This window comes from Borrelia puertoricensis (assembly GCF_023035875.1).
GTDB lineage: Bacteria > Spirochaetota > Spirochaetia > Borreliales > Borreliaceae > Borrelia > Borrelia puertoricensis.
In genome coordinates this window covers 807,398-865,068 of sequence record NZ_CP075379.1, presented here as the reverse complement: position 1 = coordinate 865,068, position 57,671 = coordinate 807,398, and the positions used below count along the sequence as shown (strand labels likewise).

Genomic DNA, 57,671 nt, shown 5'->3' with positions numbered 1-57,671 from the left:
AATACATCAATAAGCACAATTAAGATCACAAAAAGAAAATTCATAAACAAAAAAGTCAATGATATATTATTCACAAAAAGCTTATCTACTTTCATTTCTTTAAAAGTCTCAAAAAAAGTATCAAACCTGCAAAAATTAACATCACATTTGGTAAGACAGTAATAAGCAAAGGATTTGGAGAATACTGAAAAGTATAAACTTTTCCACCAATAAACATTACCCAATAGAAAACACAAATAAGAATTGAAATCACAAGCTCAAGAATAATAGAATATTTTTTATTTGAATACATGCCCATACCAAAAGCTAAAAAGATAAAAAATAAAACAGACAATGGTAAACTAATTTTTTGATAAAATTCCAAACAATAAAGAGCATAACTTCTCTTAACAATTAGATCTTCATAAGGGCTATAATTTAAACTTAAATTATGCATATAACTTAAGTTTTCAAGAACAGATTCTTCATCTAAAAAACTACTCTTATCATACAAATAATTCAAATAAATATTTGAAAAATTTAAATGCAAAAGATCTTCCTCTAAATCACTTTTCATATTTAATTCTTTAATTAATTTATCTTGCTTAACAATAAGTTTCATAACATCTCTAATACTCATCTGCGATGGTGCAATATAACTTAATAACCAACTATCACTAAACGTTACTTGATCAATTGAATATTTCATCCGATCAGCATAAAAATAGTCATAAAACCCACTCTCATCCTCTGTTAAGGCAATTGATAAAACATCATTCAAAATAAAATATACCTGATAATTTTCTTTTTGAATATTAAGTTCCCGTGCCATCAATATTCTGTCATAACCTTTAAGTCTAGTATTATCAAAAAAAGTAACATTTTTATATCCCGTTTCAGATTTTTCTCCTGATACAAATATTAAATCTCCATACTGTTTACTTGAATAAGGCTTTAATATCAAATGAGGTATTTCTTCTTTGATTTCATTAAAAACTTTCAACCTACCAATAGAACCAAGGGGAAGCAAAAAATCGTTAGCAATAAACGAAATAAATGCAATAACTACTCCTAACTTAAAAAATGGAACTAATAAATCAAAAACAGATATTCCAATTGATCTAAAAGCCAATATTTCATTATTAAGTTTAAATTTATAAATGGTAAGTATTACTGAGAGTAAAGCCGCAAAGGGAGGTGACAGAGCAATTATCATAGGAAGTGAATATATAACAAAAATAAAAGCCTTTAAAAACGGAACATAGTTTTGAAGAAGTATTTTCATAAAAAAAAGTATTTGGTTTATGAAAAATACAAAGAAAAAAAACAAAAAAGTAATTAAGAAATACTTAAAAAATTCAATAATTATGTAAGATTCATAATTGTTTTTTAATACTCTCATTTACAAAAACCAAACCATTATTTAAAGTCCCAAGTACAACATAATCATCAAAATTTAAAATTTTTACTAAATTTAAACTAATAAGTCCATCACTAGGACCTAAATAATCCCAACTATCATTTACTGTATCATAAATTAATAAACCATGCTCAAAAGTTGCAAATAATAACTTATTATCCCTAATCTCCATATCAAGAAAATACCCAATGCTAGGATCATTGTTAACATTATATTTTACATATGTATTATTATCTAAATTTAATCTAAAAAGACCTCCTCCATAAGTTCCAACGTAATAAACACTATCATGCTTCTTTATAAAATTAATATTTCTCTCACTATCTACTTTGCTAAAAAAATTTAAATGTTTAATTTTATTAAAATTAGTTAGATCAATGCTATAAACAGACTTATCCATTGTTCCTACTAATAACAAATTTTTACGCTCATCTAAATACAGTGATGAAATTTTATTAGAACCAAGTTTGATATAAGTCCAATCACCCTCATCGGAGTAAAACCATAGTCCAGCATCTAGAGTACCAACAAAAATTCCATCTTTAGCACCCAGTAAAACCTGTATACTATTTAAATTAACATTTAAAGGTATTTTAACTTTTTTAATAGCCTCTTCCAAATCATCAATATAATAAAGAGCATTATTTCCACCAACGTATACAACTCCTTTATGCTCTGCAAATCCTTTAAGTCCATTCAAAACGATACTTTTTTTATCTTTAATATAAACCTTATATTTATTATTCTTAACATCATATCTTAAAAGACCACCAAATATGTTTGAAACAAAAATATTACCCCCTAAAACAAACATATCAAAAATACTATTATCTAAAAATCCTAAAGCTTCTAGATTTAAATAATTTATTCCAAATTTATTATTCAAGAAATTATAAATTCCTAAATCATAGCCTGACTTAAGAGAAGTTTTATCAATATCCTTTAATGCAGAGATTGCACCTACTTTATCCTTAACAAAATATTTTAATTCAGCAATCCTAAGACTAGCATGAGAATTTTGATAATCTTTTAAAAAATTATCAAAATGATATTCAGCTAGATCATAAGCGCCTATGTTATAATTCATATAACCAAAAAATAAATTGGCTTTAGCAATTAATTCTTTATCATAATTTTTCTCATCAGTTACTATTTTATTCAAATAGTAACTGGTCATGCCAAAATTTTTTCGGACATAACTTTCTCTAGCACTTTTAAAATAAGAATTATCCTCTTTTAAAAAAGCATCACTTAAGAAAAAAGATTCATCATCTCTAAGACCCAATAAATAACTTTTTCTATTAAGATCTAACTCATCAATATCAAATTCATCAACATTAAATTTTTGAATATGATCGACAAAATTAGAAGATAAATCAACATCTTTACTAGTCAAACATGAAAAAAATAAAAATAAGCTCACTAAGATAAGCTTATTTTTTAAAATATTATTTATATGATCTACAAATCTCATAATATTTACTAATCTCTAACTAATTCAAGTTCAATCTTACCAAACTTATCAATATCAGATATTCTAACCTTAACCATTTGTCCCTCCTCTAATCTTGGAGGACGCATAGCAAATGTATTCCTACTATCTCTACCATATCTAGAATATCTACCACTGCCATACCTGGAATGCCTCATATCACCATATCTATCATCCCTTGATTTTAGTCGATTACTTAAAAATCCTTCTTTGGTAGGAGTAAGCTCAATAAAGACCCCAAAACTGTTAATCTTTTTAACAATCCCTTCATAAATCTCACCAATTTTAGGTTCTCTTACAATACTCTCTATCCTTGCCTTAGCTTTTTGCATCTTTAAGCTATCAGTCCCAAAAAGAGTAATCCTACCATCTTGCTCAATTTGCACCCTAACCTCAAACTCATCTGTAATCGCTTTAACTGTCTTACCAGTAGACCCAATAACAAGAGAAATTTTATCAATATCAATTTGTAACTGAATAATCTTAGGAGCATCAACAGATATATCATCTCTTGATCTTGAAATTACAGAATCCATAATAGATAAAATATGCATTCTTCCAACTCGTGCCTGTGCAAGAGCATCCTTCATCAACTGCTTTGTAACATTTGAAATCTTAATGTCCATCTGAAAACCAGTAATTCCATTCTTAGTTCCTGCAACCTTAAAGTCCATATCGCCCAAATGATCCTCTTCTCCAAGAATATCACTTAAGATAACATACTTATCCCCCTCACTAACAAGTCCCATAGCTATTCCTGCGACTTGCTCCTTAACAGGAACACCAGCGGCCATTAAAGACATACTCCCAGAACACACTGTAGCCATTGATGAGGATCCATTTGATTCTAATATCTCAGATACTACTCTAATAGTATATGGAAAATCATCTTTCTTAGGTAACATAGCTTCCAGAGACCTTTGAGCTAAATGACCATGCCCAATCTCACGTCTGCCAGTCATAAGTCTACCTGTCTCACCAACAGAAAATGGAGGAAAATTATAATGAAGCATAAAATTAAGACGCTTATCACCATCAATATCATCCATTATCTGCTCATCAATACTTGTACCTAAAGTCGTTACAGCCAATGCCTGGGTCTCACCTCTTGTAAAAAGAGCAGAACCATGTGTTCTTTTCAAAAGATCAACTTCGGCAACAATATCTCTTATCTGTGTAGGATTGCGCCCATCAGTCCTAAGATTATTTTCCAGAATTGATCTCCTAACGATTGCTTGCTCAAAATCATCAAGAGCTTTATAAAAAAGAGTTTCATTCTCTTCATCTACCTGACTTACAGAAGAAAAATGCTCATAGGCTTTTTGCTTAACCAATTTTATAGCCTTATCTCTATTAAGCTTTCCCTTCACAAAACAAGCATCTTTAAGTTCAGAATAAATAAAATTTTTAAGTTCAGCCTTAAATTCAAATACCCTTTCTTCATAAGCAAGTGGTAATTTTTCTCTCTCACCTACTATAAGTATAAATTCCTTTTGAAAATTACAAATTTGTTTAATATATTCATAAGCTTTATCTATTGCAGCAAGCAATATTTCCTCGCTAACCTCATTAGCACCACCTTCAACCATTGTAATACCATCCAAACTGCCCGCAACAACAATATCTAAAATAGAATCTTGTATCTCATCAAAAGAAGGATTTACTATAAACTCATTATTTAAATAAGCTATTCTAACAGCCGCAATTGGACCATTAAATGGAATATCTGACAAAAAAACTGCCGCAAAAGCAGCATTCATCCCAACAATATCAGGAGGATTCATCTGATCTGTAGACAAAGTCGTTGGAACAACCTGAATTTCTCTACCAAATCTCTTATCAAAAAGCGGCCTCATAGGTCTATCTATTAATCTAGAAACAAGTACTTCCTTGTCTTTTGGTTTACCTTCTCTTTTAATAAACCCTCCAGGAATCTTTCCAGCAGCATAATATTTTTCATTATATTCAACAGATAAAGGAACAAAATCCAAATTTTCACGAACTGAATCTGAACAACATACCGTAGCAAGAACAGTAGAACCACCATAAGTAGCAAGAACCGCGCCATTTGCTTGCTTAGCCAATAAGCCTGTTTCTAAAATTAAATCTTCCCTTCCTACTTTTAACTTCAAAATTTTTCTCAAAATTAACCCCTTATTACTTTCTAAGTCCAAGTTTAGCTATTAAGATTCTATAAGCTTCCAAATTTTTCTTCTGATAATATCTTAACAAATTTCTTCTCTGCCCAACCAACTTTAATAAACCTCTCTTAGAGCTATAATCTTTTTTATTGCTCCTTAAATGCTCTGTTAAATACCTTATTCTATCTGTAATTAACGCTATTTGCACTTCAACTGAACCTGTATCATTTGGATTTTTACCAAACTCTGTAATTATTTTTTGTTTTTGTTCTTTACTAACCATAAAAGTGACTCCTATACCATCATAACAAAGCCTAAAATAGACCTTTTTGCTATAATTAAATCTTCAAAGTAAATTATAATATTTTTTTATTCAAATAACAAAAACAAACCGAAGACTTTTTTAACAAGTTGCATAAAATACCAATCAAATCAATTAAGCTAATTCTCAATCGTAATTTCAGTATAATCAACCCTCTCTTTAAAAAATTTTCTATTTTAATGTTATTTGTAAAAAGTATTACAATAAAAACTAATGGTCTTATTCTTAAAAAGACTTATACTACTAATTATTTCCCGAAAATCAACTATCAAAAAATAATAACATATTTATATTTATTCAAACCAACGCCATAAACTACTGCTAATATCTCTTCATTGCTAGACTTCAAAATCTTAAATTCACCAACACTAATCATAACATTGATATAAACACCACTCTTGACAAGCTTAATCATACTATTATCAACATAAAATTTTTCAAAAAGCCCTAAAGATTCTAAACTCATTAAAGAATTGCTAGTAAAATCTTCGCAAAAACAAGCACTATCTAATCTAAAATCCCCAATCTTAATTCTCTCAAGGCTCTTAACATAAGCACATGACCCCAAAGACAATGCCAAATCTCTTGCTATACCTCTAACATAAGTTCCCTTAGAGCATTTTATTCGTAGCTTCAAAATACGAGAATCAACATTATAATTTAAGATCTGAATATCATATATATTGACTTTCCTAGACTTAAGATTGAAAGACTCTCCACTAAGAGCTAACTTATAAGCTCTTTTTCCTTTAACATGCACTGAAGAAAACTTAGGTGGAATTTGATAAATCTCACCTAATAAAGACTTAATGCCAAGGGTTAATTTCTCTAAACTTGGAATATAATTTGTAGTATTTACTACTCTACCATTAGGATCAAGAGTATCAGTTTCAATTCCAAACTCAAACTCTGATATATATTCTTTATCTAAAGATATAATATAATTTGAAAGTTTAGTGTACTTACCAACTAAAACAACCAACAGACCACTTGCAAACTTATCAAGAGTACCTGTATGTCCAACTCGACTTGTAGAAAAATATCTCTTTAAAGGACAGAGGGTATTACAAGACGTTATTCCAATTCTTTTATTTAATAAAATAATCCCATTCATTTAATTTTATTGTTTTTCACTAAAACTTAAATTTTCAATTATCTTATTAACATAAAAAGCCTTAGAAATAGTATCATCTCTTAAAAAATTCAATTTTGGAGTATTTCTAACTCTAATACGTTTAACAATTTCTCTTTGAACAAATCCCTTAGCATTATTTAATGCTTTAATAGCATTATCAAGCGATGCACCTTCTTTAATAGAACCAATAAATACCTTGGCATTTATCAAATCGTTTGAAATTTCAACTCTCACAACAGTTAAAAATTCATGAACCCTAGGATCTTTAATTCCTTTTGATACTATTAAATTACTAACCTCTTGAACTAATAAACTCTCAAGTTTTGACTTTCTTATCTCTTTTTCCATACATAAAAACAATAAATCAGATGCTTAAGATTCAAAGCGTCTCTTCACTTTTTTAATCTCAAATGCCTCAATTATATCTCCTTCCCTAATATCAAAATAATTATCAATCATAATTCCACATTCATATTGTGCATTAACTTCTTTAACATCTTCCTTAGCTCGCCTTAATGAAGAAATTTTACCAGAATGCACCTGGAATCCTTCTCTCATAACATTAGTTACGGCATCCCGTTTTATGCATCCTTGTGAAACATAACATCCAGCCACTACCCCTATCTTAGAAATATTAAAAACAGCACGGACTTCAGCAAATCCAATAAATTTTTGTTCAATGTCTGGTTCTAACATGCCTTCAAGAACTGATTTAATATCATTAATTGCATCATAAATTATATTATATTTTCTAATTTCAACTTTTTCTTGATCGGCTAACAATTGTGCTTTTGCTGCAGGGCGTACGTGAAAACCAATTATAATGGCTTCACTTGCTGATGCAAAACTAATATCAGTCTCAGTTATTGCTCCTACTGATGAATGGATAACTCTTACTCTAATCTCATTATTAGTTAATTTTTCAAGAGAATGCTTTAAAGCCTCAACAGAACCCTGCACATCCGCTTTTAAAATTATCTTAAGTTCCTTAAGTGCCCCATCCTTAATTGAATCATAAAGATTTGACACAGTAACTTTTTTTACATTTTTAGCATCTTCATATTTTTTAAGATCTTGTCTTTTAGAACTAATTAATTTGGATTCTTTTTCTGTTTTTGTAACCTGGAATGGATCACCAGCCTGAGGAATTGACGAAAAACCCAAAACATTAACAGCTTTTGCAGGACCAACGCTCTTAACAGCGACTCCTCTCTCATTAATTAATGCTCTCACTTTACCATGATAGACTCCTCCAACAAAAGAATCTCCTATAGAAAGAGTTCCATCCTCAATTATCACAGAACAAACTACTCCTCTACCTAAGTCAACTCTAGCATCAAGTACTCTACCAATAGCCCTTTTAGTTGGGTTTGCCTTCAATAACATTACTTCAGATTGCAGAATAATCATATCAAGAAGTTCTGTAATACCAATATTTTTAAGAGCCGAAATTGCAACAAAAATTGTATTTCCACCCCAATCTTCAGGAACTAAATCATACTCTGAAAGCTGATGTTTAATTCTATCCAAATTTGAATCTGGCAAATCAATCTTATTGATAGCAACAATAATGGGTACTTTTGCGTCCTTTGCATGATTAATAGCCTCAACAGTCTGCGGCATTACTCCATCTACAGCAGAAACAACAAGCACAACAATATCTGTAACCTGTGCCCCTCGACTCCTCATCATCGTAAAAGCTTCATGTCCTGGAGTATCTAAAAATGTTATTTCATGATCATTATAATTAATAGTATAAGCACCAATATGTTGTGTAATTCCTCCAAATTCTGTTTGATTTATATCAATATTTTGCAACACTGATAGAAGCTTAGTTTTTCCATGATCAACATGTCCCATTATTGTAATAATAGGAGGTTTTGCAACCCTCTTACTCTCATCATCTTCTTCTGCTTCGATAACTGTTTCATCATAGATTGACACAACATTAACTTTAGAGCCATATTCTTCAACCAAAATAGTAGCGGTATCAGAATCAATTTTCTCATTAATAGTTGCCATTACACCTAAAGTCATCAACTTAGCAATTAAATCTGAGGATTTTAAATTCATTTTCCTTGCAAGTTCAGCAACAGTAATAGTTCCCATAATATCAATCGACTTAGGAATTGGATTCGCTAGATTTTCTTTCTTCTTTTTTTGAAGCTGCTCAAACACTTTTTGTTCTATTGTTTTGCTCTCAATTTCTTCCTTTTTCCTCTTGTAACCTTTTTGACTTTCTTGTTGCTGCTTCTTCTTCTCACCAAGTTTCCTATTAAGACCCTTATTATCAGAATCAGAAGGTGAAATTGCAACACTAGAGATAACCTTAGTTCTTATTACTCGTCTAAATGTCTGAGAACCACTACTACTATGAGTATTAACTCTATTGAAATATCCTCTATTACCTTGTTGCTGACTACTAGTATTATCCTTATCTACATTTAAAGAAGAAGTTCTAGCTCCCCCCCTATCTTTACTACCATAAGAATATCCTCTATTATCTCTATTATGAGCATTATTCCTATTGAAATAGCCCCTATTACCTTGTTGCTGACTACTAGTATTATCCTTATCTACATTTAAAGAAGAAGTTCTAGCTCCCCCCCTATCTTTACTACCATAAGAATATCCTCTATTATCTCTATTATGAGCATTATTCCTATTGAAATAGCCCCTATTACCTTGCTGCTGGCCACTAGTATTATCCTTATCTACATTTAAAGAAGAAGTCCGAGCTCCCCTATCTTTACTGCCATAAGAATATCCTCTATTAGAATCCTGATTTCCTCTTGAATTTGAGAGGTCCACAAAATTATCTTTGGATTTATTTAAACTTTTATCAGTATGGGCTACAACCTTTACTACTTTCTTTCGTAATTTAACAACTTTAATTTTTTTTTCATCTTCAATGCGATCATCATCAATACTTTCTGACAAACTATTACTCCTCTTCAAATTCAAAGCTAAGCCCTATCTTACAACCTGGACAAAAAGTCATATTTTCATTAATAACAGCCCCACACTCAGGACAAAGCAACTCTTCTTCATCTTTCATGCCTTCAATAGCTCCATCATCATCATTAGAAATTATTACCATTCCTTCCTTTAGTATCTTATTTATTTCTTCTTGCTTTTCATAACCTATTCCTAACTCAAAAAGCTTTTCCTCACTAACATTCAAAAAACTATCAATATCATCAAAACCTGCTTCAATCAATTTATCAACAATATCATTATCAAGAACTTTAAGCTCACTAATTTTGTTTATTTCCTCAAATTCATCTTCCGGAACATTATCCTGAATAATTTTATCAAACATTTCAAAAGTATCTTGTTTAAACTCTCCACTTGCTTTCATTTCCGCAAATTGATTACTAGTTTTAACATCAATTGCCCAATCAAGCAGTCTATTTGCAAGTCTAACATTCTGTCCCATTTTACCTATTGCAAGCGAGAGCTGTTCATCGCTAACAACCACCAAAGCTTTATGCAAATCCTCATCAACAATATATACATTATCTATTTTAGCAGGAGTTAAGGCATCTCTAATAAATTCTTTAATATCCTTAGAATAAGGAATAATATCTATTTTCTCACCTTCAAGTTCCTTAATTATTGATTGAATCCTAACACCTTTTTGCCCAATACAAGGACCTACAGGATCAATTTCTTCTTTCTCAGAATAAACAGCAATCTTAGTTCTATAACCTGGATCTCTTACTATCTTATGAATCTTAATAAGACCTTCCTCAATCTCAGGAATCTCAAGAGTAAGAAGTTCTTCAATAAATTTAGGATGAGTCCTTGATAAGACTACCTCTATTCCATTTTTTCCCTTTTTTACACTGTAAACAAGAACTCGCACTTTATCATTAAGCCCATAAACTTCCCTTGGAGATTGATATTTTTTAGGAATAACACCATCTGTACTCCCAAGATTCACATAAAGATCTCCATTTCTATTTTGCTGAACATACCCAATAACAATTTTATGCAATTTGTGTTTAAATTCTAAATAAAGTTCATTATCTTCGATTCCCTGCAAATCGCTCTTAGTTCTCTGCTTAGCAACTTGAATTGAAAGTCTATCAAAAATCTTTGGATCAATCTCAATATATGCATATCCATCTTCCATTACTTCACATTCTTGAGCATTATCTTTCAATATCTCAAGTATATTGTCTTGAACTTCCTCTACAATCCTTTTTTTAGAATAAATTATCAAATCCCCAGTATTCTCATCAAACTTAATTAAAGCATTCTCACTCGTTCCAAAATACTTCTTATAAGCTATCATTAGAGATTCCCTCACCGTCTTTCGAATAGCATCTATGCTCATTCCTCGCTCATTAGCAATATTGGCAATCATTTGACCAGTGCCCTTTATCATATCCAAGACTCCTTCACGATAATTTAGCCTTCTTAACATTATTATAAAGAATTCTTATCTCCTTAGTATCTGTTTTAAAAATAAAACCGTCTGCCTCTGCTTTTAAGATAAGACCTTCTTCAAAATCATTACCTAACATTAACTTAATCTTCCTGCCCTCAAAAATTTTAAACTCTCTATCACTCTTAATTTTCCTATTTATCCCAGGCGTAGAGATTTCTAAACTAAAATTATATTTAAGAACCACTTCTAAACTCAATAAAATCATTCTATGTAAATCACAAAGAGTATCAACTCCAAAATCATCACCCTTATAAAGAACTATTTGAATTCTCCCTTTATCTCTTTTCTTGAAAGTATTAATTTCTATAATTTCAATTCCTAATTGATCTGTTATATTCTTTATTAAATTATAAACTTCACTATTATCAATAATTTTAACCAATCATATTCCTAAAAATAATAAGGCTCTTTTCAAAAGAACCTTATTAAATAAAATAATCAATACAACCTAAGAATAACATTAACGACAATAAATGTCAAGAAAACAATAATCAACTAAACTCTAGCAATTGACAGCTTTATCACACTTAAAGCCCCATGTCTTATAAGAATATCTTTACAAAAAGTCATAGATGCTCCTGTTGTCACAATATCATCAATAAGTACAACCCTATTAAACTTAATATTTTTATACCTCAACTTTAAATTAACTTTATTCTCCAAATTACTATGCCTTAAATCTCCACGTAATAGCTTTTGACTCTTGCCTAATCCTCGCCTAAAAACATTGATATAATTTATTTCACTATTACTTAACAAATTTCCAATATATTCCATATGATCAAAACCATAAAAAATTTTTCTCTTAAAACTACAAGGAATACTAACAACAAGGTCAAAATCAATACTCATCAAAAAATGTAAAATCCCATTTGCAAAAAACTGACCAAGCAATCTCTGTCCATCTCTCTTGTAAGTAAGAACCAAGTTCTTATATTCATTTTTATAATCAAAAAAATACCAAACATCATCTCTCAGCTTAACATCGAAATGAAAAAACTCAATACAATCCTTGCAAAGAGCATTTAAATAAACATAATTTTTATGACAACAAGAACAAAAGGGAAGAAACATGCTTTTTAAAACACCCCAATTCCACACTTATATGCCCTTATGTCTTAGTCTTTAAAATTATTTCACTTAATAAATTCATTGCTTGAAAAGGAGTAATATTATTGACATCTATTTTAGAAATAAAATTTTTAAGTTCTAAGTAATCATTAAGTTCTACTTCATAATTTAAATCTTCTTTCATCACTTCTTCCCCAGCATTAATAACAGAAGCTGAGGTAAAAAATTCAGGCACATACAAATGTTCTCGACTAGTTAAACTTTTAAGAATAACATTAGCCCTCTTAATAACTTTTAAAGGTATTCCTGCTATGCGAGCAACATAAATCCCATAAGAATTAAGAGAAGGTTTTTCTTCAACCTCTCTTAAAAAAATAAGTTCATCACCTTGTCTTTCAATTTTCATTGAAAGATTAAAAAAAGAATGATGCTTAATAGCTGAAAGCTCATGAAAATGGGTTGCAAATAAACTTCTAGATTGGATATGCTCTAAAATATATTCAACAATTGAATACGCAATAGCAAGTCCATCATTAGTACTAGTACCCCTACCAACTTCATCCATAATTATCAAGCTATTGTGAGTTGCATTCCTTAAAATATTAGCCGTTTCATTCATCTCTACTAAAAATGTAGACTCACCTTTGGAAATATTATCACTTGCCCCAATTCGACAAAAAATTTTATCTGTAATTCCTATTATGGCCTGATCAGCAGGCACAAAAGAACCAATATGTCCCATTAAAACAACTAAAGCAGTCTGACGTAAATAAGTCGATTTGCCTGCCATATTAGGGCCAGTAATTAAACAAAAATACTTATCATTATCAATCTTTACGGAATTCTTAGTAAAAGCCTCCACTCCCTTCATATAATGTTCAACAACAGGATGTCTAGAACACTCAAGAATAATTTCTTTATTGCTAGTTAGAGAAGGTCTTACATATCCATTTTTTTTAGCCAAATACGCAAAATTAGAGACTACATCAACATACGCAAAAAATTTAGCAATTTTTTTAATAACCACACTATGCTTAACAATTTTTGAAGCTATATCATCAAACACTTCTTGCTCAAGAGCCAATAAATTATCCTCAGCATCATTAATATCCCTTTCAAGTTCAATAAGTTTGTTAGTTTTATATCTCTTAACAGAATTTAAAGTCTGACTTTCTACAAAATGAGATGGAACTTGTCCATAATAACTCTTTGTAACCTCAAAAAACAAACCTCTAACATTAATTCTCTTAATTTTAAGGCTACTAATTTTGCTAAAATCCCTCTCAAAATTAAGATAATCATCAACATACTTGCTTGCATTATTTTTCATCTCTCTTAAACGATCAATCTCAAAATTATACCCATGTTGAATAAGCTCATCTGGCTCCTTTGAAATGGAGCAATCAATTAAAGAATAAATTTCTCTTATATTATTTTCATCATTAACATCAAATATCCAATAACTAAAAGAATGTTCATTAAAGAGCCTCTTTGCTAAAAAAAATGCTGTCAAAGATTCCTTAATCAATAAAAAATCTTTTTTAACATATTTTTTCATTTGAAGTCTTGAGATTATTCTCTCAATATCCCAAATATTACTAAGAACATCTCTCAATTTTATACTTAAATTAATATTATTGTTTAAAAATTCTACATGAGCCAATCTATTGTTAATTGCAACAATATCTAAAAGCGGATTTAATATATATTCTCTTAAAAGTCTCTTTCCCATGGGAGTTTTACAATCATTTAACACTGAATAGAGAGAATAGCGGGATGTTAAATCATTATTGTTTTTAACAAGTTCAAGGTTTATTTGAGTAACATCATCAAGAAACATATATTCAGAATCATTATTAATATGAACTGTGTCAATATTGATTAATAAATTTTTCAAGTTATTCTTTATATAATCTATTATTAAAAAAGATGAAATATAATAAGGCTCATCCTCTTTAAACCCAAGAGCACTCAAACTAAGAACATTAAAATGCTCTTTTAGTGATTTCATGGCAATCTCTTTGTCAAAATGCCAATAGGGAATTTTATTAACTAAAAATCGATCGAGAGCAAGCTTTTCTAAATATTCATAATAAAAACCCTCTGAAACTATTATTTCTTTTGGAGAATATTTCTCAATATCCCGTCTTAACTTTTCTAAAAAATCTTCCTCATAAAAGATTATTCCAAGTCTAGATGTCGACAAATCTATATAAGAAAACGAATAATAATCTTTATAATCACTAATAGCTATCAAATAATTATTAATATCATCTTGCAAAAAATCTTCATCAATCACAACCCCAGGACTTATAACTTCAACAACTTCTCTCTCTAAAGGCCCTTTAGGATCAGTTTGCAATCCTTGCTCACAAATTGCAACCTTTTTATCAAGCAAAATCAATTTTTTTACATACTCTTTACTTGCATGACAAGGTACTCCACACATAGGAACATTTTCTCTTTTAGTCAAAGTTAATCCTAAAAGCTTGCTTCCCTCAAGAGCATCATCAAAAAACATTTCATAAAAACTACCTACTCTGAAAAACAGAATAGCGTCTTTATGTTTATCTTTAATATTTAAATATTGCCTCATCATCGGCGTAACATCTTTTTTCATATAAACAATACCAAAATTATAATTGATATTATTAAAACTTTACAATATACTTAAAATTATCAAAAAGAATTAACAATGGAAAAAGATACTTCTCAAAGCAATGTCTTTTATGTGTGTAAAGACGATTCTGTTTTCATAAAATTAATTAACAGACTTACTGCATTATATTCTGTCAATTTTAAAACATTTATCAAAAATATATTCATAAATAATAACGATAAAATTAATAAATTATACATAGATTTATCGGAAACAAAATATTTAGATTCAACTTTTATGGGAGTACTAATATACATTGATAATAAGAGCAATGAATACAAAAAAACCTTTAAAATAATAAATTCTAGCAAAGAAGCACTTAAAAATTTACAATCTCTTGGTCTTGAAAAGATATTAAAAATAGAAAATAGAGAAGAAAAATTACAAAAAAATGACATGAAAGAGTATTTTTGTTTCAGTGCACATAAAAATACAATATTTAAATCAATGTTAAAATCACATATTTTACTCTCAAGCCTCAATAGAGACAACAAAAAAGAATTTTGTACTCTAATTAAAAGACTAAAAAAAGAAAATAACAATTAAGAAGTAATTTTAGTAATATACTACTGTTCACTTAAATACTTAATAATATTATCTGTTATATCAACTGTACTATTATAATAAAGAATATATGGACTGTCTTTTTTCATAACCAAAGAAATACCATTAGTCTCTGCAATATATTGAATACCATTAAGTATTTTGCCCCAAAGTAATCCATCACTATTTAGACTATTTATATTAATCTGTTTCTGTTGTTCAAGATTACTCTTAGCCAAGCTCTTAAGTTTCTTAAGCTCATCAATCTTCAAGTTATATTGATTACCATACAATTTAGCACTCTCTAAATCATGAATACTAACAGATTCATCATATATTTTCCTCAAATCTTTAATCTCAGAATTCAAGATATCTATTTTTTCCTGATAATGATTTTTCAATTGCTCAAGATTAGACTTTAATTGAGGACTTAAAAATTCAATTACAACCTTCTCAAAATCTACAATACCCACTTTTGTAACATTAACTGAAAAAATATTTAATGGAAAAAAACATGCAAACAAAAACACTATAACAGTCATAAAAATCCTCCCTACAAAAAGCTAACTAAATTATATCAGTTATATCAGTATCTCATATCAATGGCTAAGAAAAATTTAAATCCTCCAAAATAATTATAATATCTATTAACACCTCCATTATTAAAATGAAATGGATAAGCTATTACAAAAGACAAAGGCATTTGAGGCAATACACTTCTAATTCCAAAACCCCAACTAAAAATAAAATTACTAAAAGGAACAAACAAAGAATTTTCTTGCCCTTCTAGAGAATATGAAGCCATATCTAAAAACAAAACATCCCAAACCAAAATATTCTTAATCAAAGGCATTGATAACTGAAGAGTATTTACAAAGGAACTATAAATATTACTCAAAGTTCCCCATCCTCTAGCAATCATAAAGTTTTCACTAATAACTATAAGGTGATGTGGTTGAACTTCTATTTCAAAACCATTCCCAAGTGGTGGTAAAATATTTGAATAAACACTCCTCAAAGTTAAAATTAAATCAAAAAATGGGGTAAAAACATCTTGATAGCCTAAAAGAGAGAAATATCTCTCAAAAGTTGTTGTGGATTTTGAAAAATGACTCTGCCCAAACAAAAATCCACCAAAAAGATCAAATTGCTGCTTAAGCAAAAAACCATTATTAGATAAAGACTGAGAATTTCTTGTATCCCATGCAACGCTAATACCAAAAGAATTTTCAAATTTAATAGTATTATAATTAGACCTCAAATAATAATTTGAAGGTCTGTTAACATTATCATCATAATAAACATATTTCAAGGCCGTTTGTGCAGTTCCAACAATTGATTGCTTTCCAAGATAATTAGAAAAAGTATAACCAGTAAACCCATTAATACTAAATTTAACTAAAGAATAATTCATAACATTAAAATCCGAAAAATTCTTAGAATTATTATATGCTTCCCAACTTACAAAAGGATCTGGAACTTCTTTTTTGTCTGTAAATATAGGTCCATTAATATCCTGATACGCTGTATTTATAGAATGTGAAAAATCAAAAAATCCTCCAATAGTCCATCTAGTCTGCATAAACCAATTATCTTCAAACATCAACCTAAAACTTTGCTCTGAAAAAGCAAGATTAAGCCTTGCAGAAAGAGAATACCCTTTACCTAAAAAATTAGATTGCTCCCACTGTCCAAAAACTGAAAATGGAAGCCAAGAATTACTCACCCCACCAAAATTCATACCAAATCTAAAACTTGCTGTCTCTCGCTCTTCAACAGCAAAATTTATCTTCATTAAACCCTCAATATTACTTGGAACAACATCGGGTATAACATTTCCAAAATAACCAAGTCTTTGTAAATTAAGCATTCCCATCCGAAGATTTTCCAAATTAAAAATATCACCCTCAATGAGCGGAATTTCTCTAAGGATTACATGTGAAGCTGTTTTTTTATTACCTGAGACAGTAATAGATTCAATATGTGCTTTCTCTTTCTCTAATATCTTAATAGAATAATCTACAAATTCATCCCTTATCGTCCGAGAAGGAACAATCTCTGTAAAGATATAACCATCAGAATAATATTTTTCCCTAATTTTTGCAAAATCTTGCTCAAATCTTGAATCATCAAAAACATCTCCTTCCTTAAAAGTAATCAAGGATTGCAATTCTTCTAATTTAAAAACTAAATTACCAGTAATTTCAAATTTACCAAATTTAAAAACATTACCCTCTGAAATAAAATATTTTAAGAAAACTTCTCTTTCCAATTTTTTAGAATCACTGGGCATTCGTATATCTACAATACTATCTACAACTTTTGCATTAATATATCCATTGTTCTTATAATAAGACTCAAGTTTCATTTTATCTTTATCAACATTTGATTTTAAATACTTGCCATCAAAAAATAAAGATGCGGGTTTTGATACTAAATATTTTCTAAGAATACGACTCTTAAAGTTCGAATTTCCCTCAAAAGAAACCTCTTTAACAACATACTTAGGACCAGCATTAATTTTAAACACAATATCTACTAAACTATTTTTCTCTTTAATATCAAATTCAACAGTAACATCAAGATATCCAGCATCTTTGTACATCTCTTCAAATTTAAGAACACTTTTTTTAATTTTTGCAAGATTTAAAGCCTCTTTTGCCTTAACATCTGATTTATCACGCAGTTCACTATTCCAAAAAACTCCACTATCATCAATAAAAATAACAGTATTTATTAAGGATTTCTCCTTCACAAAAAATGTAATGACAAGTTTATCATTTTCTACTCTAAACTCAGGTTTAATAAGTCCCTCAAAATAATCAAGAGCATAAAGGTCAACTTGCAACCTATCAAAAAGTTCATCAGAATAAGCTTTTCCCAAATAAGCATTTAAAATAGAGCCAAAGTCATTTTCTCTTATATTCTTAAGCCCATTAAAATCAATACTTTTTATCACCTTACCCTTATAGTTTTCTTGAGAATACACTAAATTAAATACAAAAAAGAACAAAAACACAACAATAAAGATTCTAAATAAATGCACCCCACATCCCTCACATAACTCAGTATTTAAATTTCCAAAAAATAGATATTTGATTTCCTATTCCGTGACCATGTTTCATAAAATTATAATCAAAAATATAATCAACAAAGAAAAACGGTGAATCAAGTTCAAGACCAAAATTAATACTAAAATTTAAATTCTGAGATAATGGTGTTACTTCTTCTTTTAAAAATCCAAATCCCGCCTTAGCAAAAACACCATCAATAATATATTTACCCACTTTAACATTTGTTTTATCAAGAACACCTGCAAAAGTTGTTGTACTACCCAAGATACCAATAGCGTTCCTTAATATATCTGTTTTTATACTCAATAGGTCTAATTTTAATACAGAACGTATATAATCTTCAATAGGTTGTACTATCAGATCAACAAGAATATCACTAGCTAACCCAAGTGCCATCTCAGCTGTATTTGTTCCTGCTGATTGTAGTCCATGTTCACCCCCAATTATTGCACTTGATAAAAGATATTTGATCTCTTGCTCAGTTCGCACAGGATAAGATGAAAAACTAAAATTCCACAAACTCAAAGGACCATCTATGCTCATTGTTATTAACAAATTTTCATTACCATCTTTAATCATATTTGTAGCCTCTGCCTTTACCCACGGATCAAATTTGCTCTTATTTTCATTAAAAGATATATATGCCCCTCCCCTGAAAACAAATTGTTTATTATGATAATTGAAAGAACCACTTGCAACATTTAAATCTCCCTTAAGGATAAAATCATCCGTTTTAGTATCAGATTTAACCTCAAGCGTATTCCCTCTTGCAATAATAGCATTCAAGAAGGAAATTTTATTATCTGGCCAATGAAAAGCAACATTACTATCAAAATTAATTTTAAGATCTGTAACAACATCTAACCCCTTAGAGCTAACATCAAATGCTCTAACTTTTTTTGATCTCTTATAAGGATCTATTAATAGATCGACAATCGAATTTTCAAGTAAATAAATCCAAGCATTTGAAACATTTAGATCCCCTCTAAACATAATCTCTTCAGAATTACCTTCAATAAAAAAATCACCTGAAGCATGTCCAACAAAATTTATAGTTACTTTATCAAATTTAATAGGTACTCCAGAACTACCAGAAACACCAATATCTATCTTATAATAATCAACAATACTATCACTTAAAAAGTTCAGATTCAAATGTGCAGCGACATTGACATCAGAATAATAGTCTAAATTAAATTTGTTCTCAATAATCACATTATTATCTTTAACAATAACTGGTACATTAATTAATTCTAAAATTCTACTCTTTCCATATTGTCTAGACATTTTTAAATATTCACTACTTATTAAACCATGTACTACTTCAAACTCTCCATTAAGATTTGGATTATATAAATCACCATCAACATCCAACATTCCAATCACATTAAGATCATGCAGAACAAAATGCTCTTTAATATTAAAAAAAGTTTTTGAACCCAATAAATCTTTTGTAATTAACTTTGAATCAAATTTAATGTCTTGAATATTACCAGTAATTTTATTCCCAGAAATGTTACCTGATGCAACAAAACTAAAAGGCAAATAATCATTTAACCTAATATCAAAATTACCATAATTATATTCATATAAACAACTAATAAAATCATATTCAATTGATGACATGATAAATCTTTCAGAGTTATTTTTAAATTCAATTGTAAGATCAGAAAGATCTTTATCTTTATATCTCAAATCTCTTAAAGCAATCTCTCCATCAGTTTCACTCTTTAAAATACCAAATTCTTCTTCTGCTTTATTTTCAAATCTTTGAAAGCTTGCATTTACCCTTGAAGAAAAAAGCTTGCCATTAACATTCAAATTAGAAATTCCAATAGAATTCTTAATATCATATCTAAAATTACCTGTTAGAATTTTTCTTTTATTCTGACTCGCATTTATATTATAAATATTAAGATTATTATCAACCAATCCCAAATTCAAAGAGCAATGTGTAGGAACACCTACTAACAACAGGTCATTTGTTTCAAGATAAGCATTAAGAGAATAATTAAATAAATCACTATCTTTAAAACTAAGTATAAAGTTACCATTAATATTTCCATTTAAGACAGAAAAGAATTTTAAATTACTGAAATTGAATCCCTGAAATCTACCAACAAAATAACTGCCATCTTCATTAGAATCAACACCAAAAAAATAACGCTCTGAATTCATATGCGAAAACAAGTTCAAATTACCACTAAGTTTATCATTTAAATTAAAATGTCCTTGCCCTTGTAAATTTGAAACACCATTTACAAATCTAATACTTGAAAGACTAAATTGTTTATCTTTATATAAACCCTCAAAACTAAAATTAAAATTATAAGCAGGATTACCAGCAATCTTATCTAATTTAAACTTGGTAATTTTGACATTTAAATCATCATTCATTCTTTGGTAATTTCCTAAAGAATTAACATTGAACAAAATTTCAGAATCTCCATTATAAAGACAAAAATCATTAATATCAAAAAAATAAACTATAGATGAATCAGAATAAGTTAAACTGACTCGCGACCTAGGTGACAATTTCAAGTTGGCATACCTATTTTTAAAATTCAACTCAAAATACAAAGGATAATTTCTATTTAAATAATTAAACTCAGTATTTATCTTAAAACTATCATCAAACAACTGTATCAAAAAATTAGAACTTACATTATAATCCCCATTACTATAATTAAAGTATTTTACCTTATAAATATTCTTCTCTCCACTTGCATTAAGAATTAAATTAAAATTATCTAATTTTGATAAGACAGTACAATTAAGACTATTCAACTTACTTTTAGTATAATCAACAGTATTTAAATCAAAATCTGAAGTCAAATTTAAATACTTACCCGACAAAAAATGTTCCGGAATAACTTTAGTAATAAAAGTTTCTGGAATAACATCCTTCAAAAAAAGCATAGGAAACTCTTTAACACCTAAATTAAGATTAAAATTTTCCTTACTAAAATCACCCTTTAATGAAATTTTAGAATTATTGTTAACAAAACTTAATAAATAATTAACATAGATACGATCCTGAGCAAAACTCGTTTTCATATTCAAATCTCGAATTTTAAGCCTGCCAATCCTAAAATCATCAGATCTTACGCAAAAATTTTGATTTATTTTACTAAAATTTAAATGCCCATTAATATCCTTAAAATTAAAAATCTTTGCAGACCTAAAATCAAGCCTTCCTATTGGTACTAAATCTTTTAAAGAATAATAGCCCTTATAACCAATAAATCCTCTCTTAAGTTTTACAAAAGCATTTTGAACATCTACAACTGATTCATTCCCTTTAATTTGGACTTTTAATCCCTGAATCTCTTTATTTACCATATTAGCATTTGAAGATGAATTTAATAAAAATGCATACCGTAAATCTTTATCTTTAAAATCATAAGAAAATGCTAGTTGACCATTTAAATTTGTATCAAGGTAATCTTTATAATCACTCAAGTTTTTATTAAAGCTTATCCAATTTACAAGATTTACATCAAAGAACAAAACATCTAATCTTAAAAATTTTTTATTAAAATCATATCTTAAATCAAAATCCAAATTCTCTCTGAGAATATTAAAAATTTCAATATTTCCCTTAGAATAATTTATTTGAAAGCCTTGCTCAAGCAAATCAAAATAACTTGTATGTAATTTTAAAAAACTAAAGTTAATATATCCATCTTCAAGCTCTTTTTTAAACTTACCTTCAAAATAAAAAGTCGAATCAAGAATATTTTCATGACTAACATCAGGATTTAAAACTGCAATAGAACTAAAATCAACAATAAAACTAAATAAAAAATCATCATCAATAGTCTTTAATGCAAAACTCTTAATTTGAAATTTAAGAAACTTATCAGAAATTAGTCTAAAATTCATATTAATATCTTCTAAATGCACATGAAGACTATCAAATAAATTAAACATTTTACCAAACATTGCATGACTAGTACTATCATCATCTAATTTTAATGTATGAGAATGTGAACTCTGAGGGTTAAGAAATTTAAAATCATTTAAATCAAAATTCAAAGTACTTCCCCTTACAAAAACATCTAAAATAATGTTTTTATCTCCTAATAGCAGTTTAAACAAATCCAAATTGACTTTAACAGTATTCATCAATATTGTATCTTTATCATTTAAGCTCAACTCCAGATTATCTATTTTTATTGAAGATAAAAAATAAGGGGCAATTTTATCATACTTGATTTTAAAGCCTGTTTTCGATTCAAGGTAACTCATAATAAAAAATTTAGCAGAATAAACTTGGGCTTGAATAAATACAATAAAGATAACAAGAATTGATACAAAGACTATCATTGAAAAAATAAAAGATAGAGCAATCTTATTTCTTATAAAAAACAAATTCATATATATATGTATATATATTATATAATACTTAAGTAAGTATCTAATTACTCAAAACATTTAAGGAGACAATTTCTGTGAATAAGATCCTAAAAAACTTCTATTGCATAGAAGGAATCGATGGAAGTGGAAAAACAAGTATAATTCAAAAACTACAAAAACTCTGTAATAACAAACTGAAATATTACTTTACAAAAGAACCATCACAAGGGGTCATTGGAGAATTCATAAGACAGCAACTAACTAATTTTAAAAATCCCTTAAGAAAGGTGTCACTAGCATACTTATATGTAGCAGACAGATATGAACATTTATATAACACAAAGAATGGAATAATAGAAATATTAAATAAAGGTAAAACAAAAGTAATAACCGACAGATATTTATTCTCATCTATAGCATATCAAGGAGAATTGGGATATAAAATAAACAAAGACTTCCCACTACCTGAAAAACTTTTCTTCATAAAAACGGATCCCAGTATTGCATACAAACGAATTCAAAAAAACAGAATACAAGCTGATCTCTTTGAGTTTGAAGCAGCAAAATTCAAAGAAATCAACTCTAGATATACAGAAATGCTCAAAATTTTTGACGACCTAATTGATATTGTATACATTGAAAACTCAAATGAAGAAGACTTAGAAACAAGTACAAGGAAAATTTTTGATTTAATAAAATTTTAATATAATTAAAACAAGGACAAGGATACAGAACATGTTCCATAAAAAATTTTTTATATTATGTCTAATAATATTTTCAATTCTACTCATAACCAATATCAATGCATCATCAAAATTTTTCTATGCTGAACAATGGTATGTCATTTTCAACGAACAAATGAAAAAAAATCCCAATAACTATAAAAGAAATATATTTTTTTTACAAAATGCATTAAAATATCCATTTGGAAATCCAAACTATTCTTTATCAAAAATAGAAACAAGAGAAGAATGGGATAAATATAAGCTTCTCTTTAAAATGCATGTAAATTTACTTCTTGTTAAGCAACATCTGTATTTAGGAGATTTATTTGATACAAAACATACATATTTTTATAAAACCCCAAAAAAGAAAGGAATTCTTGCAAATTTAAATAAGTCTACAAAGTTTTATAAAATAGCTACTGACTACTATACAGAAGCTTTAAAGTACCACAAACAATTGCAAAAATATAAATTTACTAAAATGCAAAGCGATGGAATAACAAACTGGGAAGATGAATATCATAGAATTGAAACTAAAGAACTTAACTACTATGATATAATCGCAAGAGAATTAACACGTATTGAACAAACAAAGAAATTCTTTCAAAAAAGACTAAATTATTATTAATATTTCTCTAAAAAATCCATTGATACTCTCTTGAAACAATCACTTTTTGAATATAATCCTTACTAAGAGAAAACTTATCAATAAGCTCTTTAAGATCTCCCTTACTAAGAATATTACATTCCAATGACAGTGTAATTAAAGCTCTTTCTGCTAAAAAAGGCAATCCTAACAAATTTTCTAAAACTGCAATATCACATCTTCCCCTAGATTCAATCAAAAGAGAATTTTCAAAATTTGAATTCTTCACATTACTGCTCAAATCCATTATTTCTCTCTCAAGCAATTTTTTATCACCTTGCGTATACAACAATGCAAAAGGTTTAAGAATGGTAAAAAAATACTCCCTACCAACAAGATAATGATGACTAGAACATCTTGTAGCATAATTTGGATAAATAGCAGACTCAATAATCTCATCACCACCAACAATTAACAAAGGATCAAAATAAGGTGCAGCTATTTCCTCTCCTTTGTAAAAATAATATCTGTATGTCAAAAAAGATTCATCCATACAATTAACATGCTCACAATAAGCACCAAGACGACAAATCTTATCTGAATATTCTATTAAAAGTTTAGCAGTATTATTAAATATCTCTTTCCTAAAATTATAAAGTAAAGTAGGAAGTATAAATAATACATTTGAATCTAATGCGATTTTATTTAAAATAAAAACCAAACGTTCATCGTAAAAACAAGTTTCATCAATAATAAAGGTTCCATATTCAGGATTATCGTCTATTAATTGACCTACATCAAAAGAATTACCTGCAAAATCAACTCCATCAATCCTATCACTTCCACCTCCTCTATAAGGAATAACGTTTTTAGGATAACCTTTAAACCTTTTCTTATCAAGAATATTTCTAATAAAAAATATATTGGCTCTGTTTCTACGTCCCTTGGTAATGGAATCTAACACTTTAGAAGATTTATTCTTGATAATAAGAGAATCCTTATAAATTTTAGCAGCATATTCTGTTTTACCACTACCCATAGGACCAATTATAAGCATCAAATTTAAATTATCTTTAAAATCAAAATGACTAATAGATACAATATCATCAAGTTTGGATTTAGTATCTCCACTAACTAAATTCAAATAAAAGCTCATAAAAATCAACTCCAAACACGTTAAAAGCTCTTTTATACAAATACAAGTGAATCAAAAGGAATAATAAGTTGCAAAGGAGCTCCTAAATATCCTGAAAACAGTCTTTTAACATAAAGCAATAAAACAAACACTCTCTTATCCTTAAGATAATTAGAAGCATAAACAAAAATTTCATCATTATCCCTAAAATTAAGTTCATCACCAAGACCATTTGAAAAAACCTTAGCAACTCTATACTCCCTTCCAGAAACCAAACTCAAATTTAAACCCAAAAAAGCTCCCATCAAATTCTTAAAAGAATCACTCTCTATAATACTCTCAATAATATCGTCTGGCCGGTCTTGTGGATACAAATAACTCTCATACTCTTTATTATCTCTTCTATATTTAATTTTAACCATAGATTTTTTTTGCAAAATATAGTACTGAAGATCTCTTAAACTATCAAATTTCAAAGAATTAACACTAAGAATAGCATCCCCACTCCTTAACCCACCAATATCTGCAGGAGAATTAGGAGCTACATATGATATCTCTAAATCTTTCAAACTTTCAGAAAAAGTAAATCCCAACCACTTATTTCTTAAAATTCCACCTTCATACATAAATGGCAAAACCTTTAAAACCCATTTTGAAGGTATAACAAAATTAAGACCTTGTGAATATAAAATTCCAGCAAATGTAAGTCCAACTAACTCGCCACTTTCATTTACCACAGGTCCACCAGAATTTCCCTGATTAATGGCAGCATCAATTTGATAAGAATCACCAACAGATAATAAATTTCTATTCTGTCCAGAAATTATTCCTGATGTAATAGTTTTTTCAAATCCCATAGGAGAACCCATGGCATAAATTCTATCTCCAATATTAATATTCGAAGAATAATTCAAATTAAACTGATGATCTAATTTAAAAGATACCTTAATTAAAGCAAGATCCATTTCCTTTGAATAAGAAATGACCGTTGCGGGAAGTTTTTCACCCTTACCTCTTGGAAGTCTTACATAAAGATTGGAAATCCCATTATAATTATTATCAACTTGAGAACTAATCACATGATAATTGGTCAAAGCATACCCTTTAAGACTATCAACAACAAAAGCAGAGCCTAAGGCAATATTTGGACGCCTATGACCGTTTAAAATTTTAGTACCCATATCTACCCAAACTGTTAAAACAGCCGTATTAAGCAAAACATTTCTCAGAGGAGTTTTTTCATTAATAACAAAATTTTGCAAAGAATCAAAAGTATTATACAATGAATAATATTTTGCAAATAAACTCGCAAGCATTGGATCCCTGTGTTTCACACTCTCAAGATGCTTCAAAATTAATTGCTCTCTACTCTCTGCAAGCATCATACCAAACAAATTTAAAGTTTCAAGCTTAAAGAGTGCTTTTTCATAATTCCCTTCCTTACAAAATTTAAGATATTCATTTTGAATTCCGGTTAAAGCTTTATCTCTTAAGCCTAGAATAACTTGATCCATTTCAAAACCATTATTTCTTAGATTATAATAACTTGAAAGAGCAATCTCAAAATTATTATCTTCAATATGTTTATTTATGCTTTTAGATGGTATATAATAAATTTGTTTGTCATCTATGTCTTTTATTGTGCTGCATGAAAAAAATAACATAAAAATAATAAAAATTTTTCTATGCATCAATAACTCTCAAAAGTTAATTAATGTTATGATAGACATCAAAACTATCATCTAAAATAACTTTCTTAACTTTCAAAACTCCTTTATCATAAATTTCAATATAATTAAATTTTTCAGACCCATTAATTTTTCTATAAACTGAAACCAAATTACCAGAAGAGTAATTTTTCACTTCAATAATATCAGAATTATTAAAAATTTTTTTCTCTATTAAATTTTTTTGAATATCTAAAACAGAAACTCGTTTTGGATTCAAACTTAACATACTGGGAAGAAAAATTTCTGGAACATTAGCTATTAAAAATTCATTAATACCTACATAATCAAAGTTGTAATTAAAATAATTATCAAAAACTTCATACCGAAAAGAATCTAAAGCAAAAGTATATACATGCTTCTTATCTGAATAATCAACCTCAATCATATTGACATAAGGATAAACAGAATAATTAACTTTATAACCAAGCAAAGTATTTTCATAACGAACAGGGACCTTATCTTTGAAATAAACTTTATTAAAATAATTTTCATCTAAGTTTAAATCCATAGGATAGTCCATTATTTTTGAAAAAAAACTTACCAAAACTCCATTTTCAAATACTGCGGCATTATTCTTATCATCCACAAAATACATACCGGTCAAATGCTTATAATGACTTAAAAACTCATCTCGTATACTAGGATCTCTTAAGAGATCATAAAACATTTTATATTCACCTATTATTTTTGGAGGTGCTTTTTTAAAAAACATATAAGCTTCATCAGGTGTCAAAAGTCTATATTTAAGCAAATACGTACTCTGAAGACCGTTTAAATTTTCGCTCTTATTTTTTAAAAAAGTAAATAAAGCAACAGAATTAGCCTCATTTAATGATGTATTTTTAAAAATAAAATCAATATTATCACTACTAAAAAAAGAATCTTCTTTTAATTTAAGTTTACCAAAAAGACTTGGAAAAAATTTATCTTCTTTTAAAAACCATTTAAAAAACCTCAAATCATCACTATACATAGCAAAAGAGTCGGCTAACACTTTATTAAAACTTCCCTTAAAATCCCCAAGTTTACTGGAAGCTTCAAGCCTCATGTAAATCAAATCTTTATCACTTTGCAGATCTCCATACAATTTATCATAAATAGTAATAATTTCCCTGTTTTTACCAATATCCTCACTTTGACTTAGAATCAATGAAAAATATTGATAATACAAATCCCTAGGCTCTACAAACGTAAAATTATTAATATTTATTGCCGAATCCAACAAATAAATTTTATCCAGCAGAGAAATATCATTTCTCAATGAAAGTTCATAAAGAGAATCTGAGTTTCTTAAATTAAATTCAAGAGAACCATAAAGCATATCAAGTCCCCTTTGAGTACCATCAAAATCTTTAGCCTCAATAAAAAGAATCTCTGATATATCTTTGTCTCTATGATTTAAACTAGCATTTAAATCATTCAAGCTTACTAAAAAGAAAAACATAAATATAATTTTCAAGATAACCATAAGACCCCTTCAAAATTTTATTTACCCATTGACTGTCTCCAATTTAGACTCTCTTAAACTTTTTTCATGCTCACTCTCAACAATTTCAAATCCTAAAAGCTCTCTTACTTCATTATCTGTCAAAGTTTCTCTTGCAACTAAAGCTTCTGCAAGTTTCACTAACTGATCTTTATGGTTCATCAAAATATCTGAAGCTTCTTTTAAACATCCTTCAAGAATTCTCTTAACTTCCCTGTCTACTCTATCAGCAGTATGCTCAGAATATGCTCTTGACTTAGAAAATTCTTTTGGAAGAAAAATTGGAGCTTCATCATCCACTAAAAATATTGGGCCTACATCTTCCCCCATACCCCATTCTGTAACCATTTTTTTTGCCAAATTAGTAGCTTGCATCAAATCATTTTGCACACCAGCTGTAGTAAAACCCAAATTAATCTGCTCACTAGCATAACCACCATAACATATCTTAATCTTATCAAGAATCTGATTTTTATTTATTGAAAGCCTATCCTCCCTAGGAAGAGAAAAAGCAACCCCAAGAGCTCTACCTCTAGGAATAATAGTAACCTTATGTAAAGGATCAGAATATTCAAGATAATAATGAAGCAATGCATGTCCTGCTTCATGATAAGCTGTTTCAAGTTTCTGTCTATCAGTAATAGTCATAGACTTTTTAGCAACGCCCATTAATATTTTATCTCTAGCTTCTTCTAAATCATGCATAAGAATCTCAGATTGATCATTCCTTGCAGCAATTAAAGCACCCTCATTAATCAAATTTGCAAGATCAGCACCACTAACACCAGGAGTAGCTCTTGCTATTACATGTAAGTCAATTTCTTTTGAAAGTTTAGTCTTTTGAGCATGTATATTCAGTATTGCTTCTCTCTCCTTAATATCAGGAAGCGTCACTGTTACTTGCCTGTCAAACCTTCCAGGTCTAAGCAAAGCAGAATCAAGAACATCAGGCCTATTTGTTGCTGCCATCACAATTACATTAGTATATGTCCCAAAACCATCCATCTCGACTAATAACTGATTAAGAGTTTGCTCTCTCTCATCATGACCACCACCAAGGCCAGCGCCACGACTTCTTCCAACAGCATCAAGTTCATCAATAAAAATTATGCAAGGAGCATTTTTTCTTGCATTGTCAAACAAATCCCTAACACGACTTGCTCCAACCCCTACAAACATCTCAACAAAATCAGAACCTGACATATGAAAAAAATTTACACCTGCCTCACCTGCAACTGCTTTGGCAAGCAAGGTCTTTCCTGTTCCAGGAGATCCTACTAAAAGAACACCTTTTGGAATCCTTGCACCTATCTTTTCAAATTTTTTAGGGTTTTTAAGAAATTCAACTACTTCCCTAAGTTCCTGCTTAGCTTCTTCTTGACCAGCAACATCTTTAAAAGTAACTTTATTCTTTCCTGCCTCATACTTTTGAGCATTGCTTTTTCCAAATGAAAAAACCTTGCCTCCACCACCCTGAGTTTGACGAAATATAAAGAAAAAGAAAATAAAAAATAATATCCATGGCAAAGTTTGAAGAATAACACCAATTAAAGATGACTGACTTTTTCCAGAACTTACCTCAACTCTCTTTGCTTTAAGCTCAGAAAGCAGATTGATATCAAAATAAGGAATACTAGTAGAGAAATAAGATTTTCCTAAATTCGAATTTTTGACAATAAATTGAATTTGACTCTTATCAATTATTATTGCTGATTCAACTAAACCACTATCTAAATAAGTTTGAAATGTACTATAAGGCACGTTCTTATAATTTTCTCCGCCACGCATAAAATAAGACATGAATATTGCTAAAACTAAAAAGACTATAACAAGAACCAAAATCCAATTCTTATTTTTCTTTTTATTATTAGATTTACCATTATTATTCAAATTATTATTGTTAATATTCATTCCTTTAAAAATCCTCCGAACAAAGATATATTAATTTTTTTAAGAATACTCTTATCACTCCAAATTAAGTTTAAAGTATTTAAATCAATAATGCCAATTACCTTATCATCTAACACTAACAACATTAAATAAAGTGGATTATATCTTACAAACTTAGAAAAGAACTTCTTTGATTGTAACTTACTTCTAAAAAATCTATGCCTAAACTCATAAGAACAACATCTCAATGTTAGTATAGAATTATCTTCACACTCCAAATATTCTAACAAAATCTTACCTAAAGATAAACTATGACATTCATTAAGTCTTAAGAAAAAATCAAAAGGCTCATGCATCTCTTCAGCTTCTCTAAAGATAAGGTTAATCTTATCTTTACGTTTTTCCAAAAAAAAATCATTGGTTTTAAGTAATATTTTACTTTTTTTATTAGCAAGATTCACCCTAAAAATCTCACCTAAAGTGCCATATGACAAATTTGACACAATTCCTTCTGAATTTAAAATCTTAAAAATACTCCTAAAAACCAAATACTTTGGTAGCCTGAAAAAAGTCATAGCATCAAAAAAATAATAATAATTACCCTTACTCGGGGAAAGATAATCTTCTTTATCAAAATAACCTGCAAGCTCACTTGAAAAATCAGATATCCTTTTCAAACCTCTTTCATATCCCTTAAAAATTTTCCTAATAACTGGCATAAGATTATTTCTAATTTTATTTCTTAAATATAAATCTTCATGGTTAGTACTATCAACAGAATAAACAATACTATTCAAAGAAAGAAATTTTTCAATATCCTCTCTTGATACATCAATTAAAGGTCTAATAATATTTCCATTGATAACTGGAATACCAGACAATCCATCCAAAAATGAACCTTGAAAAAATCTCATCACCAAAGTTTCAAATTGATCATTTTGATTATGAGCAAGAGCAATATAACTTGCCCCATTTTCTCTAAAAGATTCTAACAAAGCATCATAGCGATATTTTCTAGCCAACTCCTCAACTGACATACCAAGTTGCCTAGACTTTCTCTTTATATCAACACTACACCTCTTTATTTGAAAAGTAATGCTATGAAAATTACAAAACTTTTTTATATGTTCTATTTCCAGATTTTGCTCGAAATCTGATCTTATATAATGCGCAAAATAAAGTGCAACAATATTATTATTTAAATACTCCTTTAAACTCAATAACAAGGTAGTAGAATCTGCTCCCCCAGAAAAAGCAACTATTACTTTTTCTTTGGTTAAAGAATTTTTAAAGTAAAAACTTTCTATCTTTGTTAAAATATTATTCCAAAACATCAAAAACTACTAGAATTAATAGTCGCAATTTTACTCTCAAAATTACATTCATCAATACTTAATATCTCTTCACTTAAAAAATTAAATACATTTCTAATACGCTTAAGCTCACCATCGCTAAATTTTGCAAGAACAAAATCTCTAAGACTAGATTCATTATTCTTTCCAACTCCAATATAAAGTCTACTATATTTAGTACTTCCAAGGCTCTCAGAAATAGAACGAAGTCCATTATGCGTAGAAGTACCTCCTATCTTTCTAAGTTTACATTTTCCCAAAGGTAAATCAACATTATCAACTATAATCAACAGATTAGTTATTTTCATATAAAATCTAGCAAAAACAAAAGGAAAAATATTACCACTCAAATTCATATAAGTTAAAGGTTTAATTAAAACTATTCGTTTATTCTCAAAATTAAAATCAGAGTATTCATAATTTTTTACCTTTTTCAAAGAGAGATCATGCTTTACAACCAATTTATCTATAAGCCCAAAACCAACATTATGTCTAGTATGAAAAAAATTAGACCCGGGATTACCCAGGCCAACTATTAACAAATCCATATTTTTTTATTTTACAAACAAAATAGACAAATTTTCATCATCTTCAGCAAGTCTCACATTCTCAGGAAGTACAATATCCTTAAAAGTTATCTGATATCCCTTCTTAACAGGGGTCAAATCTACTTCAACAAATTCTGGCAAATCTAAAGGCAAAGCCTTAACTTTGATTTTAGTCCGAAGAACACTTAAAGTACCACCTTCCTTAACACCAATAGAAGCCCCTACAAATTTAATTGCAATATCTCTTTCAATATCTCTATCCCTATCAACCTCATAAAAATCAACATGATAAATAAGTCCCTTAATAATATTTTCGCTCACATCTTTAATAAAAACACATTTCTCGACTTTTCCGTCACTTAAAATTAAAACAGTATTACCTGTAAATTTTGCAAATTTCTTATTAAATTCATTACTTGCAATTTTGATATGCAGGACATCACTTTCTTTCCCATACACAACAGCTGGTACCTCAGATTTTGCTCGTATTCTACGAGCACACAAAGAACCAAAATTTAATCGACTTTCATATTTTAAAATCCTACTACTATCCACAATGAAACTCCTAACCTAATATCAAATACTGGGACGGAAGGATTCGAACCCTCGAATGCCTGGACCAAAACCAGGTGACTTACCACTTGTCCACGTCCCAAATACTTAATTATCCATAAGTCAAAAGGATACAAAATACAATACACTTTGTCAATAATATTTATTAGCCTAATCCAAATTCAAGACTTGAAGGATTTTCCTTCACATATTCTTTAAAAATAGCACTCTGCAAAATCTCTCTAAAATTTTGATTAATAGGATGTACAATGTCTTTATACTCTCCGACCTTAGTTCTTCTATTAGGCATAACAATAAAAACACCTTTTTGCCCCCTAATAACCCTGATATTATGCAAAACCAAACAATCATCAAAAATAACTGTCACATATGCCAATAGCTTCGAACCGGGATTTTTATTATCAACTCTCCTAATTCTTACATCTGTAATATTCACTCCTAGGCCTCCCTAAAATACATGTTTTAAATCTAGAATATTTTTAATTTTTTGTAAATAATTCTTGCGATATTTTTATTTTTTTTAATTAAATAACTCTCAAGGATAAATAATTTTTCCCTGATCCCATATCTTTTCAAGTTCATAATATTCTCTGGCCTTTTCACTCATTAAATGTACAACTAAACCTTCACATGAAATAATTGTCCAATCATGAACAAAACCTTTACCATCAATACAATAATTAAAATTCTTTTCCTTAAAAAACGTTATTAATCTTTCGGTATACAAAGCTTCCATTTGCTTAAATGATAAACATGAAACAATAACAAAAAAATCAGCCCAATTACAAACAGAACTAACATTAATACCTAAAACATCAATCCCGCCAAAATCAGATATAATCTTACATAATTTCTTAACATCATATATTTTTAACATATCTTCCATCAAAATCATCTCCCAAAATGATTATTACATCAGGACTCATATCAGGCACATCAAGTCCTAAAATATCTACACGAAACTCAGAAATTGGTTTAATGTTCCTTGCTCCAATTACATCCCCAACCTTAATGGCGATCTCTAAATTATCTGAATTATTTATTATTAAAGTATGAGAATAATTATGCCTATCTGCATTACCAACCCTTACAACCTTAAATTTTAAAGATTTAAAAATATCTGCCGCATTCCTTGCAAGTCCAGCAGTCTTAGTGCCATTTAAAACAATAACTTTAATTACCTCTTCACTTCTAGCTTCACCCATTAAATCTCTATTTAAATTTTCTATCGATTCCTTAAGAACCGCTCCACCATAATAAGGAAAAACAACTTTTATTAAATTATCATTATTATCCTTAAATGTTTCCTCTTGCCCTTTAATATTGACAAAAATAAATTTTTCATTATTTATTTTATAATTAGCAAGAATATATTTAAATACAGTTTCAGAAAGATCCGTATCTAACATGAAATACATTTTGGAAAAATAATCATACTCTTCTTTAAAATCAGAAAATTGTGTCAAGATTTTCTTGAAAAATTCCTTAAAAAACTCAAATCTTTCATCGTAAGAAGCAATATCTCTGAAATAACTTAAATAATCATAAGACTTATCTCCATCAAAAACAGAATTACCAGAGGGTATTAAGATAGGACGTACTAAATTATATATTTTAACAGGATTTTTAACAAGAAGACGAACTCCACCAATATAGTCAACAAATTTAACAAAACTACTCTTTTTAAAACAAATATAATAATCAGGTTCATGATTCAACTGTCTAGATACTTTAGACAAAAATTCATTAAAGCTATCCTTTTTATATAAATCTTCAAACCAAGACACATTTCCCTTTAAATCCTCATAACCTGTATAAACAGGAATATCTAAAAATCCAACATTTCCTGTTTTTATATTAATGAAAATCTCTTGCATACTTAAAAGATTGTCATTATCATCTTCTATAAGAAATAAAAAACTAATATTACTCTTAGTATTCAATTCAAAATATATTTGTTCTCTCTTAGAACTATCAACAAAAAAAATCACAATACCAAGAACTATTAAAATAATTAAAACTAAAAAAAATAATTCTTTTCTCAATTATTGACCTTTAACATATAAATTATTACTCTTAATATATCGCAAAACATCAAAGGGAAGCAAATAATCAACGGGTAATCCTTGCTCAATTCTACTTCTAATCTCTGAAGAAGAAATAGAAAATATTCTATTATCAACATAAATATGTTCAAACCGACTAACTAATCTTTCACTGTAAATCCTGTGAACCACCACAAGATTAACAGATTCGATTATTTTTTCTGGATTTTTCCATGAATCAAAACTCTCAAAAAGATCATCTCCAATTACCAAATAAATATCATCATGAACATATTTATTCCTAATACAAGCAATAGTATCAACAGTATAAGTTATTCCGCCATTTATAATATCGCATTCATCGATAAACATATTATTTTCATGTTGTATGGCCAACTTAAGCATCGCAATTCTATCTTTAATACTAATATTTTCAACACGCTTATGAACAGGTTTATGAGTAGGAATGAATAGTATTTTATCAACATTTAAAAAATGCTCTATCTCCTTTGCTAAAAACATATGCCCAACATGAACAGGATTATAAGTACCACCCAATATTGCTATTCGCATAAATCTCCCATGTTATACATTTAATTTACTACATTAATTAATGTCTGAACAATATTAATTTTGAACTTCTAAAAAACAATGACTTTAAATCCTCGATAAAGCAAAAAGTTCACTAACAAGGTCATCTATTCCCATATTATCATAAATAGAAATTCCTAAAACTTTTTCGCCATCCAAAGCTCTTTTTAACTGATTAAAATTTTCAATAGCACCTTCTAAATCAAGTTTATTAGCAACAATTAGTCGCTTCTTACTTGAAAGGCCAACATCATACACACTAAGCTCATTAACAAGAATATTATAAGTACTCATAAAGTCATTACTAGCAACATCAATCAAAAAGACCAAAACTTTAGTCTTTGAAATATGCCTCAAAAATTCAAAACCAAGCCCCATCCCTCGACTTGCACCCTCAATTATCCCAGGCACATCAGCAATTACCAAATCATCATAATAAGACTTCAAAACGCCAAGATGCGGAACTTTAGTAGTAAAAGGATAATCTCCAACCTTTGACCTTGAAGCAGTTATTGTAGAAATAAGAGAAGACTTACCTGAATTAGGAAGCCCAACAAGTCCAATATCAGCTATCAATCCTAATTCAAGACGTAAATCCAAAGTAATACCAGATTCTCCGGGTTGAGCAAATCTTGGTGTCCGTTTTGTAGAACTTTTAAAATTTACATTTCCAAGGCCACCTCTTCCACCCTTTAAAGCAATAACTTCATCACCAAAGTTCTGAAGTTCAAACAACATAGAATCAGTAAAAGCATCATAAACACGGGTATTAGGAGGAATAAAAATAACTAAATCTTCTCCAGAAGCCCCATTCTTCCTAGAACCCATCCCAGGCTTGCCATTATTAGCAGCAAATTTTTGACCATTTTTATAAAGAGATAGGGTTTTAAGATCTACCTTAACCTTAAAGACTACATTTCCACCCCGACCTCCATCACCACCATCAGGACCTCCTTTGGATTTAAACCTTTCACGCAAAAAAGAAACACATCCTGCACCCCCATTACCTGAAGACACAGTTATGTTTAAAGAATCCTTAAACGTATGCAAATCAACCTCAACTATAACAATATTAAATAATATTTATATATTTTCGGCCCTTAAAAGTTTTAAACTCTACTATACCATCCTTTAATGCAAATATCGTATGATCTCTGCCAAGTCCAGAATTTTTGCCTTTATGAAATTTTGTACCTCTTTGACGTACAATTATTTCTCCAGATCTCACAAATTGCCCACCACTTCTCTTAACACCAAGCCTCTTAGATATAGAATCTCTTCCATTCTTAGAACTACCACCACTTTTACTTGTTGCCACTACTTTCCTCCAAAATCAATTTAATATCACAAGGATACTCAAAGCATAAATCCTTTACACCTTGTATTAAAAATTTACTATAATAAAAAAGATTCTGCCTATCCAAATCTTCAAAAGAAGCCTCAAATTTTAAATATCCTCTTAAAGAATTGTCCACAGTAAAATCTTCTTTTTCACAATTAAGAACACTTAAAAAAGTCCTTAAAATAAAAGAAAAGGAAGAACAAACTATATTAACATAATCATTTCCTCTAGCATGCCCATTAGCTAAAATATAAATAATTATATCATTACGAGTCTTTATTAAAACATTAATCACTAACTAACAACTATATCATCAACCAAAACATAAGAATAGGATTGACGATGGCCGACCTTTCGCTCACTTGACTTTCTTCTTATATATCTGTAAGAGATAACTTTTTTATCTTTTTTATCTTCTATATAAGTACATTTTACACAAGAACCTAAAACATAAGGTTTGCCTATCTTCACATCTCCATTCTTGTTTACAAGCATTACACTGCTAAATTCTATTTTATCACCTTCACTAGCTCCAATTTTATCTATCTTTAACATCTCTCCCATAACAGCCTTGTACTGTTTACCCTTTATTTCCAACAACGCATACATCACAATCACCTCTCAATGCTCAGCTAAGTATTATAAATTTAATGAAATTTAAAGTCAATTATTTAAGCTCAATTAACTTATTTAATCTCACTAAATTAATAATACAAATTATTTATTAAATAACTATCAAAAATATCTAACAAGAGAATTTAAACTATATTCCCGTAAAGCATCTCTACCATTCATACTTACAAGTTCAATAAAGCAAAAGATATCAGATACCACTCCACCCGCCTTTTTAAGCAACATGTCGGCTGCTCTCAAAGTGCCTCCGGTAGCTAAAACATCATCAACTAACAAAATATTTGAATGTTGTTTAACATCATCTTTATGTATTTCAATACTGCTAAATCCATACTCAAGTTCATATCTCTCTCTTAAGACTTGCCTTGGAAGTTTACCTTCTTTTCGAATCAACAAAAGAGGCAAGCCCATTTTTAAAGCCAAAGGCGCACCAATAAGATAACCTCTTGATTCAATAGCAGCAATGTAATCGATGTTTCTTGATAAATAAAAAGCATACGCATCTTCAATTAAAGATTTATATGCTTCTGCTTTGAGTAAAACATTAGTAATATCATAAAAAAGTATACCTTCCTTTGGAAAGTTAGGTACTTTCATAATAAATTTATCATAATATTCCGTTCTATCTTTCATTAAGATTCCCACAAAAAATTAAATACTTATTTTTTTTATTCTTCCGCTACAGGGGGATTTGGAACTATACCTTCTACATCTAATTTTGGAATCTCATCTTCATTAGCTCTTGTCCAAACCTTACTTCTACCAAAAATCCATACCTTACCCTTGGTAATAAGATTACCCGTTTTTGGATCTACCCTCATTTCAGAACTATAAATTTTACCATTCTTAGGATCAATAATCTTACCCTTATCCCACTTGTCAGAAGACTCAATATATTTAAGCCCCCACATAAAATCAAGACCTTCAGTAATTAAATGCTCAAAACCTATAACCCTATAACCAGAAGGATCATTAATATCATGCACCTTCCCATCCTTTATTACATTTAAAATTCTACCATAGACTTTATCATTATATTTATAAACATAAATTACAGAATTTTTAACATTCGTAGTACTATCATATCCAACCCAATATCCTAAAACCTCACTACCGTCTTTTTTATTGTCTGTTTTCTCAGACTCTGCAAATGCAAAAAACGAAAAATAAAATAAAAGAATAATTCTCAATACATTCTTATCCATATAAACTCCTAAAATTAATATCTGAGCCAACAATTTAAATATGTCATGACAAAGAAAGATTATACATTTATTTCATACTTTTTGCAAAAAGAATAATTTACTTACATTAATTTAAATTACTAAATACAAATTGATAGTTCAATCTTAGAAAATCAAGATACATAAAACAATAAAGAAATCAAAATTGATATATACTAATTTTAGTGATAAAATTAATAACAATATCAATGATAAATAATGAGGGTTTAATGTGGTAAGAGGTATTTATACTGCTGCCAGCGGAATGATGGCACAAAGACACAGGTTAGATGTTATTGCGAATAATTTAGCAAATATTGACCTTACGGGATACAAAAAAGATTTATCTGTCCAAAAAGCATTCCCCGAAATGTTAATTAGGAGAATCAATGATGACGGTCTTTACAAATTTCCCAAAGGATACTTGGAGACAGCACCTGTTATTGGCAAGCTTGGTACAGGAGTTGAAGAAAATGAAATCTACACTTCTTTTGAACAAGGACCACTAAAAATCACTGGAAATCCTCTTGACTTAGCATTAACTGATGAAGGCTTTTTTGTTGTTCAAACACCAGAAGGAGAGAGATATACAAGGAACGGTTCTTTCATACTCGGACCAGAAGGCATACTTGTTACAAAAGATGGATATCCTGTAATTGGAGAGAAGGGATACATATACTTAAAAGATAATAACTTTAAAATAACAGCTCAAGGACAAATATTTCATAATTCAACATTTGAAAAAAATCCCAAAAATCTTGTAAGTGAATATGAAAATTCATGGGAAAACTATGAACTCCTTGACAACTTAAAGATTGTAAATTTTGAAAAAACAAGATTTCTACAAAAACAAGGCAGTTCACTCTGGAATAGTACAGAAATATCTGGACAAGCTAGAAATATCGAAATAAATTCAAGACCCAAAATTGAAACTGGTACTTTAGAAGGCTCAAATGTAAACGCCATTAATGAAATGGTATCAATGATTACAGTTAATAGGGCCTATGAAGCAAATCAAAAAACAATACAAACCGAGGACTCACTTCTTGGTAAATTAATTAACGAAATTGGAAAATTTTAAGGAGATTAGTTTATGATGAGATCACTCTGGACAGCAGCCAGCGGAATGAAAGCACAACAATATAACGTGGATACAATTGCCAATAATCTCTCAAATGTAAACACTACGGGATTTAAAAAAATAAGAGCCGAATTTGAAGATCTAATATATCAAACACAAAAAAGAGCAGGAACTCCTGCAACTGAGGACACAGTAAGTCCTCTTGGCAATCAAGTTGGACACGGAACAAAAGTATCAGCAACACACAGAATCTTTGAACAAGGCAATCTGCAAGCCACCAATTTAAAAACTGATATTGCAATTGAAGGTGATGGATTTTACAAGATTCTCTTACCAGACGGCACTTACGGATACACCAGAGATGGTTCATTCAAAATCGACGCAAATGGAGATCTTGTAACAAGTCAAGGATACAAATTATTGCCTGAAATATCCTTTCCTGAAGAATATATAAAAGATTCTATTACAATATCTCAAGAAGGAATAATATCTGTCAAAGTTGATGGAAGCTCTGATCCAATTGAACTTGGTCAAATGGAAATTTCAAGATTTGTAAATCCAGCAGGTCTCAATGCAATTGGAAACAACATATTTAAAGAAACCACTGGTTCTGGAGAAGAAATATCAGGAATACCAGGAAGTAATGGAATGGGTAGATTAAGGCAAGGCATACTTGAAATGTCAAACGTATCAATTGCAGAAGAAATGGTAACAATGATTGTTGCTCAAAGAGCTTATGAGATAAACTCAAAAGCAATTCAAACCTCAGATAATATGCTAGGAATTGCCAATAACTTAAAAAGGTAGTGAAAAAACTCACAAATAAATTTATATTCTATCTATTTACAATAAATTTATCACAAATAATGCCTTATGATACCTGTTTTACAATATCTCCTAGTAAAACATATTTTTTCTCAAAAGAATACTCAAAAATGTGCAATGATAATAACTTATCACAGATTTACATAAGCCCACATCTTAAGCAAAAGCAAATAATATTTGAAATGATTAGCCATATTACAAAAAATCTAGCAAGCAAAAATATTTACATATTACAATTCAGTTTTGATGAATCAGAGATTAATATAGAAGATAAATTTTTCACCGATATAAAATTTAAAGCAATAAAAAGCATATCATATAAAAATATACCCATACAAAAAACTTTGGTTTATTATGCAAAAAAATTTGAAGACTACAAAAAACATAATAAAGTAAATATGTATATTGACATAATAGAACCAATTGTACTTGCAAAAATAGATTTAAAGGCAGGACAAAGCTTAAATGAATATAATGTTTATTTTAAATATCAAATAAACACAACTAAAAACAAAGAAACGCTAAACTTAAACGAATTAAACCAAAGTAACTACATAGTATTACAAGATATAATAAAAAATGAAGAGCTTAAACTAAATAAAATACAAAAACAACAATAATACCATATTCAAACATATAAATTCCCAATTTTGTTATTGGCCTTACTAATTTACTTGACAATTTAAAGCTTAATTATGAATGAAAGGGAAAATTTCCTATAATTTTTTTATCACTATAATAAACCCAAAGAAAAAATGAATAAACTAAAAGCAATTGCAATAATATTAAAATAAAGGTAAACTATATTGCCATACAAAAGGAACAAAATCATGAAACTATTGACAATGCTAACCATCTTAAACTTAAAGATAGTCCTAAGCTCATTCGCACAAGAAAATCAACCTTTAAAAAATCTTGTTAATGAAAATAACAATATAAATCAAATAAGTGAACAAACAAAATTAAAAAATATTGCTGAAATGAAATCTACAGGTTCATATACCTTAACAGGAATTGGAATAGTAGCAGGTCTTGCTGATAAAGGAGATTCTCTAAAGGGAAAAGAAATTTTAAATAAAGCTTTAAATAAAATTGGCATAAACGAAATAGATCTAACAAACATAGGAAGCAAAAACATCGCATTAGTAAGCACAACGGTTAAAATAAATGGAAACATGGTTAAAGGTACAAATCACAATGTTTACATAGCATCAATGCTAGATTCAAAAGACTTAACAAATGGTATACTTTTAAGAACAGAACTAAAAGATAAAGAAGGAAAAGTACTAGCAACAGCCTCAGGTCCAATAATAACTAACGCAAAATCAAAAGGTACAGGATATATACTAAACGGAGCAACAATACATGAAGATAAAAATTATACAAATTACAATATAATTCTTAAAAAAGAGGATTATGTCTTAGCAGATTCAATAAGTAAAAAACTAACAAGTAAAAACATAAAAAATAATATAAAATCAGGAAATATCATAGAAATTGAGATCAACGAAATTGGATTGCTAGGCGAAATTGAAGAAATAGAAATAAAAACTATGCCTAAAGTTCTAATAAGTGAACAAAACAAAATCATTATAGCAAGTACAAATGCAGAAATAGGGCCCCTTATATTTTCAATTGAAAGAAATGGGGAAAATTTATTTAGCAACAGAAGCAATGAAAAAATAAAAATAGAAATACAAAAGATGAAATTAAATGAATTTATATCAAAAAATTCAAATACGCTTAGCAATGAAGAATTAATAAAAGTAATTAAAGCAGCTAAAAAAATTAATAAATTACATGGAGAATTAATTCTGGGGGAATAGATTATGACAAGTAAAATTAATTTACAATACTTAGAAACAAAAAATCAAACAAAACAGGTAAAAATCCTAAAAGACAAAATAGAAAAAACAAATCAACACAAAAATGATAATAAACTCTATGAAGCCGCATTAGAATTTGAGTCAATCTTTATAAATCAAATGCTTAAGAGCATGAAAAATTCTTTAAAAAAAGAAAATAATCTAATTAATGGGGGTCAAACAGAAGAAATTTTTGCAGATATGCTCTATTTAGAAAGAGCAAAACAAATAGCCAAATCTAAAAGTTTTAGACTTGCTGATTTAATTTATAACCAAATAGCAGAAGTAAATAACTTTAGGAAATAGTTCATATTTAATAAAAAATATTAATTATTTTCTAAGTTGGCATGATTTTTGCACCACATCAAAAACAGAGAGAGGGATGTTGATATGCAAATTTCAAAAATGGGAGAAGTATTGTGAATATATTTAGCAATGAAGATTTAAACATATACTTAAAATCCGTAAGAGAACACAGACTGATAACTCACGAAGAAGAAATTGAACTTGCAAAACAAATTAAACTAGGAGACCTAAAAGCCAAAAACAAAATGATAAATGCCAATTTACGTCTTGTCTTAAAAATAATTAAAAGATATGCTGGCAAAGGATTAAAAGTTGAAGACTTAATACAAGAAGGAAATCTAGGTTTAATTAGAGCAGCTGAAAAATATGATCCAAGTAAAAACACCAAATTCTCAACTTACGCATCATTTTGGATTAAACAATCGCTTCAAAGAGCATTAAATACCAAAACAAGACTTGTAAAGGTGCCATACAGAAAAGAAAATTTAATACTCCAAATAAATAAATATCTAATGGAAGAAGAAAAATCACCAAAAAAAGAAGACATAATGGAAAGATTTAACTTAACAACTGCTCAATATATAAAAATCATTCCCTATCTTGAAAAAGAATACTCCCTTGATAAAAAGATCGAGGGTTCAGAAAATTCCACACTACTAAACCTCTATGAAGACAATTCTTTTAATCCTGAAAATACTCTTGAGCAAAATTCAACATTAAAACATCTCAATCACATACTAAAGACCAAACTAAATGAAAAGGAAAGATATATCATAATAAAAAGATATAACTTAGACAACAGTGATAAGAAAAGCACTTTAAAAGACATTTCCAGTGAACTTGGAATCTCTTCAGAAACCGTTAGACAAATTGAAAAAAGGGTACTTAAAAAACTCAAAGAAGAACTTTATCAATAAAAATTGACTTAATACCAGATTTTGATATAATGAGAAGCTACTGGACATGAGTATTTACAATGTTTCTATTTTTCTAAAGAAACATAAATTAAAAATCACAATATCATTTGTTATTATTACATCTTTTGTCTCAATAATTATGCTATTTTCTAGTCTTATGTATATAAGATCAAATGCAAAAAAACTCAATCTAAATTTTAAGAACAAATTAGCAAAAATTAAAAAAGAAAATTTAATAAAAGTACAAAAAAATTTAAAACCTGCATTTTATCTAATAATTGATGATGTTGGCTATGACGAATTTATGTTAGACGAATTTATAAAAATTGACTTAAACATCAATTTTTCAATTATTCCCTTTTTACCAAAATCAATGAATTTTTATAACAAACTAGCAAGTAAAAATAAAATTATAATGATTCATTTGCCAATGCAATCAAAATATAAAAATTCAATAGAAAAATTTCACATAAACATCAACGATAATGAATTCGCAATACGAACAAAAATCGAAAAAACATTTAAAACATACTCCAATGCAAAGATCATGAATAATCATATGGGGAGTCTTATTACTGCAAATGAGAATATAATGCAAATTATTCTAATTAAACTTAAAGAAGAAAATAGATACTTTTTCGATAGCCTAACTACCCAAAAAAGCATATCCGCAAAAATTGGTAAAAAAATTGGGATTATAGTAGAACAAAGAGACATATTTCTTGATAACAAAGATAATGAACAAGCCATAATTAAAGCACTTGAGAGAGCAAAACAAATAGCTAGAAAAAAAGGAATTGTTAAAGTAATAGGACACATTTGGTCAAAAAATACTCTTAAAATACTCAAACAAGAAGCGGAAAACTTAAATAAAGAATTTGAATTTAAAAATTTAATCAATCTTTATCAAAAAGAGGAAAAAAATGAGAGTGCTTGGAATAGAGACTTCATGCGATGATTGCTGTGCAGCTGTAGTAGAAGATGGTGTTAAGATTTTAAGTAATATAAAGCTTAGTCAAAAAGAACACAAAAAATATTACGGTGTAGTGCCAGAGATTGCTTCAAGGCTACACACGGAATTTATAATGTCTGTTTGTCAACAGGCAATAACAAATGCTCAAATACATGCATCAGAAATTGATTTAATAGCAGTCACATCTAAACCTGGTCTTATTGGCTCCTTAATTGTTGGGGTAAATTTTGCTAAAGGTTTATCAATTGCCCTTAAAAAGCCTCTAATTTGCATTGACCACATTTTAGGTCATCTTTATGCTCCTTTAATGATTAAAAAGATAGAATATCCATTTCTATCTCTAATATTAAGTGGAGGACATACAATACTTGCAAAACAAAATAACTTCGATGACATTGAAATACTTGGACGAACGCTTGACGATGCTTGTGGAGAAGCATTTGACAAGGTAGCAAAATACTATAAAATGGGATTCCCAGGTGGCCCAAACATAGAAAAATTAGCCAAAAGCGGTAACCAATATGCATTTAATTTTCCAATTACAATTTTTGACAAAAAAGAAAATAGGTATGATTTTTCATATTCAGGCCTCAAAACAGCATGTATACATCAACTTGAAAAGTTTAAAGACAAAAATGAAAACATAACAAAAAATAATATTGCTGCAAGCTTCCAAAGAGTAGCTTTTGAAAATTTAATTATTCCAATTAAAAGAGCAATAAAGGATACCAATATAAAAAAATTAATAATATCTGGAGGAGTTGCAAGCAATCTTTATTTAAGAGAAAAGATCAAAAAACTTGAAATAAAAACATACTATCCCCCAATCGACCTTTGCACAGATAACGGAGCAATGATTGCAGGAATTGGTCACCTTATGTATTTAAAATACGGGGCAAGTCCAATTGAAATTGATGCAAATTCAAGAATAGAAAACTATAAACATACAAAAGGAAAGACAGTGTGAAACGAGTACTAGCCATGCATGACATTTCGACTATAGGTAGAGCATCTCTTACAATATGCATACCAGTCATATCATCATTTAATATGCAAGTTTGTCCATTTGTAACTGCAGTTCTCTCAGCAACAACAGATTACAAAGAATTTGAAATAATAGATTTAACAAATAAATTAAAAAAGTTTATTTTATCTTGGAAAAACCAAAATGAAAACTTTGATATATTCTATAGTGGATTTCTTGGAAGCAACACCCAGCAAAAAATAATAGAAAATATGTTCAAACTATTCAATTTTGAAAAAATAATAATTGATCCTGTATTTGCAGACAATGGCGTACTCTACCCTATTTTTGATGAAAAAATAGTGAATGGATTTAGAAGCCTAATAAAACATGCAAACATCATAACACCTAATATCACAGAATTGAAAATGTTAGCTAAAACTGAAAAGATAAACAATAAAGATGAAATAATAAAAGCAATATTAAATCTTGAAATAAATGGAATAATCGTAGTTACAAGTGTAGAAAAGGAAAATCTTATAGGAAATGTTGTTTATAATACAAAAACAAAAGAATATTCAGAAATCTTTCTAGAAAAATTAGAACAAAACTTCGGTGGAACAGGAGATTTATTTGCAAGTCTACTAATAGGATATCTGGAAAAATTGGAGATAGAATATGCTTTAGAAAAAGCAACTAAAGTAATTCATTCAATAATCAAATATTCTATTGAAAATAATACTCTTAAAAATAAAGGTATTCAAATTGAGCAATTCTTAAAAAATATTTTCTAACCTATTTAAATATAAGATTCTCTCTTAGCACAGTCAAACCATGATTTTAGAGAAAAACACAATTTGATATAATATGAACTTCTAACATTTTTTTAAATTCAATAAAATTTAGAAGAATCACTGTAAAAGTAAAAATATGTATAATATTTGCATTAAAATGCACTGTTAAATTACAATGTATATAAAAGAGGTATATGAAAACTAAGAAAAGAATATTTTTTACAGGAGGAGGTACAGGAGGACATGTTTTCCCAGGAATAGCAATAATTTCAAAACTAAGAGAACTTGATACAAATATCGAATTTTTTTGGTTAGGACAAAAAGACTCAATGGAAGACAAGATCATAAAAGATCACGTGTATATCAAATTTATCGCAATTCCATCAGGAAAACTCAGAAGATATTTTTCACTGCAAAATTTTACTGACTTTTTTAAGGTCATATTTGGAATAATCAAAAGCTTTTTCATAATAAAAAAGTATAGACCCCAAATTATATACGCAACTGGTGGTTTTGTATCAAGTCCACCAATTATTGCAGCAAGTCTACTTAAGGTAAAAAGTATAACCCACGAAATGGACCTTGATCCTGGTCTTGCAACAAAAATCAATTCAAAATTTGCAAACAAAATACATATCAGCTTTAAAGAAAGCACAAAATATTTTAAGAACAAAAATGTCTTATATACAGGCTCACCAATAAGAAAAGAATTCTCAAGTCCAAATCCAAATATAATAAAAAATTTAACTCAAGATACAAAAAAACCCATAATTAGCATACTTGGAGGTTCTCTTGGAGCAGAAATTCTAAATAAATTAACACTCAATATCAAAAACAAAATTGATGCGTATTTTATCCATCAATGTGGAAGAAATTTAGATGCGACTAGAGAAAATAATTATTTAAGAAAGCAATTTTTTAATGCAGAAGAAATGGCAAGCATAATAAAATTTTCAAATATAATAATAAGCAGAGCAGGATCAGGGGCTATTAAAGAATTTGCCAATGCTGGTGCATGCGTAATATTTATTCCATTTGTAAAAGGCTCAAGAGGAGATCAAGTCAGAAATGCAAAATTACTAGAAGAACAAAATGCATGTTTCAAAATAGATGAAGAGAACCTAAGTGAAAGCAAAATCATAAATATGATAAAAGCAATCCTAGAAAATAAAGAAAAGTCCAATATACTAAGAAATAATATAAAAGAATTCCACAATCAAGACTCATCAATCCTAATAGCTAATTTATTGTTAAAAGAATTTGAGGAAATAAATGCTGGTTAACGACCCTTTCAAAATAACTGGTATAGTCGACATACTAATAATAATAATTTTTATATCACTAGGATTTAGAGGATTTTTACGGGGTTTCATCAAAGAAATTGCTGGATTTGTTGAAATTTTTACTTTAATATTTTTGCTTTACAATAAAACCAATGATTTTAAAATATTAATATTACCTATTCTCGATTTATCATATGTTCAAGCATTACTAGTATTTTTTTTAATAATACACATAGGATTCTTAATCTTACAAGCACTAATTGAATCAATAATAAATCACCTTAAGTTATTATTTTTCAACAGGTTACTTGGACTAATACTTGGTTTATTTGAAGCCTTTGGAATCATTGCAATTGTAGTATATATAATATACTCTCAACAAATCTTTAATCCCAACTACTTCTTAGAAGAAAGCAAATTGCTTAAATATCTAAATCCTAGCATAAACTATTTGTTTAAAATATCAAAAAGACAGTAAAGAGAATCACATGGAAAATTTATCCGAAATAACTTACGAAATAATTAATGAGTATGAAAAAGGCAATCTACCAAATGCAATACTTTTTTGGGGAGAGAGATTTTCTTCTAAAAAAACAACTGCAATTGAACTTGCAAAAAAAATCTTAAATACAAAAACTTTAACAAACCCAAATTTAATAATTTTCTCAAGTCTTAACACAATAGAGGCAAAGGCATATCTTAATGTAAACTCAAATAAAGTTATAAATAAATATCTAGAATATGTTAAAAATATCATTTTTACTAAATACAATTTCAGCAACGATAAAAACCTTAAAAAAATAGAAACAAACATTAATTTTATTAATGATATCTATTACAAAAACGAATATAATGAGACAATCACAAAAGAACTTATTAAAAAAATTGAGGAAATAATTAAAAACATAAACTTTAATATTACCATTAGTGATGTTAGAAAAATTAAATCCTGGGTATTATCAGAGAAACATAAGATAAAGGTAATTTATATTAATGAAATTGAAAATCTAAATTTTAATGTCTATAATGCACTACTAAAAATACTAGAAGAACCACCTTTAAACATTTATTTTATTTTAGCTACAAGAAACAAAAACAAGATTCCAAAAACAATCCTTTCAAGACTAAGACTATACAGATTCAAAAAGGAAAATAGAGATTTTGAGATCAAAAAATTCAAAGCAATCTTTAATAAAAATGATGAAATAACAACAAAAGAGTATTTCGACTCATTTTATAGTGAAGAATACACAAAATTAAAAGAAGAAGTCAAGCGAATTTTAAATATAATAAAAGAAAAACAGGGCATATTTAATCTTGACACATTCAATTTCCTAAAAGATGAAAATATATTTAAATTATTCTTACAAGAACTTACAAATCAGCTTAGACATGAATTTTTAAGCCAAAATTTAGACACTAATACATATCTGAAAAGATTAGAATATCTAAAATACATATCAAAATACAGTCCATACAACCAGAATAAAAAATTAATAATCGAAAATTTAATGCTAAATTACGAGGATTAATGAGCAAATTTTTAAAGAAAACCTTGACCAAATTAAATAAATTATCAAGCGATCAAAAACTTAAATTTATTCAAGATATCTATAAAAAAATAGAAATATATGATGGTATTTTTGCATCCATTAATGAAGGGATCCTAGTTCTTGATAAACTTAATAACATAATTTACCTAAACAAAATGCTATTTCGAATTTTAGTCATCAGTCCTAAATACAAACTAGAAACCCTTAAAGATATTCAAATTCCAACTCTAACAAACTTAATAGAAGAACTAGTAACAAATGAAGATAAAATAATAGGATTTGAGGTACAAATTTCAACAAACATATACATTAAAATATCATTTATGCCATACGTCAGGAATCAAAAGCTTGAAGGAAATATTATTTTAATTGAAGATATTAAAGATAAAAAACATAAAGAAGAACTTTTTAGAAGAGCTGAAGCTTTAGCTGCTTTTACAAGACATGCAAGAAATATTGCTCATGAGATTAAAAATCCACTAGGAGCAATTGATATAAACTTACAACTACTCAAAAAAGAAATAGATAGACAAAGTATCAAAAGCACAAAAGCAAATAATTACTTCAAAATAATAAAAGAAGAAATAAATAGAATGGATAAAACTGTAACAGATTTTTTATTAACAGTAAGACCAATAAAAATAGTACCAGAAAAAAAAAATCTTACTAACGTTATAAAAAGCGTCTATAACCTATTAAATCCAGAATTAAACAATAAAGATATTAAATTCCTAATCAATCTAAAAAAAGTAAGCTCTGCATTAATTGACGAAAAACTCATCCGGCAAGTAATAATCAACATAGTAAAAAATGCAGAAGAAGCACTACTTGAATCAAACAAAAAGACAAAAAAAATAGAAATTTCTATTCACGAAAACACAGAAAAAATATACATTAGCATTAAAGATAATGGAAATGGAATAAAAAATGAAACAAAAGATGAAATATTCAAGCCTCAATTTAGCACAAAAGAAAGTGGAAGTGGCATAGGACTAACTATCTCTTATAAAATAATTAAAGAACATGGAGGTGAAATTTTTGTGGAAAGTAAAGAGATGAAGGGAACATCTTTTACAATTACACTTCCAAAATTAAATACGGGCAAAATTCTAATTGAAGGATGTTTAGAGAATGAGTAAACTACTGGTAGCAGATGATGAAAAAAATATACGAGAAGGAATAGCAACTTATCTTGAAGATGAAGGTTATTTTGTATTTACTGCCAGTGATGGCAAGGAAGCACTTGAAACAATTAAAAGTGAAAAGATTGATGCCATAATATCTGACCTTAGAATGCCCCAAATATCAGGAGAAGAATTACTCAGAATCGTAAAAGATAAAAACCCAAATATTCCCTTCATTATTCTTACAGCTCATGGAACTGTCGATTCAGCAGTAGATGCCATGCGAGAAGGTGCTTATGATTTTTTAACCAAACCTGTTGATCTTGAAAGGCTGTTACTCATAATAAAACGAGCCTTAAATGGTAAAAATGACAAAAGGCATGAAAACATATCCCAAGATAATGTCATAATTCGAAAAGATTTAAATTACTATGAACGTATATTTGGAAAATCCCTTATAATGCAAAAAACCTTAGAACTTGTAAAAAAAATTGCAAAATCAAAAGCATCTGTCTTAATAATTGGAGAGAGCGGAGTTGGAAAAGAAGTAATAGCAGACGCCATATTTGACTTATCAAATAGAAATGATAAACCCTTTATTAAAGTCAATTGCGCTGCACTCTCTGAGAGTACACTTGAGAGTGAACTCTTTGGACATGAAAAAGGAGCATTCACAGGTGCAATATCTCAAAAAAAAGGTAGATTCGAATTAGCAGATAAAGGAACGATATTTTTAGACGAAATAGTAGAAACATCACCCGAGGTTCAAGTAAAACTACTAAGGGTACTTCAAAATAGAACATTCGAACGAGTAGGTGGAGAAACTACTATGCAAGTCGATATTAGATTATTAACAGCAACAAACAAAAATATTGAAGAAGAAATTAAAAAAGGAAGGTTTAGAGAAGATTTATTTTATAGGCTTAACATAATAAATATCAATATTCCTCCCTTAAGAGAGAGAAAAGACGATATACCAAAGCTAACAAAAATACTAATTAAAGGTGTTGCAAGTGAAAATAATAGAGAAGAGAAAAGCCTCTCTAATGATGCACTAAAAGCCCTTTATGCATATGATTGGCCAGGAAATATTAGAGAACTCAAAAATGTACTAGAGAGCGCCTTAATATTATCTAAGGGAAAGCAAATTGTAAAAGATGATTTACCTCCCAAAATTAGAAATAACACAAACCAAATAATTAAAATTACACTACCAATAGGTATAAGCTTAAAAGAAGCAGAAAAAGAAATCATTAAGCAAACACTTTTACATTCTAAGAACAATAAAAGCAAATGTGCCAAAATACTTAAAATAGGAAGAAAAACTTTGCACAATAAAATAACAGAGTATGATATAGATTCAATAAAGCACAATTAATTAATAATTAGTACAAAAAAGCATACCGATTATTTCACGATATATATTTTTTAGTATAAAAATATATTAATGCCAATTTAAACAAAGTATGGCAAAAAACTATATCCTTATATTTAAAATCGACCTATCATATACTGATCAAAGAAGTATCTATCTACTTCAAAATCCTAATAGGATTAATAGGTTCATCTTTTTTCAATATTTCAAAATGCAAATGGGGACCTGTTGAACGACCAGTTTGACCTACTCTACCAACAATATCCCCTGTTCTTAAAACATCTCCTTTCCTTACAATATAAGAACTAAGATGGCCATAAAAGGATTTAATATTGTTTTTATGTTCAACTACAACAAAATTGCCATAAATATCATTATAGTCAACTACAACTACAACTCCATAAGATGAGCAAAAAACCAAAGAATTCATTGGAGCTGCAAGATCTATACCTTTATGAAAATTTTTAACACCAGTAAACGGATCTGCTCTAAATCCAAAATCAGAGCTAATAATAAAGCCCTTTAAAGGCAAAATAAAATCAGAATTCAAAAAGAAAAGCATTTCTGTGCTTGAGAGGTAACTTAACTCTGGTTGTATCAAAGAATCAAAAAAATAAAACTCATAAATCTTATTGTTTTGTCTAACCTTTATCTTTTCTGCTTTTGTTAAATCCCTTGTTGCTAAAAGTAAACTATTAAATCTATGTTCCCTATTATCAATAATAAAAATGCCTTTTTTACTAGGAATTAAGATTTCTTCTCCTGCCTTTAAAAAAGGAGAATCTAATAAATTAATTGTTGAAATGCTAGTTTGCCAACCATTTACCTTATTTGCAATCTTAAAAAAAGTATCACCTTCTTTAACTTTATATGAATAAATAAATAAAGGAATTTGTACTCTTTTATTATATTTAGCAATTTTTGACTTAAGATCATAAAAAATAGGATCTTTATTTGAAAAATTATTTATCACAAGATAAGAATAGGCACAATCAAACTGTAAAAAGAATAAGACAAATCCTAATAAAATAGCAAATTTAGTCAAAGATAAACTCCAATTAATATATGGAGTTAATATAATAAAAATTTAAAAAAAAGGAAATAATAAATAAACTTGTAAATAAATAAAAACTATATTAAACTAATCTTAATTATGAAATTAAATGAATATCAAATAAAGGCTAAACAAACTGCTAAATATAAAAATAAAAAGGAAGAACTAATCTTAACAACCCTTGGGCTTGCTGGAGAGACAGGTGAAGTTGTAGAGAAAATAAAAAAACTAGGTCGTGATAAAGAATATATCCTTGATGATGAATATCTATTGGCAATTAAGAAAGAACTTGGTGATGTGTTATGGTACATTTCAAATTTAAGTAATAATCTTGGAATAACACTTGAAGATGTTGCTATTACAAATTTAGAAAAATTAAAAAAAAGACATGAAAACGGCACAATTAATGGCGAAGGCGATGAAAGATAAAAGACATTAAGCTCTAAGTTTACGTATATAAGAAATAATGATAAGTATTTATATAAAAGGTTTACTAATTGGTATTGCAAGTATAATACCAGGAGTTTCGGGGGGCACTCTAGCCTTAATGCTAGGGATTTACTACAATATAATAAATTCATCTGCAAATTTAATAAAATTAAAAAAGGTAAAAGAAAACACATTTTTTCTTGGAATATTATCACTTGGCATATTAACTTCAACAACCATCCTTGCAAAAATATTTAAAAGCTATATTTTAGATGGAGCAATAAGAGAAACATACTTAAATGTATTTTTTACAGGATTAATCACAGGAAGCATATTCACATTAAAAAAAGAAATAGATACAAAAACAAAAATTAACAAGCATAAAGAAAGTACAAAACATTTATTATTTTCAATTGGATTGCTCACTACACTATTTTTATTGATACTGCAAACTTACGATATATCACTAAATATATCAGCATATCAAGATAAAAATTCGATTAAATATTACTTACTCATTATTAGTTCAGGAATAATAGGTGGCAGTGCAATGATCCTACCGGGCATCTCAGGTTCACTCATATTGTTAAGTCTTGGAACTTATAAAGAAATCATCAACATCATTTCACAACTCAATATAAAACTATGCATAACACTTGGAATATCCACAATAATAGGAACAGGAATTACAATACTAATAATCAAACAAACAATAGACAAGCATATTGTAAAATTTCTCTATTTATCTACAGGTTTAATCATGGGATCAATCATAAATATGCTATTTGCCATAACAAAACTCAACGTACAACATAATTTAATAACTTACCTATCTTTAAGTACCCTATTTATTACAGGAATTTACATAAATAAACTACTTATGGATAAATCAAGCAATTTGAAAATCTTAAATACCGAAAACCGGACTTGAACCGGTACGGAGTTTCCTCCTCAGGATTTTAAGTCCTGTGTGTCTACCATTTCCACCATTTCGGCATCGCTAGTAATGATATAATAATGCAATAATGATGTCAAGAACTAAATATTTACAAATTTTATTTAATCAAAATACTTTTTGGAAAGCTATTTATATAAAAATCATCATATAAATAACTTAAAACAACATAAACCAAAGAACGAAGGGATATTTGAGCTGAAAAATTAGAATAAACTCGATCATCAATGGTATTAATTATATGCAAAGGATTAATTGAATCATAAATCAAACTAAAATAACCATTTCTAATAATGATATCTAATACATCAAGCTCACGCTTACCCAAAATAAAAAGTAAATTTTTATACCTATAATTCAAATATGTTATTTGATCATCAAGAATAAAAATATCTAAATTATTAACTATTTCTTCATCAAAATTAAAAACAACAATCCCATAATGATGATCTTTAAACATAAAATCAACAACCACACCTAACCTGCACTCATAAAGTCCTTCAATAAAATCTAAAATTTGAATCTTAATCTTTTCTTTAGCAAGAATACCAATAGAAGAGTGATTATTTTGCCTAATAAAATAGGCATTTTTAAAATTTCCAAATGAAACTCTGTTATTAACTAGATCCAATTCCTCTTTATTACCTAAATTTTTAATAATGACTAAATCAAAATCTGACAAAAACATATTATAAGCAACATCTACTAATGCATCCAAAGAAGTAAAATTCTTTGGAAAACTAGTAATACCAAATTCCAAAATGCTAAAATTTCTCCTTGAAAAGCTACAAGATAATATTAAAAAACTAAGAAATAAATTCTTCAAGCTCAAGTCTAGTTGTAACAATTTTAAAGACAAGACCATATTTCATTGCAGATTTACTACCTAACCAAAAATCTCTATCGGTATCTTTTTCAACCTTATCAAGTTCCTGACCCGTCTCTTTTGCAATAATATCATTAAGTTCACTCTTAACTTTATTAAGTTCATTTGTATAAATTTCAATATCTGTAGCAACTCCTTTAAAACCACTTAAAGGTTGATGCAATAAATATCTCGCATGAGGTAAAGAAAATCTACTCTTTGAATCTGCAGCCAAAAAAATTAAAGCACCAGCACTTGCCACAAGTCCAACTCCAATTGTAAAAACCTTAGGCTTTACAAAACGTATCATGTTAAAAATAGCAAACCCAGCATCAATATCACCACCCTCCGAGTCAATGTAAACAAATATCGGTTTATTGCAATCTGATGCTTCCAAAAATAATATTCTTTCCTGAAATAACTTAGAAGTATCTTTATTAATCTCCCCTGTAATAACTATTGATCTACTCTTTAATACAAACTCCAATGACTGCTGTATTTCTGTTTGCATCTTCATATCTTTAAAATCCATAAACTTACCTTTTCAACAAATATAATGTGATATATATTATAATTAAAAACAAAAGGTTTTTAAATGTCCATATCAACATAAGAAAGATACACCACTAAAGATGACCAATATTTGAAAAAAACAAGATAAAATTTTTGATAATGAAAAATTTGAGAATAAATTACAAATAAAACAGAACTTAAAAAAAGGAATATTTAAATGGAATATGAATTTGCAGTCATTGGTGGTGGCATTGCCGGGAGTACTTTAACTTATGAAATACTTCGAAGAAAAAAAAGTGTGATTCTCTTTGACAATGGAGCTGAGAAAGCAACAACTGTAGCAGGAGGGCTTATTAACCCTATTATGGGAAGAAAAATGAACATTGCTTGGAGAGAACCTGAAATTTTCACATTTGCAATTCAATACTACAAAGAAATGGAAAAAAATATTAACTGTGATTTCTTAAAAGAAAATCCTATTTTCAGACCATTTACCACAAAAACACAAAAAGATGAACTGATTGCAAAAATCAAAAATGATGAGAATATAAAAGACTTCATCACGGAAATAAAAAATGGAAAAATACACGATTTTTCCAATGACAATGATGGGGGCATACTAATAAAGGGTGCAATAATGAATACAAATTTATATATACAAACTCTTAAAAAGTACTTTACAAAGTATAAAGCATACATAGAAGCAGAAATTAATGAAGATGAAATTAAAACAAATGACAAATCTTTTATAATTAATGAATTTAAATTCAAAAAATTAATATTGACAAGAGGATACAAAGAAAAAATTGCAAGGCTTTTTTCATACCTTCCATTTAAACTAGCAAAAGGAGAAATACTTATAATAGAAATACAAGGATTAAATCTTAAAGAAATTTATAATAGGCATGTATCCCTAATACCTCTACAAGATAACAAATTCTACCTTGGCGGAACTTACGAATGGAAAACGTTAGATATAAGCACAAATGAATGGGCAAAAAAAGAATTACTAAACAAGCTTAAAAAGATTACAAACCTAAATTACAAAGTAATACAACACAAAGCGCACATTAGACCCTCTACAGTTGACCGAGAACCCTTTCTTGGTGAACATCCAAAATATAAAAACATATTTATATTAAATGGATTTGGAACACGAGGAATATCAATGGCAGCATATTTATCTAAAAAGATTTTAGATTATATTGAAAACAAGTCTAATCTCCCAACTTATTATGATATTAAAAGATATGAAAATTTATATAATTCCTTAAAATAGACAAAATATCTTACAACTTCATCTTCTTTAAATTTTCATTTCAATAAATAATTTTCACTTGAAATATTTCTAAATTTACAAAAAAATAATATAATATCCAAGTGTATGAAAAATTAAAATCTAATAATCAAAATAACATTCACCTACATTTTATCAAGGCAAAGATTCTACATAAAATACCAAGGAGCATGTATTATTAAATTAAAAAATCATTTTAAAAAAATAAAAGATACCAATACAAATTCCATGCTCGCTTTCAAAACCAGTTTTGAAACATATCTTTACACATTTCTAACAAAAAAATTTTGGGAGATTATTTTTGAACTTTAATATCAATATTCTTGGCACAGGAGGAACAAGACCACTACACAACAGATATTTAACTTCTGTTTTAATAGAATACCATGGAGAAAGCTTTCTCTTTGACTGCGGAGAAGCTACTCAAATGTCTCTTAGAAAACAAAAAATATCATGGCAAAAAATCAAAATGATTTGTATTACACATTTACATGCCGATCACATCACAGGTTTACTTGGAATAGTAATGTTGATGGCACAAAGTGGCAATACAAGGAAAGAACCTTTAACAATCATTGGACCTATTGGCATTAAAAAATATCTAGAAACAAACATAGAACTTTTACGAGTACACAAAAATTATGACATAATATACAAAGAAATAATAATCAATAAAACAGAATCAATTTTATATGAAGATAAAAAGAAAAGAATAGAATATATAAAACTTAAACACTCAATAGACTGCATCGGATATCTATTTATAGAAAAAAATAAGCCTGGAAAATTTGATACCCAAAAGGCAGAAAGTTTAAACATACCAAAAGGACCTATTAGAAAAAAATTACAGGAAGGATATGAAGTAATACTTAATGGAAAAAAAATATTACCTTCTGACATACTAGGAGAGCCTCAAAAAGGCCTAAAATTTGCATATATTACAGACACGGCTTACTTTGAAAAACTAAGCACACATGTCAAAAATTTC

56 protein-coding genes and 2 tRNA genes (2 of these 58 running past the window's edge) are annotated in these 57,671 nt (G+C 28.6%); 21 read left to right on the top strand and 37 right to left on the bottom strand.

Features of this window, described 5'->3' with window-relative positions; translation table 11 throughout:
- The 12 genes from bpuSUM_RS04115 to mutS all read right to left on the bottom strand — a co-directional run.
- On the bottom strand, positions 1-95 hold the 5' portion of the coding sequence (locus tag bpuSUM_RS04115) for an LptF/LptG family permease (RefSeq protein ID WP_247066100.1). The gene continues 973 nt to the left of window position 1, outside the view; the window shows 95 of its 1,068 coding nt (coding positions 1-95); it begins with the start codon at positions 93-95; its stop codon lies off the left edge, out of view.
- A complete protein-coding gene (locus bpuSUM_RS04110) occupies positions 92-1,381 on the bottom strand; it encodes an LptF/LptG family permease (RefSeq protein WP_247066098.1) in 1,290 nt (429 codons plus the stop codon). Before bpuSUM_RS04110 ends, bpuSUM_RS04115 begins: the two co-directional genes overlap by 4 nt.
- Entirely contained in the window at positions 1,356-2,873 is a 1,518-nt protein-coding gene (locus bpuSUM_RS04105; RefSeq protein ID WP_247066096.1) for a hypothetical protein, read from the bottom strand. Before bpuSUM_RS04105 ends, bpuSUM_RS04110 begins: the two co-directional genes overlap by 26 nt.
- Before the next feature lie 8 nt (positions 2,874-2,881).
- A complete protein-coding gene (gene pnp / locus bpuSUM_RS04100; protein ID WP_247066094.1) occupies positions 2,882-5,035 on the bottom strand; it encodes a polyribonucleotide nucleotidyltransferase in 2,154 nt (717 codons plus the stop codon).
- Positions 5,036-5,048: 13 nt separating this feature from the next.
- On the bottom strand, positions 5,049-5,315 hold the full coding sequence (gene rpsO, locus bpuSUM_RS04095) for a 30S ribosomal protein S15 (RefSeq protein WP_247066091.1): 267 nt from the start codon (positions 5,313-5,315) through the stop codon (positions 5,049-5,051).
- Positions 5,316-5,622: 307 nt separating this feature from the next.
- Complete coding sequence (truB, locus tag bpuSUM_RS04090; RefSeq protein WP_247066089.1) at positions 5,623-6,468, bottom strand: tRNA pseudouridine(55) synthase TruB; 846 nt, start codon at positions 6,466-6,468, stop codon at positions 5,623-5,625.
- A 6-nt stretch (positions 6,469-6,474) separates the two neighbouring features.
- The gene (gene rbfA, locus bpuSUM_RS04085) at positions 6,475-6,837 is read right to left on the bottom strand and encodes a 30S ribosome-binding factor RbfA (RefSeq protein ID WP_247066087.1); all 363 of its coding nucleotides are present in this window, start codon (positions 6,835-6,837) and stop codon (positions 6,475-6,477) included.
- A gap of 24 nt (positions 6,838-6,861) precedes the next feature.
- The gene (gene infB / locus bpuSUM_RS04080; protein ID WP_430644651.1) at positions 6,862-9,453 is read right to left on the bottom strand and encodes a translation initiation factor IF-2; all 2,592 of its coding nucleotides are present in this window, start codon (positions 9,451-9,453) and stop codon (positions 6,862-6,864) included.
- Positions 9,434-10,882, bottom strand: coding sequence for a transcription termination factor NusA (gene nusA, locus bpuSUM_RS04075; RefSeq protein WP_247066083.1), 1,449 nt, complete (start codon positions 10,880-10,882; stop codon positions 9,434-9,436). The genes infB and nusA overlap by 20 nt, the downstream gene beginning before the upstream one ends.
- A 13-nt stretch (positions 10,883-10,895) precedes the next feature.
- A complete protein-coding gene (rimP, locus tag bpuSUM_RS04070; RefSeq protein ID WP_247066080.1) occupies positions 10,896-11,327 on the bottom strand; it encodes a ribosome maturation factor RimP in 432 nt (143 codons plus the stop codon).
- Between the two features lie 113 nt (positions 11,328-11,440).
- Positions 11,441-12,019 carry a type I phosphoribosyltransferase gene (locus tag bpuSUM_RS04065; RefSeq protein ID WP_247066341.1) on the bottom strand — a complete coding sequence of 193 codons (579 nt, stop codon included), beginning with the start codon at positions 12,017-12,019 and terminating at the stop codon, positions 11,441-11,443.
- 37 nt (positions 12,020-12,056) lie between these two features.
- Entirely contained in the window at positions 12,057-14,636 is a 2,580-nt protein-coding gene (gene mutS / locus bpuSUM_RS04060; protein ID WP_247066078.1) for a DNA mismatch repair protein MutS, read from the bottom strand.
- A 75-nt stretch (positions 14,637-14,711) separates the two neighbouring features.
- On the opposite strand from mutS, the gene bpuSUM_RS04055 reads away from it, so the two are divergent.
- Positions 14,712-15,221, top strand: coding sequence for an STAS domain-containing protein (locus bpuSUM_RS04055; RefSeq protein WP_247066076.1), 510 nt, complete (start codon positions 14,712-14,714; stop codon positions 15,219-15,221).
- A 20-nt stretch (positions 15,222-15,241) separates the two neighbouring features.
- Here bpuSUM_RS04055 and bpuSUM_RS04050 read toward each other — a convergent pair whose 3' ends face one another.
- From bpuSUM_RS04050 to bpuSUM_RS04040, 3 genes are read right to left on the bottom strand one after another with little or no spacing between them, the layout of a single operon-like run.
- On the bottom strand, positions 15,242-15,760 hold the full coding sequence (locus bpuSUM_RS04050) for an OmpH/Skp family outer membrane protein (protein ID WP_247066074.1): 519 nt from the start codon (positions 15,758-15,760) through the stop codon (positions 15,242-15,244).
- Between the two features lie 44 nt (positions 15,761-15,804).
- A complete protein-coding gene (bamA, locus tag bpuSUM_RS04045) occupies positions 15,805-18,264 on the bottom strand; it encodes an outer membrane protein assembly factor BamA (protein WP_430644650.1) in 2,460 nt (819 codons plus the stop codon).
- A 19-nt stretch (positions 18,265-18,283) separates the two neighbouring features.
- Positions 18,284-22,672 carry a translocation/assembly module TamB domain-containing protein gene (locus bpuSUM_RS04040; protein ID WP_247066072.1) on the bottom strand — a complete coding sequence of 1,463 codons (4,389 nt, stop codon included), beginning with the start codon at positions 22,670-22,672 and terminating at the stop codon, positions 18,284-18,286.
- 74 nt (positions 22,673-22,746) lie between these two features.
- On the opposite strand from bpuSUM_RS04040, the gene tmk reads away from it, so the two are divergent.
- Together tmk and bpuSUM_RS04030 are read left to right on the top strand one after the other, a co-directional pair.
- Positions 22,747-23,355 carry a dTMP kinase gene (tmk, locus tag bpuSUM_RS04035; RefSeq protein ID WP_247066070.1) on the top strand — a complete coding sequence of 203 codons (609 nt, stop codon included), beginning with the start codon at positions 22,747-22,749 and terminating at the stop codon, positions 23,353-23,355.
- Positions 23,356-23,386: 31 nt separating this feature from the next.
- Positions 23,387-24,004 (top strand): hypothetical protein, encoded by a 618-nt coding sequence (locus bpuSUM_RS04030; protein ID WP_247066068.1) that lies wholly within the window; start codon positions 23,387-23,389, stop codon positions 24,002-24,004.
- Between the two features lie 7 nt (positions 24,005-24,011).
- Here bpuSUM_RS04030 and bpuSUM_RS04025 read toward each other — a convergent pair whose 3' ends face one another.
- The 18 genes from bpuSUM_RS04025 to bpuSUM_RS03940 form a co-directional block, all read right to left on the bottom strand.
- Entirely contained in the window at positions 24,012-25,118 is a 1,107-nt protein-coding gene (locus tag bpuSUM_RS04025) for a thymidine kinase (protein WP_247066067.1), read from the bottom strand.
- A 32-nt stretch (positions 25,119-25,150) separates the two neighbouring features.
- Positions 25,151-26,788 (bottom strand): S1C family serine protease, encoded by a 1,638-nt coding sequence (locus bpuSUM_RS04020; protein ID WP_247066064.1) that lies wholly within the window; start codon positions 26,786-26,788, stop codon positions 25,151-25,153.
- 16 nt (positions 26,789-26,804) lie between these two features.
- Positions 26,805-28,295 carry a hypothetical protein gene (locus tag bpuSUM_RS04015; RefSeq protein ID WP_247066062.1) on the bottom strand — a complete coding sequence of 497 codons (1,491 nt, stop codon included), beginning with the start codon at positions 28,293-28,295 and terminating at the stop codon, positions 26,805-26,807.
- Positions 28,296-28,316: 21 nt separating this feature from the next.
- Positions 28,317-30,224, bottom strand: a complete 1,908-nt coding sequence (gene ftsH, locus bpuSUM_RS04010; RefSeq protein WP_247066061.1) for an ATP-dependent zinc metalloprotease FtsH — start codon at positions 30,222-30,224, stop codon at positions 28,317-28,319.
- Positions 30,221-31,537 carry a tRNA lysidine(34) synthetase TilS gene (tilS, locus tag bpuSUM_RS04005; RefSeq protein ID WP_247066059.1) on the bottom strand — a complete coding sequence of 439 codons (1,317 nt, stop codon included), beginning with the start codon at positions 31,535-31,537 and terminating at the stop codon, positions 30,221-30,223. Before tilS ends, ftsH begins: the two co-directional genes overlap by 4 nt.
- Positions 31,537-32,103 carry an aminoacyl-tRNA hydrolase gene (gene pth, locus bpuSUM_RS04000; RefSeq protein WP_247066057.1) on the bottom strand — a complete coding sequence of 189 codons (567 nt, stop codon included), beginning with the start codon at positions 32,101-32,103 and terminating at the stop codon, positions 31,537-31,539. The genes tilS and pth overlap by 1 nt, the downstream gene beginning before the upstream one ends.
- 6 nt (positions 32,104-32,109) lie before the next feature.
- Entirely contained in the window at positions 32,110-32,658 is a 549-nt protein-coding gene (locus bpuSUM_RS03995; protein ID WP_247066055.1) for a 50S ribosomal protein L25/general stress protein Ctc, read from the bottom strand.
- Between the two features lie 28 nt (positions 32,659-32,686).
- Positions 32,687-32,758 (bottom strand) — tRNA-Gln (locus bpuSUM_RS03990).
- Positions 32,759-32,821: 63 nt separating this feature from the next.
- Positions 32,822-33,112, bottom strand: a complete 291-nt coding sequence (gene spoVG, locus bpuSUM_RS03985) for a septation regulator SpoVG (RefSeq protein WP_247066052.1) — start codon at positions 33,110-33,112, stop codon at positions 32,822-32,824.
- Positions 33,113-33,211: 99 nt separating this feature from the next.
- The gene (rsfS, locus tag bpuSUM_RS03980; RefSeq protein WP_247066051.1) at positions 33,212-33,562 is read right to left on the bottom strand and encodes a ribosome silencing factor; all 351 of its coding nucleotides are present in this window, start codon (positions 33,560-33,562) and stop codon (positions 33,212-33,214) included.
- Positions 33,537-34,721: an LCP family protein gene (locus bpuSUM_RS03975; protein ID WP_247066049.1), complete on the bottom strand. Its 1,185-nt coding sequence runs from the start codon at positions 34,719-34,721 to the stop codon at positions 33,537-33,539. Before bpuSUM_RS03975 ends, rsfS begins: the two co-directional genes overlap by 26 nt.
- Complete coding sequence (gene nadD / locus bpuSUM_RS03970; protein WP_247066047.1) at positions 34,722-35,294, bottom strand: nicotinate (nicotinamide) nucleotide adenylyltransferase; 573 nt, start codon at positions 35,292-35,294, stop codon at positions 34,722-34,724.
- A gap of 84 nt (positions 35,295-35,378) precedes the next feature.
- The gene (gene obgE / locus bpuSUM_RS03965) at positions 35,379-36,362 is read right to left on the bottom strand and encodes a GTPase ObgE (protein WP_247066045.1); all 984 of its coding nucleotides are present in this window, start codon (positions 36,360-36,362) and stop codon (positions 35,379-35,381) included.
- 22 nt (positions 36,363-36,384) lie between these two features.
- Positions 36,385-36,630 carry a 50S ribosomal protein L27 gene (gene rpmA / locus bpuSUM_RS03960; RefSeq protein ID WP_247066044.1) on the bottom strand — a complete coding sequence of 82 codons (246 nt, stop codon included), beginning with the start codon at positions 36,628-36,630 and terminating at the stop codon, positions 36,385-36,387.
- Entirely contained in the window at positions 36,617-36,949 is a 333-nt protein-coding gene (locus tag bpuSUM_RS03955; RefSeq protein ID WP_247066042.1) for a ribosomal-processing cysteine protease Prp, read from the bottom strand. The genes rpmA and bpuSUM_RS03955 overlap by 14 nt, the downstream gene beginning before the upstream one ends.
- Positions 36,949-37,263, bottom strand: coding sequence for a 50S ribosomal protein L21 (gene rplU, locus bpuSUM_RS03950; RefSeq protein WP_247066041.1), 315 nt, complete (start codon positions 37,261-37,263; stop codon positions 36,949-36,951). The genes bpuSUM_RS03955 and rplU overlap by 1 nt, the downstream gene beginning before the upstream one ends.
- Positions 37,264-37,389: 126 nt before the next feature.
- Entirely contained in the window at positions 37,390-37,920 is a 531-nt protein-coding gene (locus bpuSUM_RS03945) for an adenine phosphoribosyltransferase (RefSeq protein WP_247066039.1), read from the bottom strand.
- A gap of 35 nt (positions 37,921-37,955) precedes the next feature.
- A complete protein-coding gene (locus bpuSUM_RS03940; RefSeq protein WP_247066037.1) occupies positions 37,956-38,492 on the bottom strand; it encodes a DUF2147 domain-containing protein in 537 nt (178 codons plus the stop codon).
- 250 nt (positions 38,493-38,742) lie between these two features.
- On the opposite strand from bpuSUM_RS03940, the gene flgF reads away from it, so the two are divergent.
- From flgF to bpuSUM_RS03870, 14 genes are all read left to right on the top strand, one after another.
- Entirely contained in the window at positions 38,743-39,591 is an 849-nt protein-coding gene (flgF, locus tag bpuSUM_RS03935; RefSeq protein WP_247066035.1) for a flagellar basal-body rod protein FlgF, read from the top strand.
- Positions 39,592-39,603: 12 nt separating this feature from the next.
- The gene (gene flgG / locus bpuSUM_RS03930) at positions 39,604-40,398 is read left to right on the top strand and encodes a flagellar basal-body rod protein FlgG (RefSeq protein WP_247066033.1); all 795 of its coding nucleotides are present in this window, start codon (positions 39,604-39,606) and stop codon (positions 40,396-40,398) included.
- Positions 40,398-41,036: a hypothetical protein gene (locus bpuSUM_RS03925; protein WP_347343292.1), complete on the top strand. Its 639-nt coding sequence runs from the start codon at positions 40,398-40,400 to the stop codon at positions 41,034-41,036. The genes flgG and bpuSUM_RS03925 overlap by 1 nt, the downstream gene beginning before the upstream one ends.
- Positions 41,037-41,246: 210 nt before the next feature.
- Positions 41,247-42,242, top strand: a complete 996-nt coding sequence (locus bpuSUM_RS03920; RefSeq protein ID WP_247066030.1) for a flagellar basal body P-ring protein FlgI — start codon at positions 41,247-41,249, stop codon at positions 42,240-42,242.
- A 3-nt stretch (positions 42,243-42,245) separates the two neighbouring features.
- On the top strand, positions 42,246-42,587 hold the full coding sequence (locus bpuSUM_RS03915; RefSeq protein WP_247066009.1) for a rod-binding protein: 342 nt from the start codon (positions 42,246-42,248) through the stop codon (positions 42,585-42,587).
- Between the two features lie 113 nt (positions 42,588-42,700).
- Positions 42,701-43,504 (top strand): sigma-70 family RNA polymerase sigma factor, encoded by an 804-nt coding sequence (locus bpuSUM_RS03910; RefSeq protein WP_247066007.1) that lies wholly within the window; start codon positions 42,701-42,703, stop codon positions 43,502-43,504.
- A 46-nt stretch (positions 43,505-43,550) separates the two neighbouring features.
- Positions 43,551-44,462 carry a divergent polysaccharide deacetylase family protein gene (locus bpuSUM_RS03905; protein ID WP_247066005.1) on the top strand — a complete coding sequence of 304 codons (912 nt, stop codon included), beginning with the start codon at positions 43,551-43,553 and terminating at the stop codon, positions 44,460-44,462.
- Positions 44,428-45,444, top strand: coding sequence for a tRNA (adenosine(37)-N6)-threonylcarbamoyltransferase complex transferase subunit TsaD (gene tsaD / locus bpuSUM_RS03900; protein ID WP_247066003.1), 1,017 nt, complete (start codon positions 44,428-44,430; stop codon positions 45,442-45,444). The genes bpuSUM_RS03905 and tsaD overlap by 35 nt, the downstream gene beginning before the upstream one ends.
- Positions 45,441-46,235, top strand: coding sequence for a PfkB family carbohydrate kinase (locus bpuSUM_RS03895; protein WP_247066001.1), 795 nt, complete (start codon positions 45,441-45,443; stop codon positions 46,233-46,235). The genes tsaD and bpuSUM_RS03895 overlap by 4 nt, the downstream gene beginning before the upstream one ends.
- A 194-nt stretch (positions 46,236-46,429) precedes the next feature.
- A complete protein-coding gene (murG, locus tag bpuSUM_RS03890) occupies positions 46,430-47,518 on the top strand; it encodes an undecaprenyldiphospho-muramoylpentapeptide beta-N-acetylglucosaminyltransferase (protein ID WP_247065999.1) in 1,089 nt (362 codons plus the stop codon).
- On the top strand, positions 47,508-47,996 hold the full coding sequence (locus bpuSUM_RS03885) for a CvpA family protein (RefSeq protein WP_247065998.1): 489 nt from the start codon (positions 47,508-47,510) through the stop codon (positions 47,994-47,996). Before murG ends, bpuSUM_RS03885 begins: the two co-directional genes overlap by 11 nt.
- Before the next feature lie 10 nt (positions 47,997-48,006).
- Positions 48,007-49,050, top strand: coding sequence for a hypothetical protein (locus bpuSUM_RS03880; RefSeq protein WP_247065997.1), 1,044 nt, complete (start codon positions 48,007-48,009; stop codon positions 49,048-49,050).
- Entirely contained in the window at positions 49,050-50,210 is a 1,161-nt protein-coding gene (locus tag bpuSUM_RS03875) for a two-component system sensor histidine kinase NtrB (protein WP_247065995.1), read from the top strand. The genes bpuSUM_RS03880 and bpuSUM_RS03875 overlap by 1 nt, the downstream gene beginning before the upstream one ends.
- On the top strand, positions 50,203-51,573 hold the full coding sequence (locus bpuSUM_RS03870) for a sigma-54-dependent transcriptional regulator (protein WP_247065994.1): 1,371 nt from the start codon (positions 50,203-50,205) through the stop codon (positions 51,571-51,573). Before bpuSUM_RS03875 ends, bpuSUM_RS03870 begins: the two co-directional genes overlap by 8 nt.
- A 154-nt stretch (positions 51,574-51,727) precedes the next feature.
- On the opposite strand, the gene bpuSUM_RS03865 is transcribed toward bpuSUM_RS03870, so the two are convergent.
- A complete protein-coding gene (locus bpuSUM_RS03865; RefSeq protein ID WP_247065992.1) occupies positions 51,728-52,615 on the bottom strand; it encodes a LysM peptidoglycan-binding domain-containing M23 family metallopeptidase in 888 nt (295 codons plus the stop codon).
- Between the two features lie 108 nt (positions 52,616-52,723).
- On the opposite strand from bpuSUM_RS03865, the gene bpuSUM_RS03860 reads away from it, so the two are divergent.
- Both bpuSUM_RS03860 and bpuSUM_RS03855 read left to right on the top strand, forming a co-directional pair.
- Entirely contained in the window at positions 52,724-53,053 is a 330-nt protein-coding gene (locus bpuSUM_RS03860) for a nucleoside triphosphate pyrophosphohydrolase family protein (RefSeq protein WP_011772692.1), read from the top strand.
- A 37-nt stretch (positions 53,054-53,090) separates the two neighbouring features.
- Positions 53,091-53,984 (top strand): undecaprenyl phosphate translocase family protein, encoded by an 894-nt coding sequence (locus bpuSUM_RS03855; protein ID WP_247065990.1) that lies wholly within the window; start codon positions 53,091-53,093, stop codon positions 53,982-53,984.
- On the opposite strand, the gene bpuSUM_RS03850 is transcribed toward bpuSUM_RS03855, so the two are convergent.
- The 3 genes from bpuSUM_RS03850 to bpuSUM_RS03840 all read right to left on the bottom strand — a co-directional run bounded on the left by bpuSUM_RS03850 (position 53,966) and on the right by bpuSUM_RS03840 (position 55,405).
- Positions 53,966-54,049, bottom strand: a tRNA-Leu gene (locus bpuSUM_RS03850). The two genes, bpuSUM_RS03855 and bpuSUM_RS03850, sit on opposite strands and share 19 nt — an antisense overlap.
- A 59-nt stretch (positions 54,050-54,108) precedes the next feature.
- Positions 54,109-54,768 (bottom strand): hypothetical protein, encoded by a 660-nt coding sequence (locus bpuSUM_RS03845; RefSeq protein ID WP_247065988.1) that lies wholly within the window; start codon positions 54,766-54,768, stop codon positions 54,109-54,111.
- Positions 54,769-54,814: 46 nt separating this feature from the next.
- The gene (locus bpuSUM_RS03840) at positions 54,815-55,405 is read right to left on the bottom strand and encodes an ATP-dependent Clp protease proteolytic subunit (protein WP_247065986.1); all 591 of its coding nucleotides are present in this window, start codon (positions 55,403-55,405) and stop codon (positions 54,815-54,817) included.
- 198 nt (positions 55,406-55,603) lie between these two features.
- On the opposite strand from bpuSUM_RS03840, the gene bpuSUM_RS03835 reads away from it, so the two are divergent.
- Both bpuSUM_RS03835 and bpuSUM_RS03830 read left to right on the top strand, forming a co-directional pair.
- The gene (locus bpuSUM_RS03835) at positions 55,604-56,665 is read left to right on the top strand and encodes an NAD(P)/FAD-dependent oxidoreductase (protein ID WP_247065984.1); all 1,062 of its coding nucleotides are present in this window, start codon (positions 55,604-55,606) and stop codon (positions 56,663-56,665) included.
- Positions 56,666-56,984: 319 nt separating this feature from the next.
- Positions 56,985-57,671: the 5' portion of a ribonuclease Z gene (locus tag bpuSUM_RS03830; protein WP_247065982.1), read on the top strand. Its footprint extends 273 nt past the window's final position; only the first 687 of its 960 coding nucleotides appear in the window; it begins with the start codon at positions 56,985-56,987; its stop codon lies off the right edge, out of view.

Coding starts and splice junctions, on each gene's coding strand:
- bpuSUM_RS04110 (WP_247066098.1), bottom strand. CDS start 1,381: ATGAGAGTATTAAAAAACAATTATGAATCTTACATAATTATTGAATTT.
- bpuSUM_RS04105 (WP_247066096.1), bottom strand. CDS start 2,873: ATGAGATTTGTAGATCATATAAATAATATTTTAAAAAATAAGCTTATC.
- rpsO (WP_247066091.1), bottom strand. CDS start 5,315: ATGGTTAGTAAAGAACAAAAACAAAAAATAATTACAGAGTTTGGTAAA.
- truB (WP_247066089.1), bottom strand. CDS start 6,468: ATGAATGGGATTATTTTATTAAATAAAAGAATTGGAATAACGTCTTGT.
- rbfA (WP_247066087.1), bottom strand. CDS start 6,837: ATGGAAAAAGAGATAAGAAAGTCAAAACTTGAGAGTTTATTAGTTCAA.
- nusA (WP_247066083.1), bottom strand. CDS start 10,882: ATGATAAAGGGCACTGGTCAAATGATTGCCAATATTGCTAATGAGCGA.
- bpuSUM_RS04065 (WP_247066341.1), bottom strand. CDS start 12,019: ATGTTTCTTCCCTTTTGTTCTTGTTGTCATAAAAATTATGTTTATTTA.
- mutS (WP_247066078.1), bottom strand. CDS start 14,636: ATGAAAAAAGATGTTACGCCGATGATGAGGCAATATTTAAATATTAAA.
- bpuSUM_RS04055 (WP_247066076.1), top strand. CDS start 14,712: ATGGAAAAAGATACTTCTCAAAGCAATGTCTTTTATGTGTGTAAAGAC.
- bpuSUM_RS04050 (WP_247066074.1), bottom strand. CDS start 15,760: ATGACTGTTATAGTGTTTTTGTTTGCATGTTTTTTTCCATTAAATATT.
- bpuSUM_RS04040 (WP_247066072.1), bottom strand. CDS start 22,672: ATGAATTTGTTTTTTATAAGAAATAAGATTGCTCTATCTTTTATTTTT.
- bpuSUM_RS04030 (WP_247066068.1), top strand. CDS start 23,387: ATGTTCCATAAAAAATTTTTTATATTATGTCTAATAATATTTTCAATT.
- bpuSUM_RS04025 (WP_247066067.1), bottom strand. CDS start 25,118: ATGAGCTTTTATTTGAATTTAGTTAGTGGAGATACTAAATCCAAACTT.
- bpuSUM_RS04020 (WP_247066064.1), bottom strand. CDS start 26,788: ATGCATAGAAAAATTTTTATTATTTTTATGTTATTTTTTTCATGCAGC.
- bpuSUM_RS04015 (WP_247066062.1), bottom strand. CDS start 28,295: ATGGTTATCTTGAAAATTATATTTATGTTTTTCTTTTTAGTAAGCTTG.
- ftsH (WP_247066061.1), bottom strand. CDS start 30,224: ATGAATATTAACAATAATAATTTGAATAATAATGGTAAATCTAATAAT.
- tilS (WP_247066059.1), bottom strand. CDS start 31,537: ATGTTTTGGAATAATATTTTAACAAAGATAGAAAGTTTTTACTTTAAA.
- pth (WP_247066057.1), bottom strand. CDS start 32,103: ATGGATTTGTTAATAGTTGGCCTGGGTAATCCCGGGTCTAATTTTTTT.
- rsfS (WP_247066051.1), bottom strand. CDS start 33,562: ATGGAAGATATGTTAAAAATATATGATGTTAAGAAATTATGTAAGATT.
- nadD (WP_247066047.1), bottom strand. CDS start 35,294: ATGCGAATAGCAATATTGGGTGGTACTTATAATCCTGTTCATGTTGGG.
- rplU (WP_247066041.1), bottom strand. CDS start 37,263: ATGTATGCGTTGTTGGAAATAAAGGGTAAACAGTACAAGGCTGTTATG.
- bpuSUM_RS03945 (WP_247066039.1), bottom strand. CDS start 37,920: ATGAAAGATAGAACGGAATATTATGATAAATTTATTATGAAAGTACCT.
- bpuSUM_RS03940 (WP_247066037.1), bottom strand. CDS start 38,492: ATGGATAAGAATGTATTGAGAATTATTCTTTTATTTTATTTTTCGTTT.
- flgG (WP_247066033.1), top strand. CDS start 39,604: ATGATGAGATCACTCTGGACAGCAGCCAGCGGAATGAAAGCACAACAA.
- bpuSUM_RS03920 (WP_247066030.1), top strand. CDS start 41,247: ATGAAACTATTGACAATGCTAACCATCTTAAACTTAAAGATAGTCCTA.
- bpuSUM_RS03915 (WP_247066009.1), top strand. CDS start 42,246: ATGACAAGTAAAATTAATTTACAATACTTAGAAACAAAAAATCAAACA.
- bpuSUM_RS03905 (WP_247066005.1), top strand. CDS start 43,551: ATGAGTATTTACAATGTTTCTATTTTTCTAAAGAAACATAAATTAAAA.
- tsaD (WP_247066003.1), top strand. CDS start 44,428: ATGAGAGTGCTTGGAATAGAGACTTCATGCGATGATTGCTGTGCAGCT.
- murG (WP_247065999.1), top strand. CDS start 46,430: ATGAAAACTAAGAAAAGAATATTTTTTACAGGAGGAGGTACAGGAGGA.
- bpuSUM_RS03885 (WP_247065998.1), top strand. CDS start 47,508: ATGCTGGTTAACGACCCTTTCAAAATAACTGGTATAGTCGACATACTA.
- bpuSUM_RS03880 (WP_247065997.1), top strand. CDS start 48,007: ATGGAAAATTTATCCGAAATAACTTACGAAATAATTAATGAGTATGAA.
- bpuSUM_RS03875 (WP_247065995.1), top strand. CDS start 49,050: ATGAGCAAATTTTTAAAGAAAACCTTGACCAAATTAAATAAATTATCA.
- bpuSUM_RS03870 (WP_247065994.1), top strand. CDS start 50,203: ATGAGTAAACTACTGGTAGCAGATGATGAAAAAAATATACGAGAAGGA.
- bpuSUM_RS03860 (WP_011772692.1), top strand. CDS start 52,724: ATGAAATTAAATGAATATCAAATAAAGGCTAAACAAACTGCTAAATAT.
- bpuSUM_RS03855 (WP_247065990.1), top strand. CDS start 53,091: ATGATAAGTATTTATATAAAAGGTTTACTAATTGGTATTGCAAGTATA.
- bpuSUM_RS03840 (WP_247065986.1), bottom strand. CDS start 55,405: ATGGATTTTAAAGATATGAAGATGCAAACAGAAATACAGCAGTCATTG.
- bpuSUM_RS03835 (WP_247065984.1), top strand. CDS start 55,604: ATGGAATATGAATTTGCAGTCATTGGTGGTGGCATTGCCGGGAGTACT.